This window comes from Pseudohaliea sp. (assembly GCF_054552115.1).
The window spans coordinates 1-57,671 of sequence record NZ_JBTOLW010000003.1 but is presented as its reverse complement, the minus strand read 5'-3'; the positions used below and the strand labels follow the sequence as shown (position 1 = coordinate 57,671).

The 57,671-nt window shown below is 65.5% G+C and carries 46 protein-coding genes (1 of these 46 running past the window's edge); 34 read left to right on the top strand and 12 right to left on the bottom strand.

From position 1 onward, the window contains the following. On the bottom strand, positions 1 to 282 hold the 5' portion of the coding sequence (locus tag ACX93N_RS02675; RefSeq protein WP_459426843.1) for a DUF924 family protein. Its footprint begins 255 nt before the window's first position; the window shows 282 of its 537 coding nt (coding positions 1-282); it begins with the start codon at positions 280 to 282; its stop codon lies beyond the left edge, outside the window. A gap of 167 nt (positions 283 to 449) precedes the next feature. Here ACX93N_RS02675 and ACX93N_RS02670 point away from each other — a divergent pair, with 167 nt between their 5' ends. After that, positions 450 to 1,244, top strand: a complete 795-nt coding sequence (locus ACX93N_RS02670) for a thioesterase family protein (protein ID WP_459426842.1) — start codon at positions 450 to 452, stop codon at positions 1,242 to 1,244. On the opposite strand, the gene ACX93N_RS02665 is transcribed toward ACX93N_RS02670, so the two are convergent. Further along, positions 1,241 to 2,440, bottom strand: coding sequence for a glycosyltransferase (locus ACX93N_RS02665; RefSeq protein WP_459426841.1), 1,200 nt, complete (start codon positions 2,438 to 2,440; stop codon positions 1,241 to 1,243). The genes ACX93N_RS02670 and ACX93N_RS02665 overlap by 4 nt on opposite strands. Before the next feature lie 213 nt (positions 2,441 to 2,653). On the opposite strand from ACX93N_RS02665, the gene ACX93N_RS02660 reads away from it, so the two are divergent. The 9 genes from ACX93N_RS02660 to ACX93N_RS02620 all read left to right on the top strand — a co-directional run bounded on the left by ACX93N_RS02660 (position 2,654) and on the right by ACX93N_RS02620 (position 15,365). Continuing rightward, positions 2,654 to 3,364, top strand: a complete 711-nt coding sequence (locus ACX93N_RS02660) for a hypothetical protein (protein ID WP_459426840.1) — start codon at positions 2,654 to 2,656, stop codon at positions 3,362 to 3,364. Positions 3,365 to 3,388: 24 nt separating this feature from the next. Next, a complete protein-coding gene (locus tag ACX93N_RS02655; protein WP_459426839.1) occupies positions 3,389 to 5,401 on the top strand; it encodes a tetratricopeptide repeat protein in 2,013 nt (670 codons plus the stop codon). Continuing rightward, the gene (locus ACX93N_RS02650; protein WP_459426838.1) at positions 5,398 to 6,309 is read left to right on the top strand and encodes a glycosyltransferase family 2 protein; all 912 of its coding nucleotides are present in this window, start codon (positions 5,398 to 5,400) and stop codon (positions 6,307 to 6,309) included. Before ACX93N_RS02655 ends, ACX93N_RS02650 begins: the two co-directional genes overlap by 4 nt. Beyond that, positions 6,306 to 7,073: a glucose-1-phosphate cytidylyltransferase gene (gene rfbF / locus ACX93N_RS02645; protein ID WP_459426837.1), complete on the top strand. Its 768-nt coding sequence runs from the start codon at positions 6,306 to 6,308 to the stop codon at positions 7,071 to 7,073. Before ACX93N_RS02650 ends, rfbF begins: the two co-directional genes overlap by 4 nt. A 19-nt stretch (positions 7,074 to 7,092) precedes the next feature. Further along, positions 7,093 to 8,160: an NAD-dependent epimerase/dehydratase family protein gene (locus ACX93N_RS02640; RefSeq protein ID WP_459426836.1), complete on the top strand. Its 1,068-nt coding sequence runs from the start codon at positions 7,093 to 7,095 to the stop codon at positions 8,158 to 8,160. 19 nt (positions 8,161 to 8,179) lie between these two features. Beyond that, on the top strand, positions 8,180 to 9,448 hold the full coding sequence (locus ACX93N_RS02635; RefSeq protein WP_459426835.1) for a class I SAM-dependent methyltransferase: 1,269 nt from the start codon (positions 8,180 to 8,182) through the stop codon (positions 9,446 to 9,448). Then, on the top strand, positions 9,441 to 10,616 hold the full coding sequence (locus ACX93N_RS02630) for a class I SAM-dependent methyltransferase (RefSeq protein ID WP_459426834.1): 1,176 nt from the start codon (positions 9,441 to 9,443) through the stop codon (positions 10,614 to 10,616). The genes ACX93N_RS02635 and ACX93N_RS02630 overlap by 8 nt, the downstream gene beginning before the upstream one ends. Before the next feature lie 104 nt (positions 10,617 to 10,720). Beyond that, on the top strand, positions 10,721 to 14,350 hold the full coding sequence (nifJ, locus tag ACX93N_RS02625; RefSeq protein WP_459426833.1) for a pyruvate:ferredoxin (flavodoxin) oxidoreductase: 3,630 nt from the start codon (positions 10,721 to 10,723) through the stop codon (positions 14,348 to 14,350). Position 14,351: 1 nt separating this feature from the next. After that, the gene (locus ACX93N_RS02620) at positions 14,352 to 15,365 is read left to right on the top strand and encodes a dihydroorotate dehydrogenase-like protein (protein WP_459426832.1); all 1,014 of its coding nucleotides are present in this window, start codon (positions 14,352 to 14,354) and stop codon (positions 15,363 to 15,365) included. Between the two features lie 394 nt (positions 15,366 to 15,759). Here ACX93N_RS02620 and ACX93N_RS02615 read toward each other — a convergent pair whose 3' ends face one another. After that, a complete protein-coding gene (locus ACX93N_RS02615) occupies positions 15,760 to 16,950 on the bottom strand; it encodes a PepSY-associated TM helix domain-containing protein (protein ID WP_459426831.1) in 1,191 nt (396 codons plus the stop codon). A 157-nt stretch (positions 16,951 to 17,107) separates the two neighbouring features. Here ACX93N_RS02615 and ACX93N_RS02610 point away from each other — a divergent pair, with 157 nt between their 5' ends. The 5 genes from ACX93N_RS02610 to ACX93N_RS02590 are packed head-to-tail and all read left to right on the top strand — an operon-like array spanning position 17,108 to position 22,404. Then, positions 17,108 to 19,372: a TonB-dependent hemoglobin/transferrin/lactoferrin family receptor gene (locus ACX93N_RS02610; RefSeq protein WP_459426830.1), complete on the top strand. Its 2,265-nt coding sequence runs from the start codon at positions 17,108 to 17,110 to the stop codon at positions 19,370 to 19,372. Next, positions 19,372 to 20,241 (top strand): heme/hemin ABC transporter substrate-binding protein, encoded by an 870-nt coding sequence (locus tag ACX93N_RS02605; protein WP_459426829.1) that lies wholly within the window; start codon positions 19,372 to 19,374, stop codon positions 20,239 to 20,241. Before ACX93N_RS02610 ends, ACX93N_RS02605 begins: the two co-directional genes overlap by 1 nt. Beyond that, positions 20,238 to 21,284: a FecCD family ABC transporter permease gene (locus tag ACX93N_RS02600; RefSeq protein ID WP_459426828.1), complete on the top strand. Its 1,047-nt coding sequence runs from the start codon at positions 20,238 to 20,240 to the stop codon at positions 21,282 to 21,284. Before ACX93N_RS02605 ends, ACX93N_RS02600 begins: the two co-directional genes overlap by 4 nt. Beyond that, on the top strand, positions 21,281 to 22,060 hold the full coding sequence (locus ACX93N_RS02595; RefSeq protein ID WP_459426827.1) for a heme ABC transporter ATP-binding protein: 780 nt from the start codon (positions 21,281 to 21,283) through the stop codon (positions 22,058 to 22,060). The genes ACX93N_RS02600 and ACX93N_RS02595 overlap by 4 nt, the downstream gene beginning before the upstream one ends. Before the next feature lie 41 nt (positions 22,061 to 22,101). Continuing rightward, positions 22,102 to 22,404 (top strand): antibiotic biosynthesis monooxygenase family protein, encoded by a 303-nt coding sequence (locus tag ACX93N_RS02590; RefSeq protein WP_459426826.1) that lies wholly within the window; start codon positions 22,102 to 22,104, stop codon positions 22,402 to 22,404. A 44-nt stretch (positions 22,405 to 22,448) separates the two neighbouring features. On the opposite strand, the gene ACX93N_RS02585 is transcribed toward ACX93N_RS02590, so the two are convergent. Next, on the bottom strand, positions 22,449 to 23,222 hold the full coding sequence (locus ACX93N_RS02585) for a ferredoxin--NADP reductase (RefSeq protein WP_459426825.1): 774 nt from the start codon (positions 23,220 to 23,222) through the stop codon (positions 22,449 to 22,451). Between the two features lie 154 nt (positions 23,223 to 23,376). On the opposite strand from ACX93N_RS02585, the gene ACX93N_RS02580 reads away from it, so the two are divergent. Together ACX93N_RS02580 and ACX93N_RS02575 are read left to right on the top strand one after the other, a co-directional pair. Continuing rightward, positions 23,377 to 25,506 carry a TonB-dependent siderophore receptor gene (locus tag ACX93N_RS02580; RefSeq protein WP_459426824.1) on the top strand — a complete coding sequence of 710 codons (2,130 nt, stop codon included), beginning with the start codon at positions 23,377 to 23,379 and terminating at the stop codon, positions 25,504 to 25,506. A gap of 92 nt (positions 25,507 to 25,598) precedes the next feature. Beyond that, complete coding sequence (locus ACX93N_RS02575) at positions 25,599 to 27,380, top strand: N-acyl-D-amino-acid deacylase family protein (protein WP_459426823.1); 1,782 nt, start codon at positions 25,599 to 25,601, stop codon at positions 27,378 to 27,380. A gap of 23 nt (positions 27,381 to 27,403) precedes the next feature. Here the strand turns inward: ACX93N_RS02575 and smpB are convergent, their stop codons facing one another. Next, positions 27,404 to 27,886, bottom strand: a complete 483-nt coding sequence (smpB, locus tag ACX93N_RS02570) for an SsrA-binding protein SmpB (protein WP_459426822.1) — start codon at positions 27,884 to 27,886, stop codon at positions 27,404 to 27,406. 129 nt (positions 27,887 to 28,015) lie between these two features. On the opposite strand from smpB, the gene ACX93N_RS02565 reads away from it, so the two are divergent. From ACX93N_RS02565 to ACX93N_RS02555, 3 genes are read left to right on the top strand one after another with little or no spacing between them, the layout of a single operon-like run. After that, positions 28,016 to 29,362, top strand: a complete 1,347-nt coding sequence (locus ACX93N_RS02565; protein ID WP_459426821.1) for a sodium-dependent transporter — start codon at positions 28,016 to 28,018, stop codon at positions 29,360 to 29,362. A gap of 28 nt (positions 29,363 to 29,390) precedes the next feature. Next, on the top strand, positions 29,391 to 29,822 hold the full coding sequence (locus tag ACX93N_RS02560) for a type II toxin-antitoxin system RatA family toxin (RefSeq protein WP_459426820.1): 432 nt from the start codon (positions 29,391 to 29,393) through the stop codon (positions 29,820 to 29,822). Beyond that, positions 29,819 to 30,154, top strand: coding sequence for an RnfH family protein (locus tag ACX93N_RS02555; RefSeq protein WP_459426819.1), 336 nt, complete (start codon positions 29,819 to 29,821; stop codon positions 30,152 to 30,154). The genes ACX93N_RS02560 and ACX93N_RS02555 overlap by 4 nt, the downstream gene beginning before the upstream one ends. Here the strand turns inward: ACX93N_RS02555 and ACX93N_RS02550 are convergent. Then, positions 30,151 to 30,519, bottom strand: a complete 369-nt coding sequence (locus tag ACX93N_RS02550) for an outer membrane protein assembly factor BamE (protein WP_459426818.1) — start codon at positions 30,517 to 30,519, stop codon at positions 30,151 to 30,153. The two genes, ACX93N_RS02555 and ACX93N_RS02550, sit on opposite strands and share 4 nt — an antisense overlap. 72 nt (positions 30,520 to 30,591) lie before the next feature. On the opposite strand from ACX93N_RS02550, the gene fur reads away from it, so the two are divergent. Beyond that, on the top strand, positions 30,592 to 31,017 hold the full coding sequence (gene fur / locus ACX93N_RS02545) for a ferric iron uptake transcriptional regulator (RefSeq protein ID WP_459426817.1): 426 nt from the start codon (positions 30,592 to 30,594) through the stop codon (positions 31,015 to 31,017). A 13-nt stretch (positions 31,018 to 31,030) separates the two neighbouring features. Here the strand turns inward: fur and recN are convergent, their stop codons facing one another. Next, positions 31,031 to 32,686 carry a DNA repair protein RecN gene (recN, locus tag ACX93N_RS02540; protein WP_459426816.1) on the bottom strand — a complete coding sequence of 552 codons (1,656 nt, stop codon included), beginning with the start codon at positions 32,684 to 32,686 and terminating at the stop codon, positions 31,031 to 31,033. Between the two features lie 135 nt (positions 32,687 to 32,821). Between recN and hrcA the strand changes: the two genes are divergently transcribed. The 12 genes from hrcA (at position 32,822) to ACX93N_RS02480 (ending at position 46,053) form a co-directional block, all read left to right on the top strand. Continuing rightward, the gene (hrcA, locus tag ACX93N_RS02535; RefSeq protein ID WP_459426815.1) at positions 32,822 to 33,853 is read left to right on the top strand and encodes a heat-inducible transcriptional repressor HrcA; all 1,032 of its coding nucleotides are present in this window, start codon (positions 32,822 to 32,824) and stop codon (positions 33,851 to 33,853) included. Positions 33,854 to 33,985: 132 nt separating this feature from the next. Beyond that, complete coding sequence (gene grpE, locus ACX93N_RS02530; protein ID WP_459426814.1) at positions 33,986 to 34,654, top strand: nucleotide exchange factor GrpE; 669 nt, start codon at positions 33,986 to 33,988, stop codon at positions 34,652 to 34,654. A 101-nt stretch (positions 34,655 to 34,755) separates the two neighbouring features. Next, positions 34,756 to 36,693, top strand: coding sequence for a molecular chaperone DnaK (gene dnaK, locus ACX93N_RS02525; protein WP_459426813.1), 1,938 nt, complete (start codon positions 34,756 to 34,758; stop codon positions 36,691 to 36,693). 109 nt (positions 36,694 to 36,802) lie between these two features. Further along, positions 36,803 to 37,933 carry a molecular chaperone DnaJ gene (gene dnaJ, locus ACX93N_RS02520; RefSeq protein ID WP_459426812.1) on the top strand — a complete coding sequence of 377 codons (1,131 nt, stop codon included), beginning with the start codon at positions 36,803 to 36,805 and terminating at the stop codon, positions 37,931 to 37,933. Further along, positions 37,930 to 38,757: a 4-hydroxy-tetrahydrodipicolinate reductase gene (gene dapB, locus ACX93N_RS02515; RefSeq protein WP_459426811.1), complete on the top strand. Its 828-nt coding sequence runs from the start codon at positions 37,930 to 37,932 to the stop codon at positions 38,755 to 38,757. The genes dnaJ and dapB overlap by 4 nt, the downstream gene beginning before the upstream one ends. Beyond that, positions 38,754 to 39,629, top strand: a complete 876-nt coding sequence (gene trxA / locus ACX93N_RS02510; protein WP_459426810.1) for a thioredoxin — start codon at positions 38,754 to 38,756, stop codon at positions 39,627 to 39,629. The genes dapB and trxA overlap by 4 nt, the downstream gene beginning before the upstream one ends. Positions 39,630 to 39,845: 216 nt before the next feature. After that, positions 39,846 to 41,024, top strand: a complete 1,179-nt coding sequence (locus ACX93N_RS02505; RefSeq protein ID WP_459426809.1) for an acyl-CoA dehydrogenase family protein — start codon at positions 39,846 to 39,848, stop codon at positions 41,022 to 41,024. Between the two features lie 22 nt (positions 41,025 to 41,046). After that, the gene (locus ACX93N_RS02500) at positions 41,047 to 42,195 is read left to right on the top strand and encodes an acyl-CoA dehydrogenase family protein (RefSeq protein ID WP_459426808.1); all 1,149 of its coding nucleotides are present in this window, start codon (positions 41,047 to 41,049) and stop codon (positions 42,193 to 42,195) included. Positions 42,196 to 42,212: 17 nt separating this feature from the next. Further along, positions 42,213 to 43,004: an SDR family oxidoreductase gene (locus ACX93N_RS02495; protein ID WP_459426807.1), complete on the top strand. Its 792-nt coding sequence runs from the start codon at positions 42,213 to 42,215 to the stop codon at positions 43,002 to 43,004. A gap of 27 nt (positions 43,005 to 43,031) precedes the next feature. Continuing rightward, the gene (gene aceK, locus ACX93N_RS02490; protein WP_459426806.1) at positions 43,032 to 44,777 is read left to right on the top strand and encodes a bifunctional isocitrate dehydrogenase kinase/phosphatase; all 1,746 of its coding nucleotides are present in this window, start codon (positions 43,032 to 43,034) and stop codon (positions 44,775 to 44,777) included. Then, positions 44,777 to 45,484 (top strand): histidine phosphatase family protein, encoded by a 708-nt coding sequence (locus ACX93N_RS02485; protein WP_459426805.1) that lies wholly within the window; start codon positions 44,777 to 44,779, stop codon positions 45,482 to 45,484. The genes aceK and ACX93N_RS02485 overlap by 1 nt, the downstream gene beginning before the upstream one ends. Further along, positions 45,484 to 46,053, top strand: a complete 570-nt coding sequence (locus ACX93N_RS02480; protein WP_459426804.1) for a histidine phosphatase family protein — start codon at positions 45,484 to 45,486, stop codon at positions 46,051 to 46,053. The genes ACX93N_RS02485 and ACX93N_RS02480 overlap by 1 nt, the downstream gene beginning before the upstream one ends. Here ACX93N_RS02480 and ACX93N_RS02475 read toward each other — a convergent pair. The 3 genes from ACX93N_RS02475 to ACX93N_RS02465 form a co-directional block, all read right to left on the bottom strand. Further along, positions 46,046 to 46,906 carry an acyl-CoA thioesterase gene (locus tag ACX93N_RS02475; RefSeq protein WP_459426803.1) on the bottom strand — a complete coding sequence of 287 codons (861 nt, stop codon included), beginning with the start codon at positions 46,904 to 46,906 and terminating at the stop codon, positions 46,046 to 46,048. The genes ACX93N_RS02480 and ACX93N_RS02475 overlap by 8 nt on opposite strands. 2 nt (positions 46,907 to 46,908) lie before the next feature. Next, positions 46,909 to 48,210, bottom strand: coding sequence for a TetR/AcrR family transcriptional regulator (locus ACX93N_RS02470; protein ID WP_459426802.1), 1,302 nt, complete (start codon positions 48,208 to 48,210; stop codon positions 46,909 to 46,911). Positions 48,211 to 48,288: 78 nt separating this feature from the next. Next, positions 48,289 to 48,915: a DNA-3-methyladenine glycosylase I gene (locus ACX93N_RS02465; RefSeq protein WP_459426801.1), complete on the bottom strand. Its 627-nt coding sequence runs from the start codon at positions 48,913 to 48,915 to the stop codon at positions 48,289 to 48,291. A 71-nt stretch (positions 48,916 to 48,986) separates the two neighbouring features. Between ACX93N_RS02465 and ACX93N_RS02460 the strand changes: the two genes are divergently transcribed. Beyond that, positions 48,987 to 49,745, top strand: coding sequence for an enoyl-CoA hydratase/isomerase family protein (locus ACX93N_RS02460; RefSeq protein ID WP_459426800.1), 759 nt, complete (start codon positions 48,987 to 48,989; stop codon positions 49,743 to 49,745). A gap of 6 nt (positions 49,746 to 49,751) precedes the next feature. Here the strand turns inward: ACX93N_RS02460 and ACX93N_RS02455 are convergent, their stop codons facing one another. Beyond that, complete coding sequence (locus tag ACX93N_RS02455; RefSeq protein WP_459426799.1) at positions 49,752 to 52,721, bottom strand: triple tyrosine motif-containing protein; 2,970 nt, start codon at positions 52,719 to 52,721, stop codon at positions 49,752 to 49,754. A gap of 110 nt (positions 52,722 to 52,831) precedes the next feature. Further along, positions 52,832 to 57,211, bottom strand: a complete 4,380-nt coding sequence (locus ACX93N_RS02450; protein ID WP_459426798.1) for a hybrid sensor histidine kinase/response regulator — start codon at positions 57,209 to 57,211, stop codon at positions 52,832 to 52,834. Between the last annotated feature and the right edge of the window lie 460 nt (positions 57,212 to 57,671).

Sequence of the window (57,671 nt, the reverse complement as noted above, 5' to 3'; positions counted from 1 at the left end):
GCTGGCGACGGCCTCCTGGGCCAGCGCCAGGGCCATGGCGTCCTGGGCAAAGGCGCGGGGGCTGCCGCGGAAAAGATTGCGGGAGAACTGGTCGAGCACGATGATCTCCGCGCAGCGCCCGGGCGGCGTCGCACGCCACTGCCAGAGCTCGCCTGCGGCCGCTGCCTCGAGGGTGTCGAGGAAACGCTCGCGGATGGCCGCGTCGACCGCGTCGGAACGGCGGAACCGGGCGCGGGGCGCCAGTTCCTCGAACCAGAACGAGAGAACGACTGCGGGGTCCATGGTGTCTCCTTGCCGGGCTGCGTTGCCGGGCTGCGTTGCCGGGCTGCGTTGCCGGGAGCGGCCGGGTCTGAGCGCTGCCGGCCTCCTCGGTGCCGCCCTGCATTGACCGTCCCCGGAAAACACCCTACTTTGCGCTCTCCTGCTCGCGCTGCCAAGGACCGATGCCCATGGGATTTCATGCCGACACGGCCGTCGAGGCCGTCACCGCGACACGCTACGGCGCTACGCTCTGCGAGGGCTGGGACGTGGTCGGCAACGCCAACGGCGGTTACCTGCTGGCGATCGCAGCGCGGGCGATGCTGGCGGTATCGGGGCGCCCGCACCCGGTTACCCTGAGTGCGCACTTCCTCTCGCCGGGGCGCCCGGGGCCGCTGGTCATCGATTGCGAAACGGTCAAGGAGGGGCGCCGCTTCGCGACACTGTCGGCGACCCTGTCCAGCGCGGAGAAACCGCTGCTGCGCCTGCTCGGCGGTTTCGGTGATCTCGGTGCGCTGGAGGGACCCGCGCGCATCGAGGAGCAGCCGCCCGAGCTGCCGCCGCCGGACGAGTGCCCGCGGGTGCGGGCCGCCCCCGAAGGCTTTCCGCCGGCGATGATGGACCGCATCGACCTGCGGCTGCACCCCGAGGACGCCGGCTTCAAGGCCGGCAAGCCCTCGGGCCGGCCGCTCTTCCGCGGCTGGTTCCGCCTGCTGGATGACGAGCCCCTCGATGCCTGCGCCCTGCTCCTGGCCCTCGATGCCTTCCCGCCGACGATCTTCAACGCCAACCTGCCGGTGAACTGGACCCCAACCGTTGAACTCACCGCGCATCTGCGCGCCATCCCGGCGCCGGGCTGGCTGCGCTGCCGCTTCAGCACCCGCTTCATCGCCGGCGGCCTCATGGAGGAAGATGGCGAACTCTGGGACGCGGCAGGGCACTTCGTTGCCCAGTCCCGGCAGCTGGCGCTGGTGCCGCGGGGCTAGCTGCGCGCGGCGATACGCTCGAGGGTGTCGGCGACGCCCGCCAGGGCCGCATCGCCGTCGAAGTCCCGGTAGCGCTCTGCGAAGCGTCGCGCCTGCGCCCGGCCGGCGCCCCGCGCGAGGAGGGCGTCCAGGGCTTCGTGCTGGGCCGCGCCATCGTCCAGCGGGGCGGCGCGGCCGGCGCCGAGTGCCTCCACCCGCTGCCCGGTGTGGTACTGCTCCACGTGGATGGGCAGCACCAGCAGCGGGACACCGGCGAGCAGCGCGCTGGCCACGGTGCCGTGGCCGCCGTGGCAGACCGCGAGGTCGCAGTTTTCGAGCGCAGCCTCCAGGTCCACTGGTTCATCGGTCAGCACGAGATTGCCCCGCCGCCAGCGGGCCGGGTCCAGGGCGGCGCGGGTGAAGACCAGGACGCCGGCGCCGCTCGCCTCGAGCCGGTCGAGCAGCGGGCTGAGGCCGCGAAAGGGTTTCAGGTAGGCAAAGATCCGGCGGCCATCACCGGCAGGCCAGGGTGGCGTCGCGCCGCCCAGCTCGGACCAGGTGCCCCGGTAGTCGGGCGTTTCGGGGGCGTCGTCACGCCCGGGGTAGTGGTCCAGCTCCGGGAAGGTTGCCAGCAGGTTGGCGCTGACCCGCGTATGCAGTTCTCCGACGCCGCTGACCGGGGCCTCGCCCAGCGCCGCAAGCTCTGCGTTGAGCGCCGCCGTGACCGCCGCCTCCGTCTGCCTGAGCCGCTCCGGGTAGTGGTCCTGCCAGGCGCGCAGGTCCGGCAGGGGTACCCTGTCCGGCGGGCAGGCGAAGCCGGTGCCGAGCAGTGCCCGGGGGACGTCCGTGCCCTGGCTGGCCAGCAGGGCCCCGGGGGCGAAGTCGCAGACCAGCAGATCCGGCCGCAGCGTGTCGAGGAGCGTGCGCCAGGCGCGGACCATACCGCGACGCTCCGCGTCGATGGTAAAACCGTCGTTGTAGAGAATGTCGGCGAAGCTTGCCGGTTCGCGCAGGCGGCCCGGGACCGCGCCGGCGTCGGGTACCGGCGCCGCCCAGGCCGGCCAGCCCCGGGGCAGGAAAGCCGTACTGCCCACGCGTCGCAGGGCGAAACTGACACGGCACCCCCGGGCCAGCAGTGTCGCTGCCACGGGCCGGAGGCGCCCGAGGTGGCCGAAGCCGCCGCCCAGTTCCCAGGCAAAAAGCACGTGTAGTGTCACAGAGGTTCTCCGCTGCGGGTGTTTGCGCGCACGGGCAATGGCCTGCCCCGGCTCGCAGCCGGTTTGCAGCACGGCACCGGACAGGCTACATTAAGCGCGGGCGGGCGCTGCGATGCAAGGCGCAGGAACAGCTAAACAGCTATAGCGTCGCAGGCCAGTCGAGTGGAAGAAAAAGCGCGTCAGCGCATATTGCTACGGAGTTCCGGGGGAGCCATGGACGCCACTGTCGATCGTGAGAGCAACCTGATCAAGCAACGACTGAGCCTTTACACCACCGCAGCGGTGAGTGCTGTGTTTGCATCCGGCTCCCATGCGGCGACAACGCTGTCGCCCAACGCGCCGGCGACCTTCACCACGCCGGATGAAACCTTAGATATCTTTCTTTTTGATATCGACGGTGATGGTACCGACGATTTCGAATTCGAGGTGCAGGCAGTAGGAGATTGCGACTCGCCTGCAACCAGCCCGGGCCGGGTGGCGCTGGATGCACTCGGGGCTACGCAGGTTGCCGACACGACGGACGGCTACGCCGCGCTGGTCTCCGGCGCTTTTCCGTCGGGTGGCGAGACCTTCGATACCTACACCAATTTTCTCGGCTGTTCCTACGACTACGACCCGACCTTTGAAGTCGGCGCCAGCGGTGTCAGCGAGAGCGGGTTTTTCGGGGTGCAGTTCGACATTGACGGGGAGACGCATAACGCCCTGATCCAGGTACAGTTCGAAGCGGGCTCCCTGGTCACCAATGTCGTCACCGCCTGCTTCGGCAGCGAGCCGGGTGAACCGGTAGACAGCGGGACCTGTATCCGCCTGAGCGGCGGGGGAGCGGTAGCCGTCCCCGCCGGTAACGTCGCCATTCCATTGTCCCTCGGCCTCCTGGCCCTCGGTGGCCTGGCCCTCTATCGGCGGCAACGCGCCCACGCCTGATCGACGGGGCTGATCGCCGACGCCATGGCGCCGGCTGGGCGCTTGTTGCTGGTCGGCTGGAGCGCCGCTGACTGGTTGCTGCTTGAGCCCCTGCTCGCCGCGGGGGCACTTCCCAATCTTTCGCGCTTTCTCGCCCGTGGCGCCCGCGGGCGGCTGCGTACGCTGCAGCCGCAGTGCCAGCCGCTGCTCTGGACCAGCCTTGCCACCGGCCGGCGCGCTGACTCCCACGGTGTGGTGCACGGCACCGTGGCCGACGCCCGCGGCGGGGTGGATCCGGTATCCGCCCGGGATCGACAGGCCCGGGCGCTGTGGGATCTCGTGGAAACCGCCGGGGGCGCGAGCGCGGTGGTGAACTGGCCGCTGACCTACCCTCTGCCGGCCTTCCGCGGTGCCTGCGCCAGCGACGCCTTTTTCCTGCTCCGGCGTGGCGGCGATGATGCGCTCGAGGCACCACCGGCCGATAGCTTCCGGCCGCTGGCCAGGGGCGAAGAGCTTGCCGGCAGCCGCCTTTCGCCGATGCACTTCTTCGCCGAGGAGATGGACTTCTTCCTCGCGGACCGGGAAGCCGCCGAGGCCGAAGCGGATCCGATGTTGACCCAGCTGGCGCTCTCCCTGGCGCGCAACGTCAACGTGCACGCCGCTGCCATGGCGCTTCTCGCCGCCGACGACTGGCGGCTCGGCATGGTCCGCTACGACCTGCTCGAGCTGCTCGGCCCACCGTTCATGGCCTGCCGTCCGCCGCAGCTTCCCTACCTCCCCGACGGCCGTTTCGAGCGCTACCGCGGCACGCTGGATGCCGCGTGCCGCTATCTCGACCTCCTGTTCGGCGCGCTGCTCGATCATGCCTGTACCGAAGACACGGCGGTGCTGCTGGTGTCGGAGCGCGGGATGCAGGCCGGCGACCTGCGGCCGCAGGATGCGCGCACGGCCTTCGAGCAGCGCGGTGGCGTGCCCTGGTACCGCGAGCACGGACTTTTTGCCGCGGCGGGTCCCGCTATCGAGGCCGGCGGGGCGGTGCAGGGTGCGGGGCTCCTCGACGTCGTGCCGACGGCACTGGCGCTGCTGGGTGTGCCCGGCGCGGCGGACCTGCCGGGGCGGAGCCTGCGCGAGATGATGCCGGGGGTTGCCGAGGTTGCGCCCCGAGGCAGCTACGAGCTGGTTCCCCTTCGGGGTGCCGGCCAGTCGCTGACCCCCGGCGAGCGCGGCACGGCGCTGGTCAGCGCCCGGCAGCAGCGCTGGCTGGACGGCGCCGGGGACGACGATCTCGGCACCCCGGAGGATGCGCGCACGGACCGCGACTTCAACCTCGCCATCGCCGCCCTCGATGCGCGCCGCCCGCGGGCGGCGCGAGGGCTGCTGGAGCGTGTCTACAGGGCGCGGCCGGACGACGACCGGGTGCGCCTGCACCTCGCCCGCTGCCTGCGGGCCTGCGGCGACCGGGCCGGTGCCGGGGCGCTTCTCGAGCAAGTGGTCGACCACGCCGACCCGCGGCCCTACGAGCGCATCCAGCTGGCGCAGCTGCAACTCGCCGCCGGTGAGCACGACCGGGCCCTGGCCAACCTGTTCCGGGCCGAGCAGAGCGAGGGCATGCGCCCCGGGGTTCACCTCGCCATCGGCCGCGTCTACCTCGCCCTCGAGCGCTGGGACGAGGCCGGGCGTGCCTTCCGCAAGGCCCTGGAGCGTGACCCGGAGAGCGCCGCGGCCTGCCTGGGCCTCGCCCGGGTCGCTCTCGCCGGAAGCCGCTGGGAGGACGCGATCGCTTCGGCGCTGGAGGCCATCGACCTCGACCGGGCCCGGCCCGAGGCCCATTTTGCCCTGGCCGAGGCGCTCCTCGGCCAGGACAGACTGCCGCTGGCCACCGATGTCCTGCGCACCTGCCTGTCCCTCGATGCCGGGCACCGGGAGGCATGGCGCGCCCTCGGGCGTACCTGCCGCGCCCTGGGCGAGGACGAGGAAGCCGCCGCCTGCGAGCAGCGCGCCGCCCGCCTCGACGCGGTGCGGGAGGTGAGCCGGCAGGCAGGAGCCCTGCGCCGGTGAGCGGCGCCATCGGCGGGGAAGGCGCACCGCGGCTGAGCATCGGCCTGCCGGTGTATAACGGTGAGAACTACCTGGCCGCCGCCCTCGGCAGCCTGCTCGACCAGGACTTCCGCGACTTCGAACTGATCATCGCGGACAACGCCTCCACCGATCGCACCGCGGAGATCTGCCGTGTCTTCGCGGCGGGCGACGACCGGGTACGCTACCTCCGCCAGCCGGAAAACCTCGGCGCCGCCGCAAACTACAACCGCACGCTCGAGGAGGCGCGGGGCGAGTATTTCAAGTGGGCGGCACATGACGATGTCTGCCGCCAGGGGTTCCTCAGGGCCTGTATCGACGTCCTCGATCGCCGGCCCGACGTCGTCCTCTGCCACACGCTGAGCGACGGCATCGATGAGCGCGGCCGGGTGAAGGGCCGCTACGCGCAGGAGCGTGCCTTCGACCAGGAGACCCCCGCCGAACGCTTCTGGACCGCGATCAGCACGCCCCATATCTGCAGTGCCGTGTTCGGAGTCATGCGCCGCGACGTGCTGCTCGGCACGGTCCGCCACGGCGACTGGGTCGGTGCGGACCGCAACCTGCTGGCGCAGCTCAGCCTGAGCGGTAAGGTGGTGCTTGTGGCGGAGCGCCTCTTCGAACGCCGCGAGCACGCCGAGGCGTCGATTCACCGCTTCGAGGACGAAGACGAGCGCCGCGCCTGGTTCGACCCGCGTGCCTCGGGCCGTGGTGTCCGTCACACCTGGCGCCGCTGGCTGGAGTACGCGCGCGCCGTGCGCGGTGCGGAGCTGGCACCCGGCGAGCGGCTTGCCTGCTATCGTTGCCTGTTGCGCTGGCCGCTGGCGCGGCATCATACGGGCCCGCGCAATGCCAGCTTGCTGCTGCGCGAACTGGCCGGGGGAGCACGATGAAAGTAGCCATTCTTGCCGGGGGGGTCGGTTCGCGCCTCGGCAGCGAGACCGAGAGCAAGCCCAAGCCCATGGTCGACGTCGGTGGCCGGCCCCTGCTCTGGCACATCATGGGGGGTTACGCCCGCCACGGGTTCCGGGACTTTTCCATCGCCCTTGGCTACAAGGGCGATATCATCAAGCAGTACTTTGCCGACCTCGCCCGGCTGCACGGCCATGTGAGCCTGTCGCTGAAGCGGAATCGCCTCGAGCGTCACGGTGAGCCCGTGCCGGACTGGGACGTGGATCTCGTGGAGACCGGCCTGCGCACGCAGACCGGCGGCCGGGTCCGGCGCCTCGGGTCCTTCCTCGGTGAGGAGCGCTTCCTCCTGGCCTGGGGGGACGGCGTGCACGATATCGACCTGCCGGCGCTGCTTGCCTTCCACGAGGCCCACGGCAGGCTGGCGAGCGTGGTTGCCGTGCGGCCGCCGGCGCGCTTCGGGCACCTCGAGTTTGACGGCGACCGGGTCGTTGAGTTCTCCGAGAAGCCCCAGGCCGCCGAGGGCTGGATCAATGGCGGGGTTTTCGTGCTAGAGCCCGGCGTCCTCGATTACATCGAGGGCGACCGGACGGCCTTCGAGCGCGCGCCGCTCGAGGGCCTTGCGCGGGACGGCGAACTGATGGCCTTCCGGCACCGCGGCTTCTGGCAATGCGTGGACACACCGCGGGACCTCGCCTTGCTGAAGCGGCTCTGGGACGCCGGGGCGGCGCCCTGGTCGACGGCATGACTGAAACCCTGCTGCCAGCATGGTCGATCAGCTGAAGGTGCAGCGGGTCCTCGTCACCGGGCATCTCGGCTACCTGGGCAGCTGCCTGGTGCCGCGGCTGCGGGCGAGGGGCCACAGCGTCGTCGGCTGCGATACGGATCTCTTCGCCGCGTGCAGCTTCGGCGCCGAGCCCGCCCCCTGCCCGAACCTCGGCCGCGATCTACGCGACCTCGCGGTGGCGGAGCTCGCCGGCTTTGACGCGGTGATCCACCTGGCGGGGCTCTGCAATGACCCCCTGGGTGACCTGGACCCGGCCCTCACCGATGCGATCAACGCGAGGGCCAGCGTCCGCCTTGCCCGGCTGTCCCGGGAGGCCGGCGTGCGCCGCTTCGTATTCTCCTCGTCCTGCAGCCTCTACGGCGCCGCCGGAGACGACTTCCTGGATGAGAACGCGCCCTTTCGCCCGGTCACGCCTTACGGGCGCTCGAAGGTCGATGCGGAGCGCGGGATCGCTCCCCTCGCGGAGGACGGGTTCAGCCCGGTCTTTCTCCGCAATGCGACGGTGTACGGCTACAGCCCGCGCCTGCGCTTCGACCTCGTGGTCAACAACCTGGTCGCGTGGGCGCTGACCACGGGGCGGGTTTTCCTCAAGAGCCGGGGGCTCGCCTGGCGCCCGCTGGTCCATGTCGAGGACGTGGCCGACGCCTTTGTCGCAGCGCTCGAGGCGCCGCGGGACCACGTGCATGGCACGGCCTTCAACATCGGCCGCACGGCGGAGAACTACCGCGTGCATGAGGTGGCCCGGCTGGTCGCCGCCGCAGTTCCCGGCGCCGGCGCCGCCATGGCGGAGGGCGCCCCGGTGGACGCGCGCAGCTACCGGGTCGATTGCCGCCGGGCGGAAACGACGCTCGAGGGCTGGCAGCCGCAGTGGACCGTGCGCGAGGGCATCGATGACCTGCTCGAGCACTACCGGCGCGTCGGCCTGTCGCGGGATGACTTTGAGGGCCATCGCTACCAGCGCCTGGCACACCTGCGCCGGCGGCTCGCGGCCGGCGAGCTGGACGCTGCGCTGCGCCCGCGGAGCACTGCACTTGCCGGCCCCGCCTGAGCCCCCGGGCATCGGGGCCATGGACTTTGCGGCCGCGGCGGGGGCCGGGCACTGCCGTGGCTGTGGTCGCCGGGGGCTGCACCCGGTGCGCGACTACGGGCCCATGCCGGCACCGAATGCCTTCCTGGCCTCCGGTCAGACCGCGGAGACAGAGCGGCGCTGGTCCCAGCGCCTGGTGCTCTGCGCAGCCTGCAGCCTCGTGCAGCTGCTGGAGCCGCCGGGCGGCCTGCCCGCGGCCGAGACGCTTTTCGACGCCGACTTTCCCTACCTTGCGTCCTGCTCCGAGAGCTGGCTCGCCCACGCCCGGTCCTTCGCCCGGGACGCCGTGGCGCGCTTCGGGCTGGGAGCCACCAGCCGGGTGGTGGAGGTCGCCAGCAATGACGGCTATCTCCTGCGCTGGTTCCGGGAGCTCGGTGTCCCCGTACTGGGCGTCGACCCGGCGCCGGCTGCCGTGGCCCGCGCCCGGGAGCTCGGCATCGACACCCGCGAAGCCTTCTTCTCGCTGGCGATGGCCCGCCGTCTGCTTGCGGAAGGCATCGCGGCCGACCTCGTGGTGGCCAATAACGTGCTGGCGCATGTGCCCGACCCCCATGACCTCCTCGCGGGCATGGCCCTGCTCCTGCGCCCGGGCGGGCGACTCCTCATCGAGACCCACCACGCGCAGGCGCTCCTCGAGCGTTGCGAGTTCGACACGGTCTATCACGAGCACCGCTGCTATTTTTCCTTGCACGCCCTCGAACGGCTGCTCGCGTGCCACGGCCTTCACCTGCAGGATGCCCGGCGCCTTGCCAGCCACGGTGGCTCCCTCCGCGTGCTTGCCGGCCGCGAACCGGGGCGCTCGGAAGCCGCGGCGGAACTGCTGGCGCTGGAGGCCCGCTCCGGGGTGCTTGAACCCGAAGCCTGGGCGCGCTTCTCCAACGCGGTGGAGGTGCGCGTTGCCGCCCTCGACCGCTGCCTGCGCGAGCTCGCCGCCCGCGGCCTTTCTCTGGCGGCCTACGGTGCCGCTGCCAAAGGAACCATCCTGCTCAACAGCCTCGGTGAGTCCGCACGGCTGCTGGCTTACGTGGTCGACCGGGCGCCGCCGAAGCACGGCCGCCGGGTGCCCGGGGTCCACCTGCCGGTTTACCCGGTCGAACATCTCACCGCCTCGCCGCCCGACGCGCTGCTGTTGCTGCCCTGGAACCTCAAGCGGGAGATCGCCGGGCAGCTCGCCGGTTATCTCGCCGGGGGAGGACGGCTGATCGTGCCCCTGCCGGAGCTGCAGATCCTGGGCCCGGGCTGTGGCTGATCGCTGCCCGGCGTGTAGCGGCGACGACCTCCGGGACTTCTACCGGGTGGCGGCGCTGCCTGTTCATTCCACCCGCCTGATGGCTAGCCGGGACGAGGCACTCACCTTTCCCCGCCGTCCCCTGCAGCTCGCGCTCTGCCACCGCTGCGGCTTCATCTTCAATCGCGCCTTCGACCCCTCCGTGCACCGTTATTCGGCCCGCTGCGAGGAAAGCCAGGGCCGCTCGCCCACCTTCAGCGCCTGGCTGGCGGGCCTGGTGGAGCGGCTGGTTACCGCGCATGGCGTGTGCGGGCAGCGCGTGCTGGAGATCGGTTGCGGCAAGGGCGAGTTCCTGGCGGCCCTGTGCAGTCGCGGTGACAACGTCGGCATCGGCTACGATCCGACCTTCGTCCCGGGCCGGGCCGGTGACGGGGAGGGTGAACGCTGGCAGGTCGAGCCCGCGTTGTGGGAGGGGGCCCGGGGAATCCACGCTGCCGACGTCATCGCCTGCCGACACACGCTGGAGCATATCGGTCCCGTGCGCGACTTCCTGGAGGAACTGCGCAAAGCCATCGGCAAGGCGTCGCCGCTGCTTTTCTTCGAGGTGCCCGACACGGCCCGCATCCTCGGCGAAGGCGCCTTCTGGGATGTCTACTACGAGCATTGCAGCTACTTCACCCTGGCCTCGCTGGACGGGCTGTTCCGCCGCGCGGGCTTTGCGCCGGTCGACCTGTGGCTCGACTACGATGACCAGTACCTGCTGATGCTCGCCCGCCCGGTAGCGGCAGCCGGTGCCGTGCCGGAAGCCGCAGGCAGCCGGCATATCCAGGCCCCGGTAGAGGTTTTCAGCGAGCGGGTCGAGGAGCACCGCGCCCGCTGGTCCGCTTTCCTGGCGCGGTGCCGGGCCGCCAGGGAACGCGTCGTGCTCTGGGGCGGTGGTTCCAAGGCGAGCGCCTTTCTCTGCGTTATCGACGGGGCCGGCTACGTCGCGGGCGTCGTCGATATCGACCCCTACAAGCAGGGGGCTTTCGTCGCCGGGGCCGGGCAGCCGGTGATGGCACCGGAGGCGCTTCGGGCGGCGCCGCCGGACCACGTCATACTCATGAACCCGGTCTACGAGGCGGAGGTGCGCGCCCGGCTGTCTGCCCTGGGACTCACGCCCGCCATCCACCCCCTCGGACGACCGTGAGGCGGCTCCCTGGCCAATTGCCCCGATTCCTGACCGAGGTCAATGCCCCGGCCTCGGTTCCGGGAGGAGCATAGAGGCGTCATTCGCAGTCCCGGGAGGCGGCCATGGATGCCGCAGGCACTCTCACCATCGATGGTAACGAGGCGGCGGCCCGGATCGCTCACCTCACCAGCGAAGTCATCGCCATCTACCCGATTACGCCGGCCTCGCCCATGGGCGAGTGGTCCGACGAGTGGTCGGCGCAGGGGCGGCAGAACCTGTGGGGGAGCGTGCCCCGGGTGGTGGAAATGCAGAGCGAGGCCGGCGCCGCCGGCGCGATCCACGGCGCCCTGCAGGTCGGTGCGCTGACCACCACTTTCACTGCGTCCCAGGGGCTGCTCCTGATGCTGCCCAACATGTACAAGATTGCCGGTGAGCTGTCGCCGACGGTGTTCCACATCGCTGCGCGCTCCCTCGCCTGCCAGGCGCTGTCGATTTTCGGCGACCACAGCGACGTGATGGCGGCGCGCAGCACGGGTTTTGCCATGCTGGCGGCGAACTGCCCGCAGGAAGTGCAGGACATGGCGCTCATCAGCCAGGCAGCCACCCTTCGCGGCCGCGTCCCGGTGCTGCACTTCTTCGACGGCTTCCGCACCTCCCACGAGGTGGCCAAGCTGGCCGCGGTGTCGCAGGAGACGGTGCGCGCCCTCATCGACGAAGCGGCCGTGCATGCTCACCGCCGCCGGGCCCTGTCGCCGGAGCACCCGGTGCTGCGCGGCAGTTCGCAGAACCCCGATGTGTATTTCCAGGCGCGGGAGACGGTCAATCCCTATTACAGGGCGTTCCCGGGCCTGGTCCAGGACACCATGGATGCCTTCGCCGCGCTCACCGGTCGCCAGTACCGGCTCTTCGACTACGTCGGCGACCCGGCGGCGGAGCGGGTGGTGGTGCTCATGGGTTCCGGCGCCGAGGCGGCCGAGGAGACGGTCGATTACCTCGTCCGCCAGGGCGAGCCCGTGGGGGTGCTCAAGGTCCGTCTCTACCGGCCCTTCGACGCGCAGGCGCTGCTGGCGGCGCTGCCGGTGACGACCCGGGCCATTGCCGTGCTCGACCGCACCAAGGAGCCGGGCGCAGACGGCGAGCCGCTCTACAAGGACGTGGTCGCGGCGCTGGCCCGCGACGCCATGGGCGAGCGCCGCCTCCCGGCCCTGCCCCGGGTGGTCGGTGGCCGCTATGGCCTGTCATCCAAGGAATTCACCCCGGGCATGGTGAAGGCGGTGCTCGACGAACTCGTGAGGGAAACGCCGGCCGACGGCTTCACCATCGGCATTCACGACGACGTGAGCGGAAGCAGCCTGCCCTGGGACGATGGCTTCCGCACCGATGCCCATGAGGGCTGCTTCCAGGCGCTTTTTTACGGGCTCGGCAGCGACGGCACCGTGGGTGCGAACAAGAACAGCATCAAGATCATCGGCGAGGCCACGGCGCTCCACGCCCAGGGCTACTTCGTCTACGACTCGAAGAAATCCGGCGCCACCACCGTTTCACACCTGCGCTTCGGACCCCGGCCGATCCGTTCCAGCTATCTCATCGAGGAGGACAGCGCGGACTTCGTCGGCTGCCACCAGCCGAATTTCCTCGGCAGCGTCGACCTGTTGTCCCGCGCCGCGCCCGGCGCCGTGTTCCTGGTCAATTCGCCGGAACCGCCGGAGCGCTTCTGGGACAGCCTGCCGGCCGACGTTCAGGGGCAGGTCATCGCCAAGGGGCTGTCGCTGTACTGCATCGATGCCTACCAGGTGGCGGCCGAGTGCGGTCTCGGCAAGCGCATCAACACGATCATGCAGACCTGTTTCTTCGCCATTTCCGGCGTGCTGCCGCGGGACGAGGCCATCACCGCCATCAAGGACGCGGTGGAGAAGACCTACGGGCGCCGGGGCCGGCGCATCGTCGAGGTGAACTTCGCGGCCATCGATGCCACCCTGGCCGGGCTGCACGAAGTGCCCGTGGGCACCGCAATGCCGCAGGCGCCCGAGGAGGCCCCGGCGGAGGAAGACAGCTTCGTCGTCCGCGTCACCCGCCGGATCATGGCGGGGCAGGGCGACCTGATCCCCGTGAGCGCCATGCCGGACGACGGCAGTTTCCCGGTGGGCACTGCCGCACTCGAGAAGCGCAACCTCGCGCTGGAAATCCCGGTGTGGGATGCGGATCTTTGCACCCAGTGTGGCAAGTGTGCCCTGGTCTGCCCGCATGCGGCGATCCGCGCCAAGGTCTTCGATGCGGGCGTCATGGGCGATGCGCCGCCGACCTTCAAGGCCGTGCCCACGCGCAGCAAGGATTATCCGGACGGCACGCTCATGAGCTACCAGGTGGCCCCGGAGGACTGCACCGGGTGCACGCTCTGCGTGGACATCTGCCCGATCCGGGACAAGTCCAATGCCAGCCACAAGGCCCTGAACATGGCGCCGCAGGCGCCGCTCCGGGACGATGAGCGCGACAACTGGACCTTCTTCACCGGCCTGCCCGAGTACCCGCGGCCGGCGCTCAAGACCGGGACCATACCCGGCGCCATGGTGCTGGAGCCGCTGTTCGAGTTCTCCGGCGCGTGCGTGGGCTGCGGCGAGACGCCGTACCTCAAGCTCGCCAGCCAGCTCTTCGGCGACCGCATGGTGATTGCCAACGCCACCGGCTGCTCCTCCATTTACGGCGGCAACCTGCCGACCACGCCCTGGAAAGCCAACGGGGAAGGGCGCGGCCCGGCCTGGAACAACTCGCTCTTCGAGGACAACGCGGAGTTCGGCCTCGGCATGCGCATGGCCATCGACCAGCAGGCCGTGCATGCGCGGGAATTACTGGCGACGCTGCGGGAGCGGCTGGACCCGGCCCTGGTCGACGCGATCCTCGACGCGGACGAGAGTGACGAGGCGGGCATCTTCGAGCAGCGCCAGCGCGTCGCCACCCTGCGCGAGGCCCTGGCGGGGCTCGACGGCGAGGCCGCGGCGAACCTCGCGGAGCTGTCGGAAAACCTCTGTCGCAAGTCGGTCTGGTGCGTCGGCGGCGACGGCTGGGCCTATGACATCGGCTTCGGCGGCGTCGATCACGTGCTGGCCTCCGGGCAGGACATCAACATCCTCGTGCTGGACACGGAGGTCTACTCCAACACCGGCGGCCAGACCTCGAAGGCGACGCCGCGGGGGGCCGTGGCCAAGTTCTCCGCCGGCGGCAAGGCGGTGGCGAAGAAGGATCTCGCCCTGCTCGCCATGGAATACCCGGACGTCTACGTGGCCCACGTCGCCTACGGCGCCAAGGACACGCAGACGCTGAAGGCCTTCCTCGAGGCCGAGGCGCACCCGGGGCCGTCGCTGATCATCGCCTTCAGCCCCTGCATCGCCCACGGCGTCGACCTGTCGAACAACCACCACCAGCAGGACCTCGCCGTGAAAAGCGGCCACTGGCCCCTGTTCCGCTTCAACCCGGAGCGCCTGGCCAAGGGCCAGAACCCGCTGCAGCTGGACTCGAAGGCGCCCAGCGTCCCCTACCGGCAGTACATGGAGTCGGAGACGCGCTTCAGCATGCTCTGGCACAGCCACCCGGATGCTGCCGAGGCCTTCGCGGCCCAGGCCCAGCGCGAGATCGACACGCGCTTCGAGCACTACCGGCAGCTGGCCGCGCTGGACTGGAGCGAGGGGGAGACCCTGAGCGCGGCAAGGGCGCAGCGGCGCAAGCAGGTCGAGAGCAGCAGCAAGGAGCGTGAGTGACATGGCAGACCTGAGCAGCGCCTATCTCGGCCTTCCCCTGAAGAACCCGCTGGTACCATCCTCTTCGCCGCTCACCGGCGATCTCGACAGCGCCCGGCGCCTGGAGGATGCCGGGGCGGCAGCCATTGTCCTGCCCTCGCTGTTCGAGGAGACGATCATCGCCGAGGAAGAGCGCCTCACGCGCTTCCTGGACGACCAGGGGATCGGCCACGGTGAAGCAGACAGCTTCCGTCCCCTGCCGGCACGCTACCAGAGTACCGAGGAGGCCTACCTGGAGCGCCTGCGGCAGTTCAAGGAGGCACTGGAGATCCCGGTCATTGCCAGCCTCAACGGCACGACGGACGGGGGCTGGCTCGGCCATGCGGCGGCCATTGCGGAGGCGGGGGCCGACGCCCTGGAACTGAATAGCTACTACCTCGCCGGGGACCCGGCCGATACCGCCGAGCGCGTGGAGTCGCGCTACCTCGCCATCGCCCGCAGTCTCGTGGCCGCGGTGCGCCTGCCGGTTGCGGTGAAGCTGTCATCGCAGTTCACCGCCCCCCTGGACCTCGTGCGGGGCCTGGAGCGGGAAGGCGTGCGCGGTGTGGCGCTGTTCAACCGCTTCTATCAGCCGGACATCGATCTCGAAACCCTCGAGGTGGTCCCGCGGCTCGCCCTGTCCACCGCGGAGGAAGCGCTCCTGCGCGTGCGCTGGACGGCCATGCTGCGCGGCCACACGCGCTGCGGGATTGCGGTGACCGGCGGCTTCCACTGTGTCGACGACGCGCTGAAAGCCCTGCTCGCCGGTGCGGACGTGGTCCACCTGTGCAGTGTGCTGCTCCGCGAGGGCCCCGTGGCCCTGGCTGCGATGCTGGACGCCCTGGGGCGCTGGCTGGAGGAGCGCGAGTACGACTCGGTCACGCAGCTGAAGGGCAGCTTGAGCTGCGAGCACGCGCCGGACCCGGCCGCCTACGCCCGCGCAAACTACGTGCAGGTGCTGGAGAACTACACGGTGCCTGCCGGCGTCCGCTACTAGCTGCCGGCGATGTCCTGAGCGGCCCGCTCAGTAAGGGAAGTAGCGCCAGCTCGCGGCGTACAGGGCAAACAGGGCCAGCAGGGTGAGTAGCCAGCCGATGCCGCCGCTGGCGGGAAGACGCACCCTTGGTGTCCTCCACCCGGTGGCCGGTGCGCTGCCCGCAGCACCGGGAGCAGCACCGGGCGTAGAGGGCCAATCCACGAAGGAGGGGGCGGGTCTGCGGCCGGCCGCTTCGGTCGCGGAATGTCTGCTCATGGAGACCTCCTCAGTGGCTTTCTTTTCGGTGGCTTTCTTTCCCTGACTCTCCCTGAGCGTAGCGCACGGGGCAGCAAATGCAAATAAATCTCAATAACGCTATCGAGCGGTTGGCCCGGCGCCAGGGCGCGTGCAAGCGTTACCCGAGGTAGCGGAGCACATAACCGCTGCCGAATACGGCGGACAGCAGCAGTACACCGCCAGACAGGGCGTGCCAGCGGCTCGCGCCTGCCCGGGTGCGCCGCCAGGTCAACCACACGCCGGTAGCCGACAAGGCCGTCAGCAGCAGGCCGAAGACGAACCAGAGGAGTTTCGTTGCGAGGCCGCCCACGTCGCCGAAGTGCCAGGGGTCGGCGAGGTCGGCAAGGTACTCGAGGGTCGTCAGCGACTCCGGGCGCTGCACGGCAAGCACCCGGGCGGTTGCCGCGTCGATCGTGACACGGGCGGCGCGGTCCCGCACGAGCCAGTCGCCCGCACGGCCCGTGATGACCAGCTGTGCCCGGCGCCCGTCGGGAAACAGGATGCTCGTGGCGCGGAAGCCGGGGTAGGCCCTTTCTGCCGCTGCGACGTATTCGCCGAGCGGGCGCAGCGGGGGCGGGGATGCAGCGGGGGCACTGATGGCAGCGATCGGCGCCGCGGCACGCCCGCCGGTACTGTGCAGGACCCACTCGGCGAAGTACCAGAGGCTGGTCACCACCATGAGAGCCGTGAACCAGCTTGCCCAGAGGCCGGCGCTGCGGTGGAAATCGCCGAGGAACACACGGATGCCCCGGTTGGCACGGAGGGTTAGCAGTCCCCGGGCCCATTTGCGGACCGTGGCCAGGCCGGTCACCAGCTGTACGGCGAGGATTACCGCAACCACGGTAACGATGGGCAGCCCGAGGCCGGAGGGCAGGATGAACAGATAGCGATGAAAGTCCCGCAGCAGGCGCTGGGCCGACAGCCAGTGTCCCTCGCCCAGCGCCGCGCCGGTTGCCGGATCAAGGAACAGGCGCCGCGGCCGTCCGTCTGCCAGGCGGAGACGCGCCTGTGCCGCCATGGTCGGCAATTCCCCAAGGGTCAGCGCCTGCACCGGCAGGTCCGGGTATCGCTCCCGGACCGTCGCCTGCATAGCGGTCCAGGCGGGCGGCCCCTGGTAGCGCTCAATGCGACGATTCTCGTCCAGTAGCCAGTCGATCTCGTCTCCGACGACCGCGAGGGTTCCGGAGAGAAGAACGGTGAAGCTGAGTAGCGCGAGCTGGAAGCCCGCCCAGCTGTGCCAGCTGAACAGGCGCTTGCGCAGCGTTGGTGGCCGGCTCGCGGAGCGGCGGCCGACGGTAGGGGCTGGCACGGGGCTGAGGATCTCCAAAAAGAAAATGAGAATCATACGCAGCAGGCGCGAAGACGGAAAGTGCGTCGGGCGGCGCGGGCCACTTGACAGCCGGGAAAGTGTAATCTTTAATCAAATGCGTCTAATTCGTATTTGCATATGAGAACGGAGGTTTCCCGTGCCCCACCCGGTTCCCCTGCCCCGCCGTCCCTGGTCCTGCCTCGGCGTCGTCCTGTTGCCCTTTACGGGTGTATGCGCATCACCCGACCCCGGTCAGGGAGGGCGGCAGGGGCTGCCCGCCATCGAAACAGTCACGGTTGTCGGCACGCGCACGGAGCGCACCCTTGATGAAGTGGAGGCCACGATTTCCGTGTACGGCCGCGAGGACATCGAGCGGCAGGTAGTGCGCGACATCCAGGACCTGGTGCGCTACGAACCCGGGGTCAGCGTCGGCGGTACCGGCAGCCGTTTCGGTCTCGAGGGTTTCACGATCAGGGGCGTCGGCGGCAACCGGGTCCTCACCATGGTCGACGGTATCCGCATGCCCGAGGAGTTCTCCTTCGGCCCCTTCCTGTCGGCGCGGCGGGATTTCGTCGATGTCGATACGGTGTCCCGGGTAGAGATCGCCCGGGGCCCGGTCTCGACGCTCTACGGCAGTGACGCGCTCGGCGGCGTGGTTGCCATCACCACCCGCTCGCCGAGGGAGTACCTGGCCGATGGCGATCCCGCCTACCTGGGGCTCAAGACCGGCTACTCGAGCGAGGACAACAGCTACATCGGCGCGGTGACCGGCGCCTATGGCGGCGACCGCTTCGCGGCTCTCATCAACTACACCTACCGCACCGGTGACGAGACCGAGACCGGCGGCAGCATCGGCGGTAACGGCCCCGGGCGCAGCGAAGCGGACCCGCAGGCCATCGATACGGAAACCCTGGGCACCAAGCTGGCGTTCATGCCCGCCGAGGGCCATGAACTGATCCTCGGCCTCGAGCGCTTCGAGAGCACGGTCGCTACGACCCTACTGTCAGATTTCGGTACCGTGGTACGCGGCACGGTGACAGACACGCGCGTGTCCAGCGATGAGCGCGAGCGTGAGCGCTACAGCCTGGAGTACCGCTACGACAACGCCGGTGGCCTGGTGGATTCGGCCCGGGTCACGCTGTATCAGCAGACCTCTGATACCTTCCAGGCCACCTTCGAGGAGCGCACCGCGCCAGGTTTTGTCGCGCAGACGCGGCAGCGCTTCTCGACCTTCGAGCAGGAGATCCAGGGGCTGTTCGCCCAAGGCACGCGCTCCCTGTCCTTCGGCGGCGCGGAGCACACGCTCACGGCGGGGATCGACTGGTACCGCACCGACAATGAGAACATCCGCGACGGCGGGACCTTCGACGTTGCCACCGGCGCGCCCCAGTTCGAATTCAACCCCCTGCCGACACGGGATTTCCCCAGCACGGTGGTCGAGAACCGGGCCTTCTTCCTGCAGGATGAGGTCGTGATGCTGGATGGCCGCCTGCGGGTAACGCCGGGCCTGCGCTACGACGACTACAGCGCGGATGTTTCCGCCGATGAACTCTACTTTGCCGGCAATCCGGGCGTCGCCCCGCCGGAGGACTACGACGATTCGGACCTCACGCTCAAGCTCGGCGCGCTCTACCGCTTCACGGACGCGGTATCGGCCTGGGCACGCTACAGCGAGGGCTTCCGCGCACCGCCCTACGATGATGTCAACGTGGGCTTCTCCAACTTCCTGGGCGGTTACAAGTCCATCGCCGCGCCCAGCCTCGAGAGCGAGACCAGCGAAGGTATGGAACTGGGCCTCAGGCTGAACGGCGCCTGGGGGCAGGCGCAGTTCGCCGCTTTCCGTACGGACTACGACAATTTCATCGAGGCCAATGCCATTGCTCCGGCCTTCCTGGCCACGGGGGGCATCGACCCCCGCGACGGTCTGCTGACTTTCCAGTCGGTGAATCGCGGCGCCGTCGAGATCCAGGGCCTCGAGTTCCGCGGCCGCTTCAGCCTCGGTGCCCTTGCCCCGGGCCTTTCCGCCTTCTCGCTGGAGACAGCCGCGGCCTGGGCCGAGGGCGAAGACGATAACGGCGTACCGGTGAACACGGTGGATCCGTTCAACGCGGTCGTCGGCTTGCGCTGGGCGCCACCGCAGGCGCGCTGGGATGCGGAGCTGGTCTGGACCTACGCCGCCGACAAGGACCCGGGCGACATCGATGGTCCCCGGCTGGCATCGGACAGCTACCAGGTTCTCGATCTGCTCGCCCATGTCGACCTTCTCGACAATCTCCAGCTCGATATCGGCGTCTTCAACCTGTTTGACGAGACCTACCTGCGCTGGGCGGATACTGCGGGCATCGCGGAAGAGGGCGATAACCCGGATCGTTTCACCCGGCCGGGCCGGAACATTGGCGTGACCCTGCGGGCGGACTGGTGATGCGTTCGTATCGACTGCCCTTGCGGCGGGGCCTGGCAGCGGTTGCCGGCTGGTTGCTGGCTGCGGGCGCGGCTGCCCTGGAATGCGGCGAGCCGGCACCGGATGCGCGCCGCATCGCTGTCGCCGGCGGCTCCCTGGCGGAGATCCTCTATGCGCTTGGCGAGGAGGAGCGCATTGTCGCGGTCGACCGCACCGCCACCTTCCCGGCAGCCGCGCGGCAGCTGCCTCAGATCGGCTACGTGCGCAACCTCTCCGCCGAGGGGCTGCTGTCGCTGCAGCCCACGCTGGTGCTCGGCGAGCACGACATGGGCCCGCCGGCGGTGGTCGACCAGCTCGAGCTCCTGGGCCTGGACATGCTCGTTGTCCCGGAGCGCTTTGATGCAGGCGGCATCGCTGCGAAGATCCGCTGCGTCGCGGCCGTTGTCGGGCGTGAGGCGGCCGGCGAAGCGCTGGTGGCAGAGACCCTGGCCGGCGCTCAAACCGCGCCGGTACCGCCCGATGCGCCCCGGGGCATCGTGCTCCTCGGGCTGCGCGGCGGCTCGCCGGTCGCGGCGGGCCGCGACACCTCCGGCAGCGGGCTTCTCGCCATGGCCGGTGCGCGCAATGCCCTCGAGGGTTTCGAGGGCTGGAAGCCGGTGTCCGAGGAGGCGCTGGCCCGGGCAGCACCGGCCTTCATCGTTGTCCCTGAGCGCGGCATCGCCGATGCCGGCGGCCTGGAGGCGCTCCTCGCTCACCCGGCCCTGCGCCTGACGCCCGCGGCCAGCGCGCGTCGTGTGATTGCCATGGACGGGATGGCCATGCTCGGCTTCGGCCCGAGGACCGTGGCGACGGCGGCGGCGCTCCGCGAACGGCTCAGGAGCGGGTCATGAGTGACCTGTCCCTGCAGCGGCGGCAAGGGCTGGCGCTGCCCCTGCTGTCGCTGCCGCAGCCCCGGCTCCTGGCCCTGACCGGGCTCCTGCTGGTGGCTGCCGCCGCGGCCGTGAGCATCGGTGCCGTTCCCGTGCCGCTCCTGGAGCTGGTTGTCGATCGGTCGGGCGTCACCCCGCTGCAGCGCATGGTCTTCACGGAGCTGCGTCTGCCCCGGGTGGCGCTGGCTGGTGCCGTGGGTGCCGCCCTGGCGCTCGCCGGGGCCTGCCTGCAGGGCCTCTTCCGCAACCCGCTGGCCGAGCCGCAGCTGATCGGCGTCTCCTCCGGCGCGGCGCTCGGCGCCATCGCCATGATCGTCTTCGGCGAAGCGCTTGCGCTGCCGGAGGCGCTGAGCCCCTACAGTCTGCCCGCTGCCGCCATCGTCGGTGCAGTTGCCGTTACCGGCGCGCTCTATGCCTTTGCCAGCCGCCAGGGGCACGGCGGCGTGACGACGCTGCTCCTGGTGGGTATCGCGGTGAACGCGCTCGCGGGCGTCGGCATCGGTCTGTTCACCTGGCTCGCCAACGACGGCGAGCTGCGCTCCCTGACCTTCTGGAGCCTGGGTAGCTTTGGCGGCACGCAGTGGGAGACGGCGCTGCCAGCGATGGTGCTCATTGCCGCGGCCACGGCCTGGCTGCTGCCCACGGCGCGGCGCCTCGACCTGCTGCAGCTCGGCGAGCTGGAGGCGGCGCGGCTGGGTGTCTGCGTGGTGGCGCTGAAGCGGCGCCTCGTCTTCGGCGTCGCCGTCGCGGTCGGCGCCGGCGTGGCGGTGGCGGGGATCATCGGCTTCGTCGGCCTGGTGGTGCCGCATATCGCCCGCCTGCTCGGCGGCGTGCATCACCGCTACGTGCTGCCGGCGTCCGCGCTGCTCGGGGCGACCCTGGCGATCACCGCGGACCTCGGCGCGCGCACGCTCGTGGTGCCCGCGGAGATGCCCGTGGGCCTGATCACCAGCGCCATCGGCGCTCCGTTCTTTCTCTGGCTGGTCCTGAGGTTGCGCCGATGAACCTGGCCGCCCGGAATGTCAGCGTCTGCCGCGGAGCGGCGACCCTGCTCGCGTCCGTTTCCGTTGCCGTCGAGCCCGGGGAGCTGGTGGTGGTCGTCGGCCCCAACGGCGCCGGCAAGTCCACCCTGCTGTCGCTGCTCGCCGGCGACCTGCGTGCCGATGAGGGCGTTGTCACGCTCGGCGGCCAGCCGCTCCACGAGCTCTCGCTGGCGGAGCGCGCCGGGCTGCGTGCCGTCGTCGGCCCCCCGCCGGCCCTGGCCTTCGACTTCACGGTCAGCGACGTCGTCGCCATGGGCTGGGTGCACGGCGATCGCTTCGGCCATGCGGCACCGGCGCGTGCGCTGGAGGAAGTGCTCGAGGCCTGCGAACTGGGCCCTCTCGCAGAGCGCGCCTTCCATTCTCTATCGAGCGGTGAGCAGCAGCGGGCCCAGTTCGCCCGCGGCTGGCTCCAGCTCTGGCGGCCGCCCGGGGACCGGACGCCGCGCTGGCTGCTGCTCGATGAGCCGAATGCAAACCTCGACGTCGCTCACGGTCTCGCCCTGCTCGAAGACCTGCGGGGACTCGCCGGCCACGGCCTGGGCGTGCTGGCCGTCCTCCACGACCTCGATCTCGCCGCGCGCTATGCCGATCGCATCGTGCTGCTGGACGGCGGACAGGTGATCGCTGCCGGTGCGCCGGACTCGGTGATGACGGCAGGCCGGCTGAGCGCTGTCTACGGCACCCCGGTACACGTCGAGCACCACGCGGCGCTCGATCGCCTGGTCGTCATCGCCTGATTTCTTATGTGCTCAACCCACTCAACGAGGAGGAACCCACCATGTTTATCGCCATGAACCGCTTTCGTATCGCCCGCGGCTTCGAGGAGGCCTTCGAGGAGATCTGGCGCCAGCGCGACTCCTATCTGTCTCAGGTCCCCGGCTTTCGCACCTTCGCCCTGCTCAAGGGCCCGGAGAAAGACGACCACGTGCTCTATGCCTCGCACACGATCTGGGAAACGCGGGAAGACTTCGAGGCCTGGACCGAGTCGGATTATTTCCGCAAGGCCCATGCGCAGACCAGCGCGCCAAAAGGCACCTACCTCGCCCACCCGGAGCTGGAAACCTTCGAGGCAGTGGTCTGACGCCGGCGCTGCCGCCGGGGCAGCGCCGGCGGCAAGGCTCCAGGCTAGCCGACGAAGGCCCGTTCGATGACGTAATCGCCGGCCGTGCCCTGGCTGGGGGAGACGGAGAAGCCGCGTTCATCCAGCAGCCTTGACAGGTCTTCCAGCATGGCGATGCTGCCGCAGATCATGGCCCGGTCGCTGGCCGGGTCGAGCGCGGGCAGGCCCAGGTCCGCGGTGAGCCGGCCGCTGGCGACGAGGTCGGTGATCCGGCCCTGGTGCTCGAAGGGTTCGCGGGTCACCGTCGGGTAGTAGCGGAACTTCTCCCGGACCACTTCGCCCAGGTAGGGGTGCTCGGGCAGGTCTTTCGTGAGGTAGTCGCGGTAGGCGAGGTCGCTGACCTGGCGCACGCCGTGCACGAGGACCACGTGATCGTAGCGGGCGTAGGCATCCGGGTCGCGGACGATGGCCATGAAGGGGGCGAGCCCCGTGCCGGTGGCGAAGAGATAGAGGTTGCGCCCCGGGTGCAGGTCGGTGAGCACCAGCGAGCCTACGGGTTTCTTGCCCAGCAGTACCGTATCGCCGGCCTGGATGTGCTGCAGCCGCGAGGTGAGCAGCCCGTCGGGCACCTTGATGCTGAGGAACTCCAGGTGATCCTCGTAGTTCGCGCTGGCGATGCTGTAGGCCCGCAGGGCGGGCTTGTTATCCACCTCGATGCCGACCATGGTGAAGTGCCCGTTCTCGAAGCGGAAGGCGGGGTTGCGCTCCGTTGCGAAACTGAACAGGCGATCGTTCCAGTGATGGACCCAGGTCACCGTGGCCGATTCGACGGCTGCCATGGCGTTCTCCTCAGTGGCTTTGGCTGCGATAGCACGCACCTCGCGCGCTACAGAAGGCCTTACTCTGCGTGGCGGCAAACAGTTCACTTTTCTGTTGCGCGGATTGTAAATGATAGTCATACTCATTCGCAACAGTAAGGCCGGAGGTCCTGAGGTGAACAAAACGGTTGGAAAACTCGGCGGGGCGTGTGCGCTTCTCGCCAGCCTGGGCGCCGTCGCCCAGGAGCCGGTGCTGGAAGAGGTGCTGGTGACAGGGCGGGCGCAGGCCTTCTACCTGGAAAAGCGCACTTCGGTGGGCTCGAAGCTCGATCTCGACGTCATGGACCTGCCGCAGTCGGCCCAGGTGCTGCCCGAGCAGCTCATCATCGACCAGGCGGCGCGGGACATCACGGACCTCTACCGCTCCATCGCCGGGGTCAGCGAATTTTCCTATTCCGGCGTGACTTTCCGCGGCTTCCGCGATGACAGCAACGTCTTTTATGACGGTGTGCGCGGGGACCCCTTTTCCGGGTTCAGTGTGCCGCAGATCTACAACATCGAGCGTGTCGAGGTGCTCAAGGGTCCGTCGGCAGCGCTTTATGGGGGCGGCGAGCCGGGCGGCATGATCAACTATGTCACCAAGAAACCGACCTTCGACGAGGACCATGAAGTGATGGTGACCGGGGGCAACTTCTCTCTCATGGGGGCTGCCCTGGATTCCCGTGGCGGGCTTAGCGAGCGGGTTGCCTATCGGGTGGCCGCGTTCTATGAAGCGCAGGACAGCTTCCGCAATAACGCTGACGCAGCCAACCTGCAGGTGAACGCCGGCCTTCTGTTCGAGCTGACCCCGGACACGCGCCTCACGGCCATGATGGACTACATCGACCAGGATCTCGGCGGCAACCGGCTGCGCGGGGTGCTTGCGGACGATAGCGGCGATTTCATTGTCAGTCGAGAGTTCAATACCAACGAGGCGAGCGATTTCCAGGACCTCGAGGCACAAGTCTACCAGGCCATCCTGGAGCACGATTTCGGCAGCGGATTTTCGGTCCGAAGCACCTTGCGCTACCTCGATAACGAGCGTGGCCAGCAATACCACGAGCCCCGCGGTTGGGTGGATGCGAATGGCGATGGCGTCGCCAATGTCGCCGATGGTGTCATCCGCCGTGAGTTCCGCGATCAGTTCCGTGCCAACGAGGAGGTCAGCCTGACCACGGATTTCACCTGGCAATTTACCACCGGCGGCCTGGAGCACCAGTTCCTGTTCGGCGGCGACTGGTTCGACGTGGCTACGGAGTACGACTACCTGCGTGCCCGCTATGAGGCCGACAACGTTCGCGACCTCAACGTGTTCAACCCCAACTACGGCGAAACGGACCCCGGCAACTACCGGCTGACGGACCTCAACACCGATGGCGCCGAAACGGAGCGCTACGGTTTCTATGTGCAGGATTACCTGTCCTTCAGCGAGCGCTGGCATCTCCTGCTTGGGCTGCGCTACGACGACTTCAGTGATCGGGACAAGGCCAGCGGGTTCGAGTTCTCCGACGACAACGTCGCGCCGCGAGCCGGCCTCATCTACCAGCCGCTGGCTGACACAACCCTTTATTACAACTACTCCGAGAGTTTCAACCCGACCTCGCTTCGAAGCCAGGAGTTCGTTGCTTCAGAGGGTGCTGTCCTCGACCCGGAGCGGGGAGTTCAGCACGAGCTGGGCTGGAAGCAGGAGTGGGCGGGCGGGGCCATCATGACCACGGCGGCGCTCTACCAGATCACCAAGCAGGATGTGGCACAGGCGAACCCCGCGGATGTCGGTCCTGATGATGGCGAGCCCGCGCTCCTGAATCTCGGGGAAGTGGAAAGTGAGGGCGTGGAACTCACGCTCGTGGGAGACCTGACGGAGCGACTCACCATGACCGCCAACTACGCCTATAACGATACGCGGGTGGTGGAAGGCGTCGAGAACGACCGCATCGGTAACACCTTTGGTGATGGTCAGCGCTTTGTTAACGCCCCTGAACATCAGTTCGGCATCTGGGCGCGTTACGCCTTCCCCGCGATCAACTCCGCGCTTGCCCTCGGCGCCGATTACGTCAGCGAGCAGTTCAGCTTCAGCGGACAGCGCGTGAAGCCCTACACGGTATTCGACGCCAGCTGGACGACTAGCTGGCAGCGCGTCACCTTCCAGCTGAACATCCGCAACCTGCTCGACGAGACCTATGCGGTGAGTGGTTTTATCGAACGCACCGGTCATTTTCCGGGCACGCCCCGGGAAATCATCGGCCAGCTTCGCTACAACTTCTGAAAGACCCTGCGCTGAGGCCGCCGGCTGGACGCTGGCGGCCTCCGACCCTACACTCGGGTCCGTCATAACAATAACGGTCCGGGAGCGGGAACATGGTCTACGATCTGAAGATCACCGGCGGCACGGTCTACGACGGTGACGGCGGAGAGCCGCGCCGGGCCGACGTGGCTGTGCGCGACGGCGTCATTGTCGGTGTCGGCGATTGCCCCGGCGAGGCCCGGGAGACGCTGGATGCGAGCGGCCATATCGTTACGCCGGGTTTCATCGACCTCCATACGCACTACGACGGGCAGGTCTCCTGGGACCCGGAGCTGCGCCCGAGTGTCAACCACGGCGTCAGCACCGTGGTCATGGGCAGCTGCGGCGTCGGCTTCGCGCCGGTGCGCCGCGGGGACCGGGACAGGCTCGTGCGCCTCATGGAAGGGGTGGAGGATATTCCCGGCATCGCCCTGACCGAGGGCATGAGCTGGGACTGGGAGAGCCTGCCCGACTACCTCGATGCCCTGGAGCGAAAGCCGCACGCCATCGATTTCGCGGTGCAGGTCACTCACGACCCGCTGCGCGTCTACGTCATGGGCGAGCGGGCCGTCTACAACGAGCCGGCGACGCCGGAAGATATCGCGGAGATGCGCCGGCTCACCCGCGAGGCGCTGGAGGCCGGTGCCATCGGTTTCTCTACCGGGCGCTCCGATGTGCACCGCAGCGCGGACGGGGAGTGGACGCCGTCTTCCGAGGCGACCGCGGAGGAACTCGCCGGCATCGCGGCTGCGTTCCAGGGCCTCGACCACGGCGTACTGCAGGCGGTCAATGACTTTGACCTCGAGCGCGAGGGCGATGCCTTCGACCGCGAGTTCGACATCCTCGAGACCTTTGCCCGTGGTGCGGGGGGGCGGCCTTTTTCCCTGTCGCTGATGCAGCGGGACTTCGCGCCGGACCAGTGGCTGCGGATCATCGAGCGCGCCGAAAGGGCCCGTGCGAACGGCCTGGATATCCGCCTGCAGGTGGCGCCGCGGGGCATCGGCGTGCTTACCGGGCTGCAGTGCACCTTCCACCCGTTCATCGGCTTCCCGAGCTACAAGGCCATCAGCGGCCTGCCGCTGGCGGAGCGCGTCGAGCGCATGCGAGATCCGGCCTTCAAGCGCCAGTTGCTGGCGGAAAACAGCGAAAAGCTTGCGGGCGACGGCACGCCGGTGCCCCCGATCGTCGATGCGCTCATGGCCGCCATCGACTACGTCGCCGGCAAGACCTTCCTCCTGGGCGACAACCCGGACTACGAGCAGACTGCCGAGACCTCCGTGCTGCACATGGCCGAGGAGCGTGGCATCCCCGCCCTCGAGATGATCTACGACCTGCTCCTCGAGGACGAGGGCCGGGCGCTCCTGTACTTCCCGATCTACAACTACACGGAGATGAACTTCGACAACCTGCACAGGATGATGCAGCACCCGCTGTCGATCATGGGCCTGTCGGACGGCGGGGCGCACGTGGGCACGATCTGCGACTCCAGCTTCCCCACCTACCTGCTCAGCTACTGGACCCGGGACCGCAAGCGGGGGGCGAGGCTGCCGTTGGCCGACGCCGTGCGCCGGCTCACGGCGGATATCGCGGATTACGCGGGACTCAACGACCGCGGCCGGCTTCGGCCGGGTCTCAAGGCCAATATCAATGTGATCGATTATCAGCGCCTGCGCCTGTTCGCGCCGCGCATGGTCCAGGACCTCCCGGCGGGTGGACAGCGCCTCTTGCAGGAAGCTGCCGGGTACCGGGCGATTATCGTGGCCGGGGAAACGGTGGTCGCCGACGATCAGCTCACGGGGGCCTGGCCCGGCCGGCTCGTCCGTGCCGGCCGCGGCGCCCTGCGCAGCGCGGCCTGAGGCTGCGCCGCTCCGGCTTCCAGTTATTGCTTGACGGCGTCGCGCAGAATGCGCTGCTTCTGCCGGTTCCAGTCGCGCTCCTTCGTGGTGTCGCGCTTGTCGTGGGTCTGCTTGCCGCGGGCCAGCGCGATACGCGCCTTGACCAGGTGCTTCTTCCAGTAGAGCTGGGTACAGACGCAGGTCTGCCCCTTCTGCGCCGTAGCGGCGAGGATCTTCGCCAGCTCCTTCCTGTGCAGCAGCAGCTTGCGGGTCCGGGACGGATCCGCCGCCGTGTGCGTCGAGGTGGTCTCCAGCGGCGTGATCTGGGAACCCAGAAGGAAGGCTTCGCCGTCCTTCATCAGGACGTAGGAATCGGTGAGCTGCCCCTTGCCCGCGCGAAGGGCCTTCACTTCCCAGCCCTCGAGGGCGATCCCCGCCTCGAAGGTTTCGAGAAGCTCGTAGTCGAAGCGTGCGCGCTTGTTCTGGACAATGACGTTATCGGGCGTTTTACGTTTCTTTTTTGCCATGGGGCGGCATTATACGGAGCGCCCCCGGTGGGGAAACGTGAATGTTGCTCTTTTCACCGGCAGACCCGGGCGGCAGGCTGAGAGGGCGCGATGCTACCGGCCATGTGAACAAGGAGTTCCTCCGCAACCGTGCAGTCCCCGAATCCTCCAGGTGCCTGGCGCTCGCGCTCGACCTTCGTCTTTGCGCTGGCTGGGGCCGCCGTCGGCCTCGGCAACCTCTGGCGTTTTGCCTACCTGCTCGGCAGCCACGGTGGCACGCCGTTTCTTGTCGCCTACCTGGCCACCCTGCTGCTGGTAGCGGTGCCTGTGGTGATTGCCGAGGTCGCCATCGGCAGCCTCGGCCGGGCGGCGCCGCCCATGGCCTGGTCCGCCGCGGCCCGGCGCGCGCGGCTCGGTGCGGGCTGGGGCGCCTGGGGACTGCTCGCGGCGGCCACGGCCCTGGGTGTACTGGGCTATGGGGCCGTGGTGGGTGGATGGTCGCTCACCTTCGCCTGGCACCTGGCACGGGGGACCTTTGCCGCGGCCAGTCCCCGGGACGTCAGCGCATTCCTCGAGGGCCTGCTCGCGGCCCCCTGGCGCATGCTGGCCTGGCAGTCCCTGTTCCTCGCCACGGCGGTTGCCGTGTCCGCGGCGGGGGTGCGCCGTGGTCTCGGGGCCCTGGCCTGGCTGGTGGTGCCGTCGATCATGGCGTTGTTCTGGCTTCTCATCGACTTTGCCCTCGCCCACGGTGACCTGGCGGCGGCGCAGGCCTTTCTCTTTTCCACCCAGCCACTGGACTTCCGCGATGACGTCCTGTTCGTCGCCTTCGGCCAGGCACTGTTTACTCTCGGCGCTGGACTTGCCGTGGGCATCAGCTACGGTGGCTACGCCCCGGAGCGCCAGCCCCTGGGCCGTTCCGTCCTTGCCGTGGCGGTATTCGACAGCGCTGCGGCGCTCGCCGCCGGCGTCGCCATTTTCCCGGTCATCTTCGCCAACAACATCGCGCCCGACATGGGGCCGGCACTGCTCTTTGTCAGCCTGCCCTATGCCTTCGGCAATCTGCGCGAAGGCGACGCCTACGGCATGCTGTTCTTCCTGCTCGTCGCCCTCGCCGCGCTGGGGACAGCGGTTGCGCTGCTCGAGCCGGCCGTGGCGACGCTCTGCCAGCGCCTGCGCTGGCGGCGCTGGCAGAGCGCGCTCGCGGTGGGCCTCGTCGCCTGGCTGCTGGCCCTCGCCGTTGCTTTCTCGCTTGCGCCCGGCTCACCGTTTGCAGGCTTCCTGCCCCTGCTCGAACAGGCAACCACGGCGTGGCTGATACCCGTGGGTGCGCTCGCCGTGGCGACCTTTGTCGGCTGGTGCATGGACCCGGCGCTTCTGCGCCGGGAGCTGTACCGGGAATCGGATCACTTCTTCCAGGCCTGGCTGCTGCAGCTGCGCTTTGTTGCCCCGCTGGTGCTGCTTGTCGTATGGTTCTGGCTCGCCGCGTCGGGGGGCTGACCGGCGCCCCGACGACATGGATCGCTGCATGCCCGCCATCAACCGAAGCGCACTGCTGCCCTATTCGCAGCGCCAGCTGTTCGACCTCGTCAACGACGTCGAGGCCTACCCGCAGTACATGGAAGGCTGCGTGGGGGCCCGGGTACTGCACCGGGATGACGCCAGCATGGAGGCGCGCCTGGACCTGGCCCGCGGCGGCATCGCCCAGAGCTTCACCACCCGCAACCGGCTGCTCGCACCGGAGAGCATCGTCCTCGAGTTGAAGGAAGGGCCCTTCGAGCGTTTCGCCGGCCGTTGGCACTTCCAGGCGCTCGGTGATGCCGCCTGCAAGGTAACCCTGGAGCTCGACTTCGCCATGCGTTCGACCCTTGTCGGGGCCGCCGCCGGCCGGCTCTTCGACCGGGTGACCAGCAATCTCGTGGACGCGGTCGTGCGCCGCGCCAGGCAGGTGTACGGATGAGCGAAGGCGAGCTGATTCCCGTGGAGGTGGCCTACGCGTTGCCGGAACGGCAGCTGATCGTCCCCCTGGAGGTAACCGCCGGCACCACGGCCCTTGAAGCTGCGCAGCAGTCGGGCATCGAACAGGAGTTCCCGGGGCTCGTGATCGATGCCGGAACGAGTCTCGGCATCTTCGGGCAGGCCGTTCCTCCGCAGCAGGCGCTGAATCCCGGGGACCGGGTGGAGATCTACCGGCCCCTCAAGGCCGACCCGAAAGCCGCGCGCAAGGCACGGGCGGAGAAAGCGAAGGCCCGTCGTGCCGACGAGGGCGGTGATGAGGGCGGCGAGCCCTAGCTGGCTTCTTCGGCCGTTTCTGCCTCTGCGGTGTCCGCTGCCCAGGCCGGGAGGTAATCCCCTTTCACGTCGACCAGCCGGTCGCCGTCGAAGTAGACCGTGACCATGGCTTTGCGGATGATCTCGTCGCCGAGCTTGATTTCGTAGGGGTAGTCCCAGCGGTCCTGGTCGAAGGTGTCCTCCACAAGGGGCGTGCCGAGGATGAAGCGAACCTGGCGACGGCTCATGCCGCGCTCGAGCTGGTCGATGATGTCCTGGGTGATGATATTGCCCTGCTCGATATTGATCTTGTAGACGCCGGGGAAGCCGACGAAGCCACAGGCGGTGACGGCGAGCAGGAGCAGGGTGGCGATGAGGACGCGCATGGGGCGGTGCTTTCCCTCGGAAATCAAGGGTGGCATCATACCGGCACGCGTCAGACCAGAGAACCCCCGATCATGGCTCAAGAAAACCAGGAGCTGCGCAACGCCGGCCTGAAAGTCACGCTGCCGCGCGTGAAAATCCTGCAGATTCTCGATGCCGCAGAAGAGCGCTCGCAGCACATGAGCGCCGAGGACGTGTATCGGGCCCTGCTCGATGCCGGTGATGATGTCGGCCTGGCGACGGTGTACCGGGTGTTGACCCAGTTCGAGTCAGCCGGGCTCGTGACCCGGCACAACTTCGAGACCGGTCACTCGGTATTCGAGCTGGCCAAGGGCGAGCACCATGACCACATGGTCTGCGTCGATACGAACGAGGTGATCGAGTTCCACGATGAGGTCATCGAGGAGCGGCAGCAGCAGATCGCCGAGGCGCGCGGCTACGAGCTCGTTGACCATTCCCTGGTTCTGTACGTTCGCAAGAAGGGGCAGGGCGGGGACTGACAGACGGGCGGCGTCACCCCGCTGCCGCATCCTCCAGCATTTCCCGCGCGTGGGCCAGGGTCTGGTCCGTCACCTTGACACCGCCGAGCATGCGCGCCACTTCCTCGATCCGTCCCTTCTCGTCCAGCACCGCCAGCGCCGTACGCACAGCCTTGCGGTTGCCCTCCTTGCTCACCTTCAACTGCCGGTGTGCCTGGGCGGCCACCTGCGGCAGGTGGGTCACGCAGAGCACCTGGGCCCCGCTGGCCAGGCGCCGCAGCAGGCGGCCCACAACCTCCGCAACGGCGCCGCCGATGCCGACATCGACCTCGTCGAAGACCATGGTGGGTACCGTGGTGGCGCTGGCCGTCACAACCTGGATGGCAAGGCTGATGCGTGACAGTTCGCCGCCGGAGGCAATGCGGGCCAGCGGCTGAGGGGCCGCGCCCGGATTGGTGGCGATCAGCAGCTCGACGGTTTCCGCCCCCGCCGCGTGGGGGTTGCGTGCCTCCCGCGGCGCGAGCCGGACTTCGAAGCTGCACTGCCCCATGGACAGGCTGTCGAGGCCCTTGCCGGTTTCGCGCAGGAGCTTCTTCGCCGCCTTGCGCCGGGCCGCGGTCAGCTCGGCCGCGGCTTCCTCCCAGGCCTTTTCCAGTTCGCGCTGGCGGGCGGCCAGGGCCTCCGCCTCGGCCTCGCCGCCGCTCAGCCGCGCAAGCTCGGCGGCGAGAGTGGCGTGCTCCTCGCGCAGGGCTTCCGGCCGCACCCGGTGCTTGCGGGCCACGGCGTAGATCTGTTCCAGGCGCTGCTGGGTCGCGGTCAGCCGCTCCGGGTTGATCTCGATGGTGTCCAGGTAGTGCCCGAGGTCGGTCTGCGCCTCGCCCGCCTGGATAGCGACGGACTCGAGCATTTCCCGGGCATTGTCGAGGCCGGCGCCCGGGTGCTGGCCAGCATCGATGAGCCGCCGGGCCCGCTGCGCCGTGGCTTCGAGCTGTTCGCAGAGCTCCCGGGCCTCGCCGGCGCTGGCGAGGATGTCTTCGGCGCCCGCCAGCTGTTTCTCCTCAGCCTCCAGGGTCGCGATCTCGTCTTCACCGAGGGCGAGCTCCTCGAGCTCGCGGACCTGGTATTCGAGGAGCTGCCGCCGTGCCTCGCCCTCGTCGCCGCTACCGCGCAGGGCCTCGAGCGCGTCCCGCGTCTCCTGCCATTCCCGGGCGAGGGCCGCGACGTGGGCGGCGGCCTTGCCTGCGCCGGCATAGCTGTCGAGGAGCTCCCGCTGGACGTCCCGCCGGAGCAGGGACTGGTGGGCGTGCTGGCTGTGGATGTCGGCGAGGTGCCGACCGAGCTCGGCGCACTGCTGCAGCGTCGCGGGACTGCCGTTGATCCAGGCGCGGGAGCGGTCGCCGGCGATGACCCGGCGCAGGATGCACTCTTCTCCGGGCAGCTCGCGCTCGGTGAGCCAGGCGCGGGCGGCGGGCAGGTCTGCGAGGTCGAAGGTGGCGGTGACCTCGGCGCGCTCGCAGCCGGGGCGGATGGCCCTGGGGTCGGCCCGGTCGCCGAGGCAGAGGCCCAGGGCATCGAGCATGATGGACTTGCCGGCACCGGTCTCGCCGGTGATGGCGGTCATGCCCGGCCCAAGCTCCACGTCGAGAGCCTCGACCACCGTGTAATTGCGGATGCCCAGGTGTACCAGCATGGAATCGGTGTGCGCTCTTGGATGACAGGCTGTTATACCGCAGACATCGGCGCCGGGAAACATCGCCGCCGGCTGCTGCTTTGCGCTTCCTGCCCGCTGTGATAAAAGACGGGCATCGAAAGCGACGGAACGGCCGTGCACGAGGATATTTCGGACAGGGCGCGAACGCTCCTCAGGGCACTGGTGCAGCGGCATATCCGCGACGGCCAGCCGGTGGGCTCGCGCACACTGCAGGAGGAGGCGGGGCTGCCGGTCAGTGCCGCCACGATCCGCAATGTCATGTCGGACCTCGAGGAGCGCGGCTATCTTCATTCCCCGCATACCAGCGCCGGGCGCGTGCCCACGGCCCGGGGCTACCGCTTCTTTGTCGACAGCCTGCTCGAAGTCCAGGCCCTCGACGATGCCTCCGTCGATATCCTCCGTGCTGCGCTCAACCCGGACAAGAGCTCGACGGACCTGGTGCAGACCGCGTCCTCCCTGCTCTCGGCAATCACGTCCCAGGCCGGTATCGTCACCGTGCCCCGGCAGGATGCGCAGCAGCTCCGGCAGGTGGAATTCCTGCCGCTGTCGGACCGGCGCGTGCTTGTCATCCTCGTGGTCAACGAGCGGGAGGTACAGAACCGCATCATCCACACGGCACGGGATTTCTCTGACGATGAACTGCGGGCGGCGGCGGCGCTGGTCAACCAGCGCTTCGGAGGGCAGCCACTGGACCGGGTCAAGGCGCAGATCCTCGGCGAAATGCGCGAGGCGCGCAGCCGCATCGATGACTACCTGACGGCGGCGCTGGACCTCGCCAGCCAGGCCCTCGATCCCGAGGAGAGTGACGAGGACTGCCTGGTGGCGGGCGAGGCGCACCTGCTCGACAGCGCCAGCGCAGAGGATGTGGACAAGCTCCGGGAGCTGTTCGAGGTCTTTGAACGCAAGAAGGACCTTCTTCATCTGCTCGAGCGCTGCACCCGCGCCGACGGGGTGCAGATCTTCATCGGCGAGGAGGCGGGTTACGAGGTCTTCGGCGATTTCAGCGTGATTACCGCGCCCTACGGCGATGGGCGCCGGCCCCTCGGAGTACTCGGGGTCATCGGCCCGACGCGCATGGCCTACGACCGGGTGATCCCCATCGTCGACGTGACGTCGCGCATGCTGTCCTCCGCGCTCGCCCGCTGAGTCCTCACGCCGTCGCGCGCCCCGGAGGCGCGTGTCCATGCCCGGTGGCCGCGCAGACACCGGCCCTTGAAAAGCGCGCCGCCGCCCCAATGAAGCTCCCATTGCAAGCGATGACACAAAGGGAGGGAGCGCGTGTCCGACAAGGAGCAGGAAACGCAGGCGCCGCCGGGAGACGCCGCGCAGGATGCAAGGCAGGAAGCCGCACAGCAAGCAGCACAGAAAGCTGCGGCGGAGTTCGCGGAAGTCGCCGGGGCGGGTGCAAGCGGGGACGACGAGGCGGCGAGGGCCGGACAGGATCCCGGGGCGCCGGAGGCGGGCAAGGGCACTGAGGATGCCGCAGCGCTGGCCGACGAACTCCAGGAAGCGCGTGACCAGGTACTGCGTGCGCAGGCCGAGGTGCAGAACACCCGCCGGCGCGCCGAACAGGACGTCGAGCGGGCGCGCAAGTATGCGCTGGAGCGCTTCTGTGGTGAGCTTCTCCCGGTGGTAGACAATCTCGAGCGCGCGCTCGAGGCTGCCTCGGGCGACGACGAGCAGCTCAGGCCCATTGCCGAGGGCGTCGAACTGACCCTGAAGAGCTTCCTGAACGCCCTGGCCAAGTTCAACATCGAGCCGGTGGACCCGGCCGGGGAGCCCTTCGATCCCCAGTACCACCAGGCCATGAGCAGCGTCGAGAATCCCGACGTCGAGCCGAACACCGTCGTTGCAGTGATGCAGAAGGGCTACACCCTCAATGGCCGCCTGGTGCGGCCCGCGATGGTCATGGTCAGCAAGGCCCCGGCCGACGGTTCCGGTTCCTGAGCGGCGCCACCCCGGCCCCTTGAATTTCCCGGTGCCGGGCCAATATAGGCAACAGTTAGCGAAACAGCGGGCCGCCGGCGCGGCCCGAGAGGAGACTTGACATGGGCAAGATCATTGGCATCGACCTGGGTACCACCAACAGCTGCGTGGCGGTCATGGAGGGGGACAAGACCCGGGTCATCGAGAACGCCGAGGGCGACCGCACGACGCCCTCCATCGTCGCCTACACGGAAGACGGTGAAATCCTGGTGGGGCAGAGCGCCAAGCGCCAGGCCGTCACCAATCCGCAGAACACGCTCTTTGCGGTGAAGCGCCTTATCGGCCGCAAGTTCAAGGACGACGTTGTCCAGAAAGACATCAAGATGGTCCCCTACGAGATCGTCGCCGCCGATAACGGCGACGCCTGGGTGGCCGCCAAGGGCGAGAAGATGGCGCCCCCGCAGGTGTCTGCCGAGGTGCTGCGGAAGATGAAGAAGACCGCCGAGGAATACCTCGGCGAAACCGTGACCGAGGCGGTCATCACCGTTCCCGCCTATTTCAACGATTCCCAGCGCCAGGCGACGAAGGATGCCGGCAAGATCGCCGGTCTCGAGGTCAAGCGCATCATCAACGAGCCGACGGCCGCGGCGCTCGCCTATGGCATGGACAAGGCCAAGGGTGACCGGACCATTGCCGTCTACGACCTCGGCGGCGGTACCTTCGACATCTCCATCATCGAGATCGCCGAGGTGGATGGCGAGCACCAGTTCGAGGTGCTGTCCACCAACGGTGATACGTTCCTCGGTGGCGAGGATTTCGACCTGCGCCTCATCGACTACCTGGCGGCGGAATTCAAGAAAGAAAGCGGTATCGACCTCAACAACGATCCGCTGGCCCTGCAGCGCCTGAAGGAGGCGGCAGAGAAGGCCAAGATCGAGCTGTCGAGCTCGCAGCAGACGGAGGTGAACCTACCCTACATCACCGCAGACGCTTCCGGGCCGAAGCACCTGGTAGTGAAGCTGTCGCGCTCCAAGCTCGAGTCCCTGGTGGAAGACCTCGTCACTCGCTCCATGGAGCCGGTGAAGGTGGCCCTGAAGGATGCCGGCCTGTCCCCGAGCGAGATCAACGACGTGATCCTCGTGGGCGGTCAGACGCGCATGCCGCTGGTGCAGAAGCAGGTGGCCGAGTACTTCGGCAAGGACCCGCGCAAGGACGTGAACCCGGACGAGGCTGTCGCCATGGGCGCCGCCATCCAGGGGGCGGTCCTGGCCGGCGACGTGAAGGACGTGCTCCTGCTCGATGTCACGCCCCTGACCCTCGGCATCGAGACCATGGGTGGTGTGGCCACGCCGCTGATCGAGAAGAACACGACGATCCCGACCAAGAAGTCGCAGGTGTTCTCCACGGCGGAGGACAACCAGACCGCCGTGACGATTCACGTGGTGCAGGGCGAGCGTAAGCAGGCAGCCCAGAACAAGTCCCTGGGCCGCTTCGACCTCGCCGACATTCCGCCGGCGCCGCGAGGCATGCCGCAGATCGAGGTGACCTTCGACCTCGACGCCAACGGTATCCTCAACGTGTCTGCCAAGGACAAGGCGACAGGCAAGGAGCAGTCGATTCGAATTACCGCGTCCGGCGGCCTGTCCGAGGACGAGATCGAGAAGATGGTTGCCGACGCCGAGGCGAATGCCGAGGCCGACAAGCAGTTCGAGGAGCTGATCACGGCGCGCAACAGCACCGAGGGTCTCATCCACGCTGCCCGCAAGACCCTGGAAGAGGGCGGTGAGCACGCCACGGACGACGAGAAGGCGGCCATCGAGGCCGCGATCACCGAGGCCGAGGAAGCCGTGAAGGGGAATGACAAGGACGCCATCGACGCGGCGGCCAACAAGCTCACCGAGGCGACGGGCCCCGTCGCCCAGAAGATGTACGCGGCCCAGGCCGAGAGCGCTGAAGGCGCGGCCGGCGCGCAGGGCGACGCCGGTGCCGGTGAGCAGGCTGCCGGTGGTGACGAAGCCGTCGACGCGGAGTTTGAGGAAGTCGACGACGACAAGAAGTAAACTGGCGCTTTCGCGGGGCCCGGCGGGCCCCGCCTAACGCCCCCTTCTGGCGCGGGACCCGGGTTCCCGCGTCGTCGTTTCCGAGCGAGGGGCATTTGCGGGACGGGATATGGCAAAGCGGGACTACTACGAGGTGCTCGGCGTCAGCCGCGGCGCCGATGAAAAGGACATCAAGAAGGCCTACCGCCGGGTAGCCATGAAGTACCACCCGGATCGCAATCCCGACGATCCGGACGCCGACGAGAAGTTCAAGGAAGCCACGGAAGCCTACGACGTCCTCACGGACAGCGAGAAGCGGGCTGCCTACGACCAGTTCGGCCATGCGGGCGTCGACCAGTCCATGGGCGGTGGAGCCGGGGGCTTTGGCGGTGGCAGTTTCAGCGACATTTTCGGCGATGTCTTCGGCGACATCTTCGGCGGTGGTGGCCGGGCGCGCGGGGGACCGCAGCGCGGTGCCGACCTGCGTTACACGCTGGATATCACCCTGGAGCAGGCCGTGCGCGGCACCACCGTGGAAATCCGCGTGCCGGCCCTGGTCTCCTGCAGTACCTGCAACGGCAGCGGCGCAAAGAAGGGCAGTTCACCGACGACCTGCGGCACCTGTGGCGGAATCGGCCAGGTGCGCATGCAGCAGGGCTTCTTCCAGGTGCAGCAGACCTGCCCGACCTGCCGCGGCCGCGGTACGCTCATTTCCGATCCCTGCACGAGTTGCCGCGGCCAGGGGCGGGTCGAGAAGAGCAAGACCCTCTCCGTGAAGGTCCCGCCGGGCGTGGATACGGGCGACCGTATCCGCCTCTCCGGTGAGGGCGAGGCCGGGCCCGAGGGCGGGCCGCCGGGCGATCTCTTCGTGCAGATCTCCGTCAAGCAGCACCCGATCTTCGAGCGCGACGGCAAGAACCTCTACTGCGAGATTCCCATCACCTTCGTCGATGCCGCCCTTGGCGGAGAACTGGAGGTGCCCACGCTGGACGGCCGGGTCAAGCTGAAGATTCCCCCGGAGACCCAGACCGGCAAGCTCTTCCGGCTGCGCGGCAAGGGCGTGCAGCCGGTGCGGGGCGGTGGTGTGGGCGACCTGCTCTGTCGCGCCGTGGTCGAGACGCCGGTGAACCTGAACAAGGAGCAGAAGGAACTCCTGCGCAAGTTCGAGGACAGCCTGGGGCAGGGCGGGCACGCCCAGTCGCCGCGGCAGACCAGCTTCTTCGAGGGCGTCAAGCGCTTCTTTGACGATATGAAACCATGAGTCTGCGCATCGGCATCACCGGCGCCGGCGGCCGCATGGGCCGAACGCTGGTGCAGGCCCTGGGCCAGGCCGGCGACCGCATGCGGCTCGCCGCGGCCCTCGAGCGCCCCGGCAGCAGCCTGCTCGGGGCCGACGCCGGTGAACTCGGCGCTACCGGCGTCAACGGCGTTCTCGTTGGCAGCGATGTCGCTGCGGCCCTCGAGGCCGTGGACGTGCTGGTCGATTTCAGTTCCGTCCCGGGGACGCTCGAAAATGTCGCAGCCTGCCGGGCCCACGGCAAGGCCCTGGTGATCGGCACGACGGGGTTCAGTGCCGGAGAGCTGGCTGAGATCGATGCCGCCGCTGCCGCTATTCCCATCTGCAGGGCCTCCAATTTCAGTACCGGCGTCAACCTCTGCTTCCGCCTCGTCGCGGAAGCCGCCCGCGTCCTCGGCGACGAGGTGGACGTGGAGGTGATCGAGGCGCACCATCGGCACAAGGTGGACGCCCCCTCGGGCACGGCGCTCAGTCTCGGCCAGGAAGCCGCCGCCGCCCTCGGCCGCGATCTGAGCGAGGACGCAGTCTATCACCGGGAGGGCCAGACCGGCGCCCGCCGTCCCGGGAGCATCGGCTTCAGCACGATTCGCGGCGGGGATATCGTCGGTGATCACACCGTACTCTTCGCCGGCGACGGCGAGCGGATCGAGATTACCCACAAGGCCAGCAGCCGGTTGGCCTTTGCCCGCGGCGCCCTGCGCGCTGCCGCCTGGCTTGCAGCGCAGCCCCCGGGCCTTTACGACATGCAGGACGTGCTCGGCCTGCGGCCGAAGGAGGAATCAGTGTGATCGACCAGGCACCGGGGGCGAGCGGCAACGTCGTCGACATCGACGAGAGCAACGCCGCCCATTACCTTATCGACGAGTCGCACAAGCGCCCCGTGGTCATCGATTTCTGGGCGGACTGGTGCGAGCCCTGCAAGACCCTCATGCCCGTGCTCGAGCGCCTCGCGGAAGAGTATCGGGGGGCCTTCCTGCTGGCCCGGGTGAACGCCGACAGCCAGCAGATGATCGCGCAGCAGTTCGGTGTGCGCAGCCTGCCGACGGTGCTGGTGATGCAGCGCGGCCAGCCCGTGGACGGCTTCGCCGGCGCCCAGCCGGAGGCGGCGGTGCGGGAACTGCTGCAGAAGTATCTCCCCTCCCCCTTTGAGGGCGTGCTCGCCGAGGCGGCGGAAAAGCTCCAGGGCGGAGATGCCAGCGGAGCAATCGCCTTGCTGCGGCCGGCTTACGAAGAATCCGGCCGCGAGCACGAGATCGCGATGGTCTACGCCCATGCACTGATCGAAGGCTATCGTCTCGACGAGGCCGAACAGGTGCTCGATGCGGTCAGGATGGTCGACCAGGATGCGGCCTACGAGCAGTGCCGGGCCCAGCTCGCGATCCGCCGCGAGTCTGCGAAGTCGCCGGAAGTGACGGCCCTCGAAGAGCAGCTGGCGGCCGACCCGGACAACCTCGATCTGCGCGCGCAGCTGGCGGTGCACTATACGGATACGGGCCAGTTCCGGGAGGGACTGGAGGCGCTGTTCTTCATCCTGCAACGGCAGCTGGACCACAATGACGGGGCCACGAAGAAAGCCTACCTCGACACCATCGCCTCCCTCGGCAAGGGAGACCCGCTAGCGGCCGAGTTCCAGCGCAAGCTTTACAGCCTTCTCTACTGATCCCGGCGAACCGCCGCGCAAGGGCGCCCACAGGGACGAAGCCCCGCGGGCGGAGCGCCGCCTCTCGCGCCGGGGGATGATGTCCGTCCTCCAGCCCTCTGTGGCGCCGGGGTGCCGCCAGAACACGCTTGTTTCACCTCCCCACACCCGCTAGAGTACTCGGCCGAGGAAAAACATACTCGAAAGTCAAATTGCGGGCACGCAAGGAGAACAACCGTGGATACCAGCTTTTCCGCTGAAGACCTCGCCTTTCGCGACGAGGTTCGCGCCTTTTTCGCCGAGGCCTATGATGACGACCTGCAGGCCCGGCTGGCCGACAAGGGCACGTTTCGTGAAGCCGTCATCGACTGGCAGCGCCGCCTCTACGACAAGGGGTGGATCGCCCCGAACTGGCCGAAGGCCTACGGTGGCGCGGAGTGGACACCGACCCAGAATTTCATTTTTGAGACCGAGCGCGCCGCCGCCGGGGTCCGCGACGTGGTGCCCTTCGGCCTGAAAATGGTCGGCCCGGTGATCTACACCTTCGGCAACGACGAGCAGAAAGAGCGCTTCCTGCCCCGCATCCTGCGCAGTGAAGACTGGTGGTGCCAGGGCTACTCGGAGCCGGGCGCCGGTTCCGACCTGGCTTCCCTGAAAACCCGGGCTGAGCGCGATGGCGACGACTACGTGGTCAATGGCGCCAAGATCTGGACCACCTATGCCCAGTACGCGGACTGGATCTTCTGCCTCGTGCGCACGAGCAGTGAGGGCAAGAAGCAGAACGGCATCTCCTTCCTGCTCATCGACATGCATTCGCCGGGGATCAAGGTGAACCCGATCGTCTCCATCGACAATCACCACAGCCTGAACGAAGTGGAGTTCAACAACGTCCGCGTGCCCGTCGCCAACCTGATCGGCGAAGAGGACAAGGGCTGGACCTACGCGAAGGCCCTGCTTGCCCACGAGCGCACGTCCATCGCAGGTGTGGCCGACTCCAAGCGCGCCCTCGCCGAGGTGCGCGATTTCGCCGCCCAGGAAGAGAACGGCGGCCGCTTCCTCATCGACGACCCGCTGTTCCAGCAGCGCCTCTCCAGCATCGAGATCGAGTTGATGGCTCTCGAGTACACGGAACTGCGCGTGCTCGCCTCCGTGGCGGCGGGGGGCGCGCCGGGGGCCGAATCCTCGCTGCTCAAGATCAAGGGTACGGAGATCCAGCAGGCCATCCAGGAACTGCGCATGGAAGTGGCCGGCTACTACCAGGGCCTGCTCCCCACGGAGCTCTCCCCGGAGGTGCTCGGGCACAGCTTCGGCAGCGACGCCCGCCAGGCCTTCATGTACGGTCGCGCCGCCACGATCTATGGCGGCTCGAACGAGGTACAGAAAAACATCATTGCCAAGGCCGTTCTGGGCCTTTGACAGCCGCCGCGAGGTTAACGACATGAATTTCGACTTTTCCGACGAGCAGGTGATGCTGCGCGACAGCGTGGCGCGTTTCATCCAGGACGACTACGACTTCGACAGCCGCCGCAGGATCGTCGCGTCCGACCTTGGCATGAGCAAGGAAAACTGGGATACCTTCGCCGAGCTGGGCTGGCTTTCCGTGCCTTTTCCCGAGGAGTTCGGCGGCTTCGGCGGCGGCCCCGTGGACCTCATGGTCATGATGGAGGAGTTCGGCAAGGGCCTTGTCGTCGAGCCCTACCTGGCTACGGTGGTCCTCTTCGGCGGCCTGCTCAGGCACGGCGGCAGCGAGGCCCAGCAGTCCGACTTCATCCCGCGCATCATCGAGGGCAGCTGCCTCGGTGCGTTCGCCTACCTGGAGCGCCAGAGCCGCTTCGAGCTCGCCGACGTGAAAACAACGGCCACGCGGCAGGGCGATGACTACCTGCTTCATGGTGAGAAGGTCGTGGTGTTCAACGGCGCCAATGCCGACACGCTGATCGTGTCGGCGCGCACGGCCGGCGAGCAGACCGACGACCACGATATTACCCTGTTCCTGGTGCCGGCCAATGCGCCGGGTGTGGAGATCGTCGACTACCGGCTCATGGACGGCCAGCGTGTCGCCAACGTCGTGCTGCGCGACGTGGCCCTGGGTGCGAGCCATGTGGTCGGGACCGTGGACGAAGGCCTGCCCCTCATGCAGGCGGTGATTCTCGAGGCCTGCGTGGCCCTCGGCGCCGAGGCGCTCGGCATTATGGGCCAGCTGAACGCCAAGACCCTCGAATACACCCGGACCCGCGAGCAGTTCGGAGTGCCGATAGGCAGTTTCCAGGCGCTCCAACACCGCATGGTCGACACCTTCATGTCCTACGAGCAGACGAAGTCGCTCCTGTACCGCGCTGTCTGCGCGCTGGAAAAGAACGACGAGAGCCCGGCCAGGGATGTGCACGCGCTGAAGGTCATGGTCGACAAGGCCGGCAAGCACATTTACGGTGAGGCCATCCAGCTCCACGGCGGTATGGGCATCACCGATGAGCTGGATATCGGCCATTACGCCAAGCGGCTGATGATGATCAACGCGATCTTCGGCAATGGGGATTACCACCAGGGCCGCTTCAACGCCCTGAGCTACGGCAGGAGCGCGGCCTAGGGCTGCCGGGGGTCGCCATGGACATCAAGGACCGGATCGTCGTCGTCACGGGGGGCGGCAACGGCATCGGCAAGGCGCTCTGTGAGTCCTTCGCAAGCGCCGGGGCCGGGGCGGTCGTGGCCGCCGACCTCGACGCCGCTGCGGCCAGGGCAGTGGCCGTGGCGATCGGCGGTGAGGGCCATGGCCTCGACGTCCGCGACGAGGCCGCCGTCAAGGCGCTCGTCGAGGACGTGGAAGCGCGCCATGGCCGCATCGATCTCTTCTGCAGCAACGCAGGCATCATCGCCGGGGACGGCGAACCCTGGTATGCCACCTCTGCCCCGAACGCAACCTGGCAGGCCATGTGGGAGATTCACGTGATGGCGCACGTCTACGCGGCGCGGGCCTGCCTGCCGGCAATGATCGAGCGGGGCGAGGGATACTTCCTCAACACGGCATCTGCCGCGGGACTTCTGAACCAGGTGGGTGATGCGGCCTATTCGACGACCAAGCACGCGGCCATCGGCCTTGCCGAGGCGCTGGCCATTACCCATGGCGATGACGGTATCAGGGTCTCCTGCCTGTGCCCGCAGGCCGTGGACACCCAGATGATCGCCTCCGTGGAAGGCGGTGGCACCGCCGGCGTCGACGGCGTCATCTCCCCGGCGCAGGTGGCGGAGGCCACGCTCGCGGGGCTGGCGGAGGAGCGCTTCCTGATCCTGCCGCACCCGCAGGTCGAGGAGTACCGGCAGCGCAAGGCGCAGGATTACGATCGCTGGCTCGGGGGGATGCGCAAATTGCGCCGCCGCTTCGGCAACCCTACACTCTAGGGCCACTTTCGCGCGACCGGCAATTCCATGGAACGCAAGGAGCGCTTCGCGCGCATTATCCTCAACGGCTTCGAGTCCTATTTCGCCGATTTCCAGAACATCACCCTCGCCGCCCGGACCCGCTTCGAGAACGCGGACTGGCATGGGGTGCAGCAGGGATCCCGGGACCGCATCGACCTCTACAAGGCGAAGGTGGGGGCCGTCCTCGACTACGTGAAGCTGGTGGCCGGTGACCAGCTCGAGAACCTGGATTTCTGGCGCCAGGCCAAGCCGGTTTATGCCGAACTGATCCGCGGTCACAACAACTTCGAGATCGCGGAGACCTTTTTCAACTCTGTGTTCTGCAAGGTACTGGACCACGCGGAGATCCGCGACGACTACGCGTTCGTTTTCTCACCCCAGGGTGACATGCCGCCGTCGGACGTGAGCAAGGTGCTGCGCCGCTATCCCGTGGAGGAGGGCTTCAGGGCAGCTCTCACGCAGCTCCTCGACGACTACCGTTTCAACGTGCCCTGGGAAGATCGCGACCGGGATGTGGGCTTCATTGTCGATGTGATTGACGAGGTGCTGGTGCCGCCGCGCATCGACCTGGGCGCCGGGCCATTGCGCCTTGAGGTGCTGGAACATCACTTCTTCCGCAACAAGAGCGCCTACATCGTCGGGCGCATCGTCGCCGGCGAGGAACAGATGCCCTTTGCGCTGCCGGTGCGCCACAATGAACGTGGCGCCGTCTATGTCGACACGGTACTCTTCGGTGCGGATCGGGTGAGCGTGATCTTCAGTTTCACCCGCAGCTACTTCATGGTCGATGCGTCGATCCCGTCCCAGTACGTGCTGTTCCTGAAGCAGCTCATGCCGGCCAAGCCGATTTCGGAGATCTACAGCGCCATCGGCCACTACAAGCACGGCAAAACCGTCTACCACCGCACGGCCGTACGTCACATGCAGAACACCTCGGATGAGTTCTCCATCGCCCCGGGGATCAAGGGCATGGTCATGCTCGTGTTCACCATGCCGTCCTACGAGTATGTGTTCAAGGTGATCAAGGACCGCTTCACGGCGCCGAAAGAGGTGACCCGGGAAGAGGTCATGCACAAGTACCAGCTGGTGAAGCGCTGGGACCGTGCGGGCCGCATGGCGGATACGCAGGAGTTCCGGAAGCTCGTGTTCGCCCGGGACCAGTTCTCCGACGAACTCATGGATGAACTCTACCGCGAGGCACCATCGCAGATCGAGGAGCGCGGTCGTGCGCTCATCCTCAACCACGTTTACGTGGAGCGGCGCATGGATCCGCTGAACCTCTACCTGCAGCACGCGACGGACGAACAGGTCGACGACGTGATGGATGAGTACGGCAACTCGATCAAGCAGCTCGCCGCGGCCAACATCTTCCCCGGCGACATGCTGCTGAAGAACTTCGGCGTGACCCGCCACGGCCGAGTGGTTTTTTACGACTATGACGAGATCATGCCGCTGACGGAGTGCAATTTCCGCCGCATACCGGAGCCGCGCACGGAAGAAGAGGAAATGTCCGGGCAGCCCTGGTATTCCGTGGGCCCCAACGACGTCTTCCCGGAGGAGTTTCGTCTTTTCTTCTCCGGCAATCAGCGCGCCCGTAAGGCCTTCGATGCGCGTCACAGCGACATCTATGACGTGGAGTTCTGGTGGCGCCTGCAGCGCCAGATCCATGACGGCGTGATCACCACTTTCTACCCGTACCGGCGTCGACTGAGCTTCCCGCGAAAAGACACTGAACTGAAAAGGACCGGCTGATGGCTACGATCTACCTGGTGCGCCATGGGCAGGCGTCCTTTGGTACGGATGATTACGACCGGCTCTCCGAACTCGGTGTTCGCCAGGCCGAGCGAGTGGGTGAGTATTTCCGTGACCACGGCATCGTGCTGGACAGTGCCTACTGCGGCAGCCTGAAGCGCCAGCGGCATACGGCGGAGCGCGTGCTCGCGGCGCAGCCCGGGGAGGTCGCGGTGATGGAGGACCCCCGCTTCGACGAGGTGCGCAACGACGAGCACCTCGAGCACCTCCTGCCCATCGTGCTCGAGGGAAACGAGCGGCTGCAGGCCGTGGTGGACCGTGGCCTCAGGTCGTCCAAGGATTATCAGAAGGTGATTGACGCAGTGTTCAACTACTGGGTCTCGGACGCCTGCAAGGTACCGCAGATCCAGAGCTGGTCCGATTACTCCGGCGGCGTGCGGGCCGCGATGAAGGACCTCATGGCGCGGGAGGGGGCGGGCAAGACCGTGGCCGTGTTTACCTCCGGAGGTACGATCGCCACCATCGTTGCGGGCGTGCTTGGTCTCGACGGGAGCCACGCCTACAAGTTCTACGAGCCGGTCTTCAACTGCTCCGTGACGCAGCTCTTTTACAGCCGCGAGCGCGTCTCGCTCTCCTACTTCAACGACTGCTCCTTTCTGCGCGTCCTCGGCCGGCAGCGTGACGAGGACCTGGTGACGTACCGCTGATGGCGGCAGGCATCCGATGCTTACTCGTTCGGCACGGTGAGGCCGCGGCGCACTGGGGCGCAGACGAGGATCCGGGGCTGTCCGCCCTAGGGCGCCGACAGGCGGAACGGGTGGCAGAGGAGTTGCTGGCCCTGGATGTGTCGGGGGACTGCGCCATTCTTTCCAGCCCCCGGGCGCGGGCGCGGGAAACCGCGGCTCCTTTCGCCGCCCGGGCGCGTCGCGAGGTCAAGCTCGCGCCGGCTTTCCGGGAGATACCGGCACCGGTTCCCCTGGCGGAACGCCGTGAGTGGCTGCGGGGGTTCCTGCGCGCGCGCTGGTCCTCGTGCCATCACCCCGAGGTGCTGGCCTGGCGCCAGGGCCTGCTCGATGAGCTTTGCGGGCTCGACCGCTCGGCGGTGATTTTTACGCACTTCCTGGTGATCAATACCGTTGTGGCCCATGCCCGTGCGCAGGATGACGTGCTGGCCTTCTGGCCGGACAATGGCTCCGTGCACGAGCTCGCGATCCTGCCGGGAGGCCGGCTTCAGGTGAGGCGGCTGGGCGCTGAGCTGGAGACCGTCGTCAACTAGCCTCGCGCCGCCGGATGAGGGCCTCCTGGGCCGTGGAGGCGACCAGGCGTCCGTCGCGGGTGAAGAACTGCCCGCGGCAGAAGCCGCGTCCGCCGCTCGCGTTGGGGCTGTCCATCGCGTAGAGAAGGTACTCGTCAGTACGCGCAGGGCGGTGGAACCACAACGCGTGATCCAGGCTCGCGACCTGCATGCCGGGGCTCTGGGCCGTATAGGGGTGTGGTAGCAGCGACGCCCCGAGCAGCGCGAAGTCCGAGATGAAGGCGAGCAGCACCTGGTGCCGGCGCGGATCGGCGCCGACCTCGCCGCTGGCCCGGAACCAGCTGTACTGCACTGGTTCCTGCGGTTGCGGGTTGTCGTAATCGCGCCGGTTCACCACGCGGCGCTCGATGGCCTGGGCCAGGGGGGCGGGATAGCGGTCGGGATTCTCCTGGTGCTTGCGCATCCAGAAGTCGTAGTCCGATTCCAGTTCCTCCGGCGGCGTGACCGTCACCGGGCGGGCCTGGTGCTCCAGGCCAGGTTCGCTGCGCTGGAGGGAGACAGCCGTGTTGAAGATGGCCCGCCCATCCTGCTTGGCAACCACGCGGCGCGTCGCGAAGCTGCGCCCGTCGCGGATCGGGTCAACTTCAAAGACGATCTGCCGGGAAGGATCACCGGGGCGCAGGAAGTAGGCGTGCATGCTGTGCGCCTCGAAAGCCTCGTCCACCGAGCGCAGGGCGGCATTCAGCGATTGCGCGAGGACCTGGCCACCGAAGATCCGACGCGGCCGGGCGGGGCTCTGCCCGGTAAACAGGTAGCGGTCCACACGCTGTACTTCCAGGTACTCGATAAGCCGCTCGATGGGTCCGTGGTCCATAGTCAGTCCGTTACCGCTGTGGGCTCGCGGGGCAGGAGCCCGTTGAAGAAAACGTCGAAATAGTCCCGCGCCGCTTCGTCGATGTTGTCGACGCGGCGCCATAGCGAGATATCCATGGAAGCATTGATAGCGCCTGCGAGCAGGTTGCGTGCCACCAGCGGGTCTACGGCTCTGATACTGCCGTCGTTTACCCCCTGGATGAGAAAGTCGAGAAAATGGTTGTTGGCTGCGTCCGTGCGGGCAAGGACTTCCAGCCGCCGGGCGGTGGGGAGGGCCGTAATGGTGTTGTAACGGATAAGGGGGCCAAGGTCCGAGTTCTGGATGAGGAAGGTACGCCGGCTCGCATAGTCGATCTTCTCGATGCCGGTGCTGCCCGCGCTCTCGGCCTCCCGGTACACGCGCTCAACGATTGCGAGGGAGTGATTGTAGCAATTGTAGAGCAGGTCTTCCTTGTTGCGGATATGGTAGTAGAAAGCCCCTTTGGAAACGTGCAGGTAATCGGCGATCTCATCAAGGGAGGCGCCATTGAACCCCTTCTTGTTGAACAGCCAGGTGCCGGCCTTGTAAAACGCTTCCTGCTTCAGCCGGTTCTGTTCGTCGCGGTCGAAGCCGCCGGCGGCGACAGCTCTGTCGACGTCCGCGGGCCCCAGGGCGCTGTGATAGCAACCCCGGCCGGCGTAGAGTCCGTGCAGCAGGAGATCCGCCGCCTGGCGAGCCGCCGCGCTGACGCCGTCTTCCGGGACGCTGTGCAGCCAGTGAAAGAGCCAGTCCAGGGAGCCGATAAGGGCGCGGGTCATCGAGGTGCTGTCGCCCTCGCGCAGCGAGCCGTCGGCCATGCCGGCCCGGAGATAGCCTCGCAGACGCTTGAAAAGATCGATATAGGCGCTTTCGACCGCACGCCGGTGCTCATCATTGAGTGATGCAATCTCGAGAAGTGCTGCAAGGTGCACGTCGCGGCCGTTGCGGGCATCTGTCCACTGCTCGAACTGCCGCTGGAGAAAGCCCGCGATCCGCTCGACGGGAACCGGGGTCTGCTCTTCCAACGTGTCGAGCGCCAGGTGTTGCCGCTGCAGCGTCGCCAGGTAGCACTGGTAGATCAGCTCTTCCTTGGTGCGGACGTAGTAATAGAGGCTGGTTTTGGTAAGACCCAGGCTTGCGGCGATATCCTGCAGCGTCGTTGCCCGGGAGCCCTTGCCGTTGAAGAGACGGGCTGCCTCGGAAAGGATCGCCGTGCGCTTGGCGTCGTGTTGCGCCTGCCGGTTGAAGGGCCGGGCGCGAGAAATGTCTGGCTCGCTGCTGCTCATGCTGCGCCGGCGCTGCTCCCGCAGTGGCTTGACTGAATAGTTGGAAATTCCAACTTTAAGTATTTTATTTGTGCCTGTCTAGGAAGCGACCCGGCCCGGCCCTGTGAACCGGCTTCCCAGCTGGCGACATTCCTCGTGGCGAAAGCAGTGGACGAGATGGTCATTGACCATGCCGACAGCCTGCATGAAGGCATAGCAGATCGTAGGGCCGACGAAGGTGAAGCCGGCGCGTTTCAACTCCCGGCTGAGCTGCTGAGAAAGGGGCGTTTCCGCGGGAACGTCTACGTGCCGCTCCCAGCGGTTCTGTACCGGCTTCCCGTCGACCCGCTCCCAGAGGAAGTGCGCGAGCCCGGGCCCGCTCTCCGCCAGCGCGATCGCCGCCCGGGCATTGGTCACTACTGACCGGATCTTGAGGCGGTTGCGAACAATGTCTTTAGACGCAGCGGCTGCTGCGAGGTCATTCCCGGTCCAGCGTGCGAGACGTTCCAGATCGAACCCCTGGAAAACCCGGCGGTAGCCGTCGCGTTTTCGCAGGATTGTCAGCCAGGACAGGCCCGCTTGCGCACCCTCGAGAGAGAGGAACTCGAAGAGCCGTGCCTCGTCGGCTGTCGGCACGCCCCACTCTTCGTCGTGGTAGGCCCGGTAGTCGGAGAGGTCGCCGCACCAGGGGCACCGCGCCCTGTCATTCCTGTCGTCGCCTGGCACTGCTGCTGTGCTCCTCCGTGGCGGCCCAAAGGTCCTTGTGCCAGAATATCAGCGCCCAGCGAGGAGGGGATATGTCAGAAACGGTTACCTTCAGCGTTGACCAACACGTCGCGCGCCTCACCCTCAACAACCCCGAGAAGCATAATGCACTCGGGCGGAAGGAGCTGGATGCCCTGCGCTCGGCTGTCGCCGAGGTTGCAACGAGCGAGAGCGTGCGCGTGCTGGTACTCACCGGCGAAGGGGACAAAACCTTCTGTGCGGGGGCCTCGTTGCAGGAACTCAATGCGGGCGCGCTTCGTGGCGACGACTACCAGGACATGACCGACGCCATCGCCGCCCTTGCGATACCCACGATCTGCGCGATCAGTGGCAACGTCTTCGGTGGCGGTGTTGAACTGGCCCTCAGCTGCGACTTTCGCATCGGTATCGAGGGAACACGAATGCGTGTACCGGCGGCGTCGATCGGCCTCTGCTACCCGGTGCGGGGAATCGAGCGGTTCGTACAGCGCCTCGGTCCTGGCGTGGCGAAGCGCATCCTCGTGGCCTCGGAAACGCTGAATGCCGATGAAATGCTGCGTGTCGGCTTCCTTGACCACCTCGTCATGCCGGCGCAGCTGGAGCAGACCGTCACCAGCTACGCCAGGCAACTGGCCGGCCTGGCGCCACTGTCCGTGCGCGCCATGAAGCAGATCATCGGGAGCGTTGCTGCTGGTACGCTGGACCCTGAAGAAGCCGGGAAGCTCGCGGCGCACTGTGAAGCCTCGGAAGACCTTATCGAGGGCTTCGCGGCGCAGCAGGAAAAGCGGCCCCCGCAGTTCAGCGGCCGCTGACGCTCTTCAGGCTACGGCATCCTCCGGCAGTGGTAGCTCGACCCGCAATGAGGTGCCTCCACGCTCCGTATTGTGCTCAAGTCGCCCACCGTAATGACGGGTCACCGCACGTATCAGCGAAAAGCCGGAAGTTTCGTATTCTTCCAGTGAAACCTCCGCAGGCAAGCCTATGCCGTTATCCTCTGCAATGACGATTGCAGTAATGACTTTTGCCGCCGGATCCGGCTCGAGCTCAAACGCCAGGCGCAGGAAATTGCCATGGTCCCGGCCAACAAAGGCGTGGTCCAGCGCATTCGCCAACAATTCGTAAACCACCGTTGCCAGCCTGGCCCCGTGCTCCGCGTCGACGAGTGTATCGCTGACCTCGTTGATAAGCGTAACCGTGGTCCCCCGACGACGGCGGGCCAGTAACATAGAACTACACTCATCCGTAAAGCTCCGAAGGTCGGCAAGAACGCGATCATCCCGGTAGCGCAGCGTATGCTCCAGGCACATGAAGGCCTCAATGCGCTCAAGAGAAACCTTCGCCATCTCTGACGACAACACGTCGGGCAGTGATTCCGCCTGTTGCTCGACAACCTCACTGATCCAGCTCAGCGTCGCCACATTCGTTTTGGTGATATTCTCCAGGAGCCGCGACTGCGTTTCGACTTCTTCCTGCATGTCCTCCATCGCCTGCTCCGCGGTGGCAGTCATTTCTCGGGCGAGTTGGTTGGCGCGATGGGAGACGACGATCGTGGCATAATAATGTCTTGAAACGATCGTGAGTGCCGCTAAGAGAAGTACGTAGAGGCCCAGTGCGGGTGCCGATCGCCAGGCCGGACCCGCGACATCAACATTCAAGCTTGCCCCACCTTTCTCCCAACTTCCGTCCGGGCTTTTTGCTTGGACCTCAAATCGATAGTTGCCGGGCGGCAAACTTGTGTAGGTCGCTTCGCTATTCGGCTTGCTAAAAACCCACTTTGTATCAAAGCCCGAGAGCTTATAACGCACTGCCGCGGCCGGATTCTCGAAGTAGTGATCAGTGAAGAATTGAAAATTTAGATACTTGTCCGTACTTCTAAGAAAAACTGAGCTTTTTTTGGCTGACCTACGAGTGAGATGATGCCTCTCTGGCCCTATTTCGACACGCGAAATGAAGCTCTGTATCTTTAGGCTCTTGTGCTGTACCTCCTCGGGCATGAATCTATTGAAACCATTGCTTCCACCGAAGTATAGATATCCAGAGGAGTGAAGAAGTGAGGCGCCAAAGTTAAAATCATTTCCTTGCAAGCCATCGTACTTTGTGAACCTCCGCAAGGCCTCAGAAGCCAAGTGAAGCTCATATATCCCTGTTGAGGTCGATAGCCACACTGTTGGGCCGATTTCAACGATAGCATAAACGGACGACTCGGAAAGTGTTGGCTTGGAAAGCGAGGAGAAATGAATTTTTTCGTTAGTTGGATCGTAATTCCTGTCAGATATCCACACGCCACCATTCTGGAAGCCGAGTAGGATGGTACCGTCTCGCATTATCGCGGATGAAAGGATGCGGGTGGCTGCGCTTGAGGCGGGAGGTTGGATGCCACCACAGATGAAGTTCGCAGCAAGACACAGAATTAAAGCCTTTCGCTCGCTGGTGACCAGCAGTTTATCATCGCTGAGCGGTGTAATAGACGTTATCGGAGATTCAAAATCAATATTCGCGTCCGATACTCTGTCTAGCTCTATATGGTCTCCATTGGTGGCGAGAGTAAACAAATCTCCTGAAGCGGTGCCCCCATAGATCTTGTTTTTGGAAACACTAGACAATACGGTAAATGGTGCACCAAAGTCTTTCTGTTGATATATAATTTGTGCTTTACTCGTTGGGGCTGAAAAGACTGCAAGCCCGTAGTTGCGTTCAGCTGCGACTATTTTTTGTCCTAGCCTGGCTGACGTCATGATCTTTGAGAAGGAGGGGGAGCCTTTCACGGACAGCTTCACAAAGCGATGGCCTTCTAAGACATGCGGATGAAAGATGTAGGCGCCCCCATATGTTCCCACAAGTACAGCGCCATTTGGGAATTCAGAAAAAGTAAGCACTTCGCTGTTCACATCATGGGTGTCGGCGTTAAAAGTCTGAAAGCCACTAGCGCCGTAAGCATGCAGCCCGGAATAGGTAGAGATCCATACGTCCTTTCCGTCTATGTCGACTGCCGTGACGTGAATCTCGGGCGCCAGCAATTGTATCTGACCGCTCGGCTCAAGAAGATATAGTCCACTATCACTTCCCACGATAAACCCAGTGCCGACAGGCTGTACGGCGGTGATGCGACACGGTTGGTTGCTGCAAATCTTCCAGGTGTTAGCAGGGCTCGTGCTATAAGTTGCATCCAGCACAACAATTGCCCCAGAAGAGAGCCCAATGACCAAGCGGTCGTCCCGGTCACGGGATACTGAAAGAGGCGTTGATTGATGAAGCCATTTTCCCTTTTCCACCACGATCTCCCAGGATCCACTTTCGTCCCGGCACTGAATTGCACCGACACGCCCGAAGCATACGCGCCCCTTTCGATCAAAAGAAAAACCGGTGGTGACCTTGCCCTGCATGCGAAACCGCTGGCGTCGGACTAGATGCCGTGTTTCTTGGTTGACCCAAAGAATTTGAACCGATGCGCCGTGTGCTACCCAGAGCTTCCCGCCTTCTCCGACTGCCAAGGCGGATGCGCCGTCCATCAAGGCGATCTCAATGGGCTGCAAGTTTTCGTCATTTACATCAAAGCCGAAGAGCCCTGAATTGGCAGTGAGGACAAAAACGTTTTTACTTTTGTCGCTTGCGATGGCGACTATATCCGCATTCCAGGGCGCTTCAGAAGTGACTTTGGACCCTCTATTTGGCTGCCACCTTCGCCTGCCCTCAAAAATCTCCAGGCCTGTTTGGCTGCCAACCCAAAGCCTCCCTTCGCTGTCAGCGTGTACCGACCTGACCGCTTTTTCTCCAATTAGGTCTGCCACGATAGGGTCAATTTCTGAAAGGAATGGGTGGGCTTCAAGGCTTGAGCTAAGGCCTAGTCCGGCCACGAAGAGGAGCGTGACTAAGGCGAGCATGGGTGGAGGGTCAAAAGCTATTTCTCGGCAGGGTTCGAGTTCCGTTTTTCTCTGTACTTCGAGGCGGTACTCTTAAATTCACTACTAAATGCACGTAAACGCCGCGCTGCCGCTTGGGCTGACTCCGGGGAAACACTTTGGTGACTCCTCTCAATCTCCTCAAATAGTAATCTTACCTTCTCTGCTCCAAGGCTAGCGGACATTGATTTAAGCGCATGAGCTACTTTTCTTAACGCTTCAGGATCCTCGCTCTCTACAGCGTGGACGAGTTCCTCTTCTTTCTGTCTTGTTTGGTGAATAAACCCATCCAGCAAGTCGGGTAGAATTGCGTTGCCGGTTTGATCTTCTATGGTAAGAATGCCATCGATGACCTCTGTGGCGAGGATTTGATTAGGGCGATCAGGATCTTTAGACTCGCCACCTTCTTCATTCCCCGATGCCATGCTTCGAGCTACTTGTTTTACATCGATCTGAAGAGAGGACCCGTCTGGACTAGTAAGGAACCGCTGCATGCAGCCTCTTATCTCCTGTAAAGTGAATGGTTTGTTGATGTAGTCGTCCATGCCTGCCTCGATGGCTCGGGCTTTTTCGGATTTCTCTCCACCGGCAGTCAACGCGATAACTGGCGTACGTTGCTCTCCATTATCCTCTTCAAAAGAGCGGATAGCCTGAGCGGCCTCAAATCCATCCATCTCGGGCATTTGGCAGTCCATAAATACGATGTCGAACATCTCTATGCTCAGCGACTCTAGAGCTTCACGACCATTGTTCGCGACCGTTACGCTCGCTCCCAGAAGGTCAAGCATAGATTTTGCGATCTCTTGATTTATCTTCACATCCTCGACTACAAGAACCTTTGGTCCACGCTCGTCGTCAAATGAGGCGTCGAGGTCTCTGCACCGGGTTTTGCTGGTTTCATCCCCTGGCTCGCTAAATTGCCCTGTCGTTATGGCTCTTACGACCGCTTGCACTGTCAACGGCGTTGTGACTTGACTGACCCCGAAAGGATATTTCGACTTCGCGGGCCTGTTTGGAGTTGCGTTGACGTGAATTAGGCGGCCGAATCCCTCTTGGGTGGAGGGCAATTGCTCTTTATCGAAAAAATACGCAGTGTGACTAGTTGCCTCGTTGACACCCAGGCTGCCCGAAGATGTTACTTGTGTTACACCGAGAAAATCTAGAATGTTTGAAACTGCTTCATATGTAAGTCGGTTTTCTATCTCCACATGTGCACTGATAGGCTGGGGCAAATGTGGCCTCTCTAATTGTGTGCCTTTCTTAAAGGGTAAAAGTACGTCAAAGGTCGTACCCTTGCCTAGGGCGGATCTGCACTCGAGCCGACCATTCATTGCTTCGACAAGTTGCTTTGTTATGGTGAGCCCAAGGCCGGTTCCTCCAAACTTTCTGGTCGTGCTTGCGTCTGCCTGAGTGAAAGAGTCAAATACCTTTCCAAGAGTTGACTCATCCATACCAATGCCTGTGTCGGCTATTTGATAGTGGATCATTTCATAGTCCGATTCATCGTCCGAGGAGAAGGCACGTAGTCTGCATACTACGTGCCCCGAATCGGTAAACTTAATAGCATTACCTATAATGTTGTTGAGTATTTGCCTTGTTCTGCCTGGATCGCCGTATATGCGGGTGTTCAACTCATGCGAGGATATGAGGTGCAGTTCTAATCCTTTGTTGTGCGCGGTGCTGCTGTGTAAGTAGCATATTTCTTCCACGAGAGCTTCAGCATCGAACTCAATACTCTCAAGCTCAATTTTCTGTGCTTCTATCTTCGAAAAATCTAGGATTGAATTAATAAGGGTAAGTAGGGACTCGCCGCTTGATTTTGCGGCTTTCGCAAACTCTGCTTGCTGCTCTGACAGCTGGGTTTGTAGCAGAAGATCAGTCATGCCGATCATTCCATGCATTGGTGTTCGAATTTCGTGACTCATTGCAGCTAGAAACTCTGATTTGGCTTTAGTTGCGTTTTCTGCAGCGACACGTGCTTCTTGAAGGTCAGCGGTCCTTTCCCGGACCATTATCTCAAGTTCTCTCCGGCGTTTTTCGGCGTCGACGCGCTTTCTGTCCTGCGCACGCCATAGGAGTAGAGCCGAAAAAATTAGCGCTGTCGCGTAGCCCGCATATGCCCAACTGGTGAGCCAAAATGGTGGCGATACCTGTATTGCGAGTTCCCGGCGGTTTTTGCTCCATTGGCCATCAGAATTTGTACCCTCTACGATAAGGCTGTATTCCCCGGGAGAAAGCCCGGATAATGAAACTTGCCTGTTCGTGCCTAGTTCGATCCAGTTTTCGCTTAGCCCGGCTACCTTATACCTATACTTGTTAAGAGAAGGGTTCTTGTAGTCGAGCGAGGAGAATGTCAGTGTCGTAAAGCCGTAATTGTAAGGTAGCGTCAGTTTGTCAACCTGATAGTACGGTCTATCAAAGTACTTCTGCTCGTTTAGAATTTTGATTGAGGTTATCCGCACCGGCGGATTCCAATTTCTTCGCTGAGCGGAACTCGGGTCTACGATGTTGAAACCGAACGGGCCTCCGAAGTAGAGCCTATTCATATTATCTCTGAATACCGCTGCGTGGTTGAATTCAGGGCCCTGCAGTCCGTCAGTTTGGTCGAAGTTTTTGGTTTCAAGGGTGTTTGGGTTTAGCCTGCTGATTCCGCGATTATGAGAAATCCAGATGTCGCCATTTTCATCGCTGGTGATGGTGTAAATGTCGGCGCTTGGCAAGCCGACATTTTCTGAGTATTGCGTGAAGTTTTCGCGAAGCCTCTGGCGGTCGTCTTGCGTCCACTTGTTTAGGCCTCCGCTTTGCGTGCCTATCCAGAGGTTTCTGTTTTTGTCTTCGTGTAACGTCCAAGCCATATCACTTGAGAGCGAGGTGGGGCGATCGTAGCGAAAGTTGAAACGAACAAACGAGCCTTCGCTTTGGATGAATTTGTTTAGTCCGTTTTCTGTTCCCACCCAGACGTCCCCAGTCGAGTCCCTGAGTAATGCTATTACCCTATTGGAACTAATGCTTTCTTTGTTTGCGTCATCGCGCCGGTGGTGTGTAAAAGTCCCACTTTCTACATCTAGCTCGTTTAAGCCTCCGCCGTAGGTTCCAATGAGTATGGTTCGGTGATCTAAGCGCAAAAGGGAGGTCACACCATCGGCGCTTAAACTGTTTGGTTGTGTAATCAATCGCTTATAGTGTGTGATTTCCTTGTTTTTTCTGTCTATAAAGAAAAGCCCGTCATTTATTGTGCCAGCCCATAAGTTGTTGCCGTCTGCCATAAGGCTCATGATTCGTGAAGCCGGCAAGTCAAAGCTAGCTGGATTGGCTTGTAGCGGCGTCGAGTCCTCCGCAGTGAGGGGAAGCATTGACGCTATTCCACCATCGGTGGCGATCCATAGTGTGCCGTCAGAGGTTTGCGCGAAGGCATTGGTAGAGTCGCTTGGTAGGCCCTCCTGTGTGCTGACGGTAGTAAAGATGGACGGAGTGCCCTTAGCAAGTCCGCTGTAGGTTCCGGCCCAAACGAGTCCCTGATCAGTATGGTAAATTGAAAAAACCTGATTGTCGGGCAAGCCAGAGTTGTCTGTGCCAAGTCTTTCAAGCGTTTTCTGGTCTTTAGATAAGATGTACAAGCCATCTGAGGCGCCTATCCAAAGTTTGCCTTCATGGTCGAGGGCTGAAGCGTAAGTCTCTAGCGGTTGAGCCGAGTCGCCGAGAATCTCTGAGGTGGTAAATCTATAACGTCGCGCGGTCGGATCTAGCTTCACGATTCCGTGTGACAAGCTGGATAGCCACAATATTCCATTCTCATCAATTTCGATATCTACTACGTCGGTTACTTTGCTCTCTTCAGTGCCTTTTGAATATAGCTCAATCTCCTTCATCACCGTGCCCGATTGGTCCGTATAGAAGAGGCCCTCGTTTTCAACCGCGAGCCAGATTTGACCATCTGGACCTTGGTTAATGCTCCGTACGGCGGCTGAAGGGTTTAGGAACGCCTTAGGGACATGATGAAACTTGTTAGTTGCGAAATCGAAGCGTGAAATCCCGGCGCCTTCTCCGTAACCAAGCCAGAGAGTGCCCTGGTCGTCGCCGTATAGGGACATGATTACGTTTGATAGAGGACGCAGGGAACCTGGAGCCTCGTCATTAGATGTGATCGCGGTGAAGCGATACGTCGCTGTGTCAAGTTTGTTAAGGCCACCTCCGGCTGTTGCAATCCAGAGATCACCGTTTGAGCCTTCTGCCATTGCAGTAATAGATTGGTGTGATAGATCGCCTGTTATTCGGTTAGACGCTCGGAACCTTATCACTTCGCTTCCATCGTACCGATTCAGGCCTTCTTGAGTTAGCAGCCAGAGAAATCCTGCGGAGTCCTCAAAGATCCCGCGCACGGTTTGCTGAGAGAGTTCACGTGAGGCATCGGATCGTGTGAAAGTGTAGTTTGCCCCCTTAGTCGAAGGCGCTGCAGCGAGGGCGAGAAGCAATAAGAAAACTAGTTGGCGTGGGGATGCGGTCACGTGACTCAGCCGTTTTTTTGACGAGTCCAAAGCATATCAACACAGAGAGGCTCAGGGTACGTCTTGCTTGGTCGCGCGACAAACGAAAAAGGGGGCCGCTGAGGCCCCCTTTTGAATCTGCGAACGTATGGATCGTTCGCTGTATGTAGCTTGTTCAGTTGTTAAGTGGTTAGCGGATGCCCCAGCGGTAGCCTGCCTGGTCTGCATCGCTGCGGATGCCCCAGCGGTAGCCTGCCTGGACTGCATCGCTGCGGATGCCCCAGCGGTAGCCTGCCTGGTCTGCATCGCTGCGGATGCCCCAGCGGTAGCCTGCCTGGTCTGCATCGCTGCGGAT

Excerpts from the sequence above, each read along its gene's own strand:
- ACX93N_RS02495 (WP_459426807.1), top strand. The coding sequence starts at position 42,213 with ATGGACATCAAGGACCGGATCGTCGTCGTCACGGGGGGCGGCAACGGC.
- ACX93N_RS02460 (WP_459426800.1), top strand. The coding sequence starts at position 48,987 with ATGTCAGAAACGGTTACCTTCAGCGTTGACCAACACGTCGCGCGCCTC.
- smpB (WP_459426822.1), bottom strand. The coding sequence starts at position 27,886 with ATGGCAAAAAAGAAACGTAAAACGCCCGATAACGTCATTGTCCAGAAC.
- fur (WP_459426817.1), top strand. The coding sequence starts at position 30,592 with ATGGCTCAAGAAAACCAGGAGCTGCGCAACGCCGGCCTGAAAGTCACG.
- ACX93N_RS02590 (WP_459426826.1), top strand. The coding sequence starts at position 22,102 with ATGTTTATCGCCATGAACCGCTTTCGTATCGCCCGCGGCTTCGAGGAG.
- ACX93N_RS02635 (WP_459426835.1), top strand. The coding sequence starts at position 8,180 with ATGGACTTTGCGGCCGCGGCGGGGGCCGGGCACTGCCGTGGCTGTGGT.
- ACX93N_RS02595 (WP_459426827.1), top strand. The coding sequence starts at position 21,281 with ATGAACCTGGCCGCCCGGAATGTCAGCGTCTGCCGCGGAGCGGCGACC.
- dnaK (WP_459426813.1), top strand. The coding sequence starts at position 34,756 with ATGGGCAAGATCATTGGCATCGACCTGGGTACCACCAACAGCTGCGTG.
- ACX93N_RS02670 (WP_459426842.1), top strand. The coding sequence starts at position 450 with ATGGGATTTCATGCCGACACGGCCGTCGAGGCCGTCACCGCGACACGC.
- ACX93N_RS02480 (WP_459426804.1), top strand. The coding sequence starts at position 45,484 with ATGGCGGCAGGCATCCGATGCTTACTCGTTCGGCACGGTGAGGCCGCG.
- ACX93N_RS02605 (WP_459426829.1), top strand. The coding sequence starts at position 19,372 with ATGCGTTCGTATCGACTGCCCTTGCGGCGGGGCCTGGCAGCGGTTGCC.
- ACX93N_RS02600 (WP_459426828.1), top strand. The coding sequence starts at position 20,238 with ATGAGTGACCTGTCCCTGCAGCGGCGGCAAGGGCTGGCGCTGCCCCTG.
- ACX93N_RS02500 (WP_459426808.1), top strand. The coding sequence starts at position 41,047 with ATGAATTTCGACTTTTCCGACGAGCAGGTGATGCTGCGCGACAGCGTG.
- dnaJ (WP_459426812.1), top strand. The coding sequence starts at position 36,803 with ATGGCAAAGCGGGACTACTACGAGGTGCTCGGCGTCAGCCGCGGCGCC.
- ACX93N_RS02485 (WP_459426805.1), top strand. The coding sequence starts at position 44,777 with ATGGCTACGATCTACCTGGTGCGCCATGGGCAGGCGTCCTTTGGTACG.
- ACX93N_RS02640 (WP_459426836.1), top strand. The coding sequence starts at position 7,093 with ATGGTCGATCAGCTGAAGGTGCAGCGGGTCCTCGTCACCGGGCATCTC.
- recN (WP_459426816.1), bottom strand. The coding sequence starts at position 32,686 with ATGCTGGTACACCTGGGCATCCGCAATTACACGGTGGTCGAGGCTCTC.
- ACX93N_RS02560 (WP_459426820.1), top strand. The coding sequence starts at position 29,391 with ATGCCCGCCATCAACCGAAGCGCACTGCTGCCCTATTCGCAGCGCCAG.
- dapB (WP_459426811.1), top strand. The coding sequence starts at position 37,930 with ATGAGTCTGCGCATCGGCATCACCGGCGCCGGCGGCCGCATGGGCCGA.
- ACX93N_RS02575 (WP_459426823.1), top strand. The coding sequence starts at position 25,599 with ATGGTCTACGATCTGAAGATCACCGGCGGCACGGTCTACGACGGTGAC.
- ACX93N_RS02475 (WP_459426803.1), bottom strand. The coding sequence starts at position 46,906 with ATGGACCACGGACCCATCGAGCGGCTTATCGAGTACCTGGAAGTACAG.
- ACX93N_RS02655 (WP_459426839.1), top strand. The coding sequence starts at position 3,389 with ATGGCGCCGGCTGGGCGCTTGTTGCTGGTCGGCTGGAGCGCCGCTGAC.
- rfbF (WP_459426837.1), top strand. The coding sequence starts at position 6,306 with ATGAAAGTAGCCATTCTTGCCGGGGGGGTCGGTTCGCGCCTCGGCAGC.
- aceK (WP_459426806.1), top strand. The coding sequence starts at position 43,032 with ATGGAACGCAAGGAGCGCTTCGCGCGCATTATCCTCAACGGCTTCGAG.
- ACX93N_RS02660 (WP_459426840.1), top strand. The coding sequence starts at position 2,654 with ATGGACGCCACTGTCGATCGTGAGAGCAACCTGATCAAGCAACGACTG.
- ACX93N_RS02585 (WP_459426825.1), bottom strand. The coding sequence starts at position 23,222 with ATGGCAGCCGTCGAATCGGCCACGGTGACCTGGGTCCATCACTGGAAC.
- ACX93N_RS02555 (WP_459426819.1), top strand. The coding sequence starts at position 29,819 with ATGAGCGAAGGCGAGCTGATTCCCGTGGAGGTGGCCTACGCGTTGCCG.
- nifJ (WP_459426833.1), top strand. The coding sequence starts at position 10,721 with ATGGATGCCGCAGGCACTCTCACCATCGATGGTAACGAGGCGGCGGCC.
- ACX93N_RS02550 (WP_459426818.1), bottom strand. The coding sequence starts at position 30,519 with ATGCGCGTCCTCATCGCCACCCTGCTCCTGCTCGCCGTCACCGCCTGT.
- ACX93N_RS02620 (WP_459426832.1), top strand. The coding sequence starts at position 14,352 with ATGGCAGACCTGAGCAGCGCCTATCTCGGCCTTCCCCTGAAGAACCCG.
- ACX93N_RS02470 (WP_459426802.1), bottom strand. The coding sequence starts at position 48,210 with ATGAGCAGCAGCGAGCCAGACATTTCTCGCGCCCGGCCCTTCAACCGG.